This window comes from Halorubrum orientale (assembly GCF_059623105.1).
Genome location: NZ_JBSPSR010000011.1, coordinates 1 through 55902, shown reverse-complemented (window position 1 = coordinate 55902; position 55902 = coordinate 1). Strand labels below are relative to the sequence as shown.

Genomic DNA, 55902 nt, shown 5'->3' with positions numbered 1-55902 from the left:
GAGATAAAACGCCGAACTGTCTGTTTCTCAAACTGTTTCAGCAACGCCTCAGCAGAAACTGTCGACGACTGGATCAGCTCGCTCAGCTTCGCATGGAATCAGCTTATCTGAACACTACCGACAGACGTTTCTCAAACTCTTGGTCCGTCCTCTCTCGAATTTCGTGGCGTACCTCATCTTGGTCGGATTCAATCCCGAACTCGTCCTCAAACGAATCGAACCCAAGCATCGACAGAATATCCAAGAGGAGCTCGATTCGTCGATCCTGCAGAGTCTCGTAGGTCCAGAAGGAGTTGAAATACGCCACTACATCGGCGTCCACATTCGAAACGTCACCGCCATCGTGCTGCTCACGGAGTTTGTCGAGGGAGTCGCGATCGACGTTGCTGTATTCGGCCGTGAAATACCGATTGGGGTAGATACTGGCGAAACCGTCGATCTCGGAGTAGTACTGCGTCATCTTCTCGGCGAGTGGCCGATTACTCGCCCCGATATTATCGGTGTCACGGAGCAGGAGGAAGTTCCCGATATCGTCGATGAACCCCTGCGTGATGAACTCCGAGATATTGTCTTTCAGTCGCTCCTCCTCTTCGTCGAGATCAGAGCGCTGCACCAGCTCGATATAGCGTTCGATCTCTGACGCGATCTCGATGTCCGGCTCCGAGTCGAGTTTGAAAAACTCCCGAAGCCACGTCGGGTCTTCCGGGTCGCTGACGGGAGTCTGCGGGAGGACGTGTTCGAGATGGATGTTCCCCATGTTCAGGTCTCGCTCGACGGCACGACTACTGTCGTCGAAGTGATCCTGGGCGATCTTCCCGAAGAGCAGTCGCGCCGTTCCGGTACTCCAGGACTGCGTCTGAACGACCGTATCGACGAACCGGTCGCCGAACAGCGTCGGCGTAGAGGAGCGCATCTCGGTGATGAGGTACTCTCGAGAAGCCTCGTATACACTATCTGGAGTGGCGTCGGCAGTTGGTGCGAGATTGAACTCCTCGACGGCCTCGATGAAGACCTCGCGGAAAATACTCGGACGTTCAGAGATGAGGAGGCGTCGCAGGTTGAGTTTCTCGATGGTCTCTAGTACGCGATGGAATTGTGCTGCATCCCGTTCCGATTCAGGATTGGTGTGATAGTAGAGCGCCAGGACGAATGGCCGCCACTGGTCCATCTGCTGGTTATTGAGGCGAACAAGGATTTCCCGACACTGCTCTCGGTGACTGGCTAACTCAAGGTCCTCGGCGGCGAGCTCCGTGGTTGTGATGTCTTGGTAGTAGTCGACGAGGTCGTGCGCGTAGTCGAGGAAGGCCTTCGCTTCATCGAGATTCCGAAGGCGCGGGACGACATCCGAGTCGATGTTCCTCGTGTCGAAGGCGTTGGTCAGTTCGGCGCTCGCGTCACCAATCCTGTCGATGCCATCGTCGACGATACTCAGATAGATCGAGAGGTAGTCGTCGATGGCATCACCATCGGTTGCGAACGCCACCACGATGTCCTCCCACTTGTCGACGTACTTGTCTTTCACGTCGGTATCGAAGAACGCGTTCACGACCGCCGCCCTGATACGGTCGATCTTCGTCAGATCGACGCCGCGGTCGTTCAAAATCTCGAAGATCTGCATCCGGAAGTCCGACTCCGCCTCTCGAATCAGGTACTCCCCGACGTGGTAGGAGTTGTAGACGTAGTTAAGGATATTCACGAGCGCTCGCACAGTCTCGTCCGGCGTCTCGGCGTCGGCGACGACGCCGCTAATCTTCTCGTTGTAGAACTCGTAAGCGTTCAACAACCGCCGGTGTGAGCGGTACAGTTTGAAGAACGCCCCTGAGGACAGCGAGTCAGTATCCAAGTCCGCGAGTTCATCGTCCGTGGTACCGAACCGGTCCAGACATTCCGAGACTTGTACTGCATCGCTGTTGTTCCCGTGAATGCTGAAGTCGGCCTCGTTCTTGAGGTAGTCCACCTGGGCGGAGGGCCCCATCATGAGGGCTTTGAAAAATTCAGCGTCGTGTTTGTTCAGCGTGAGCCGAGGCTCACGTTTGCCGAACATCTCCTCCACATAGAGGATATCGGTGATTCGTCCGATCCCGTAGTCCCGAAACTCCGCCAGGGTATCGTCCTCGATAGAAGCTGGGTCGACGTCCTCGAGGTGCTCCATAAGGACGCGCAACAGCAGGTGTGTCGTCGTCAGGCGCTGTTGGCCGTCGATGACCTCGTACACCTGTTTGTCGTCGTTGACCGCGAAGTACATCGAGCTGAAGAACACGTCCGACACTTCGCGTCGGTCAGCGACCAGGTCGGCATTCACGAACTGCTCGATGTCCGACCAATACTGTTCGTGGTGGATGTTCTTCCACGAGTACAGTCGCTGGTACTCTGGTACGTTGAACTTCTGATCGGTGAGAACCTCCCCCAGAGTCCGTTTCTCCATCTCGAAATTCTCGGCCGTAATCGGCCGAACTACCTTCCCATCACCGACATTCCGGGTATCGAGATCTCTGCCATCGTAGTCGATGTACTTATCATACAAATCGTCAGCCTCGTCCGACATTATTGACTGCTGTTTGTAGTCCGTCCATTTACCGTTGTGGGCGGGTTTCCGGGCCGAGTCAGGTCACCCCAGAAGGTTAGCTGAATACAGGCGGTAAGCCCCCTTCCTCAAGGAGCGACCAGCGGGAGCGAGTAGGGAGGGGATACACCGCCGTCATCGTCTCTCATACACTGCTCTCTATCACTACTCCATACCCCACGTACCGACACATTTATGTTGAAACAATGTATAAATACAGCTGATGGATCGCCACGAAATCGAAGGCCACGAAGTCATCAAAGGCGAGGTGAAGCCAACCGGCAATGGCGCACACGTCCTCGTTCCGAAAGACTGGCGCGGAGTAGACGTGAAAATCGTCCGAACGTCTGACCCCGACGAATAGATACTCGCAATGCACTACGCCTACAGGTTCCGACTCAATCCCACGCCCGAACAGCGTGAGCAACTGGATTACCACCGTGACACCTGTAGGCAACTTTACAACCACGCACTCAACGAATTTGAGCAAATCCCAGACTCGGCGGGGACACTCAACCAACGAGTGCGACAGGTTCGGGATCAACTCACCGACCTCAAAGAGTGGTGGAATGAGCTGAACGATCTGTACTCGACGGTTGCACAGGCAGCTGTCATGCGAATTGAAGACAGCATCAAAGCTCTCTCCGAACTGAAAGAGCGGGGCTACAACGTCGGTAGTCTCAACTGGAAAGCCCCACAGGACTTCCGTAGTTTCACGTACGTCCAGTCTGGTTTCGAGTTCGATAGTAAGAACGGCCAGCCTATACTGTCACTGTCGAAACTCGCGGATATTCCAATTGTGAACCACCGAGAGATTCCCGACGACGTGACGATCAAAGAGGTCACAATCAAGAAAGAGCCGACCGGTGAGTGGTTCGCCTCATTCGCTGTCGACGACAAACAGACACCGGAGAAACCAACCGACCCCGAGCGGTGTGTTGGGATCGACGTTGGAATACTCAAATATTCTCACGATACCGATGGAGCTGCTGTTAAGTCGCCTGACCTGTCCGACGAACGCGAGCGGTTGGAACGTGCCCAACGTGATCTGTCGCGGAAAGAACACGGCTCAAACAATTGGGAGAAACAACGGAAGGTCGTTGCTCAACGCCATGCTGACCTGAAACGGAAGCGACGAGACTTCTTGCACAAACTGTCGAACTACTATGCCACCGAGTACGACTTGGTGGCCGTCGAGGACTTGGATGCGAAAGGGTTGGTTGAACTACCGGGCAACTCTCGAAACCGAGCGTCGGCGGCGTGGGGGACGTTCAAGCGGATGCTCGAATACAAATGCGACCGTGAAGGCACGCACTTTGTGGCGGTCGACCCGAAAGACACGACCAAAGAGTGTGCGTCCTGTGGCGTCAAAACCGAGAAACCGCTGTGGGTTCGTGAACACTCTTGTCTTTCGTGTAGGTTTGAAGCGGATCGGGACGCGAACGCGGCTTGGAATATTCTTTCTCGCGGTCTTAAAGAAGTAGGAGTGGTTCACTCCGAATCAACGCCTGTGGAGACTGCGCTCCCTGTGGACACCGTTGTGTCTGCAAAGCGCGTCGTGGAAGCAGGAAGCCCCACCCTCAACGAGCGAGGCCGCAAGGCCGAGCGAAGTAGGGTGGGGTAGTTCACCAACGCGAAGTTCGGCCGTATTGAGTGCCACGAGGCAATCAACGCGTTCGCTCGCGAAATTCTGCTGACGGCGAAACAACGGCTGGAAGCCGGCGGCTGGCGGGTCGTCCACGGCATCGTCGACTCCATCTGGGTGACCCCGGACCCCGACGTCGACGACGAGGACCGCGAAGACCTCAAAGCACTCGCGACGGCAATCACGGAACGCGTCGAGATTCGGCTCGAACACGAGGCCCACTACGACTGGGTGGCGTTCGTGCCGCAGCGCGAGAGCGACGCCGGCGCGCTGACGAAGTACTTTGGAAAAGTCGCCGGCGACAACGACTTCAAAATCAGAGGTATCGAAGCCCGACAGCGTTCGACCCCGCCGTTCATCGAGGACGTCCAGCGGAACTGTCTCGACAGGCTCGACGCGACTCGATCTCCGGACGCCGTCCTCGATTGTCTTCAGGACGCAATCAAGCGCCTCCACGCTGGAACGGTGCCGGTCGAGCAGCTCGTCGAACGGAATCGTGTCTCGAAACCACTCGAGGGATACACGCAGAACACCCAGAACGTGGCGGCGCTAAAGCGGGCTCGCGAGCAGGATCTCGCTGTCCACCCAGGACAGGACCTCGAGTACGTCGTCGTCGACGACGAGAAGAACTCGCGAGATCGGGTCGCGTTGGCTCACGAGGAGATCGAGTCGTACGATGCGTCGTACTACGAGATACAACTCGTCAGAGCTGTCGAGAGCGTGCTGTCACCGCTCGGCTGGGATCGGACGGAGATTCAACGCGAAATCGCGGAAACCCGTGAAACGAACTTGGCCGCCTTCACCGAGGTTGAAACAACTTAACCAACAGTGTCAGGGGTTTCAGGAGAGGTGTTGGTTAATGACGAACGGGAAGACGGATTGGAAGCCGGAGAGGATACGTCGCCCACACACCCCTCGTCCAGAGTGAAAACCAATCAGGTGTGTGGGGGAAGGTCCACGGGAAACGATGGCTCTCGTGGGGAGAGATCAACGAAAATCACGGTGAGACAGCCTGAGACGTGGAAACACGAGGGAAATGGAACAACGAGCACGAGCAGCGGTTCAGAACCACCCGGACGAATGCCGCCCTTGTCCTCCTTACTGTGCTGAATGCACTTGACGAGTGGTAAGAGGCAGGTAGTAATAAAACTTCTAAGTAATACTTTGGAAATTGGTATGTTTGGTGGGTCGACGATTGTGAGACGACTGCTGTAATAGGTGTACTCGTCCCACGTCTTGTGATTTCGGTGCTTTCCTGCCGACTCGTCGTGTGGTTTTCGCCGGTCCCACCGAGGGACTCTTTCACCGTTTCACTCTGGACGAGGGGTGTGTGGGTCCAATCTCGTCGTCCGTGTATTGTGAAACGTTGAAGGAACAATCGTCGTTTTGACTATTCTCCGGCCAGCAACCCGTCCTCTAAACCAGGGTCGGGACGGGTATCTCCTGATCTCCACCGTCAGTACGGCTTCAATATACCCGATTCCGATTGATCCGATTCCACCCTGCTTTGCTTCAGCTGGAGATGCGGCCTGTATCTGTGGGTCTCCTACCGACTCGTTATTCACTCTTGACCAGGGGTGCCGACGAACGCTCGTCATCATCCCTCGATGTTCCCATTCAACGTCAGCTCTTCACGCCGGCGTTTACACTCTGGACGAGGGGTGTCTGCCGTGCGTCAGACGCCAAGCGCCGTTGTGTTCTCTCATAGAACTGATTGATTCCTCCGTTCGGGAGATACACTCTGGATGGGGAGTGTGGTCTCAACCAAGTGCTCCGGTCCTGGGTGGAGAGCTATTCACTCTTGACCAGGGGTGTGACAAACCCGCTTCAGTCCGGCGTTTTCACTTTGGATTAGGGGTGCCGGTCCGAGTTTGGAACTATCGCTCCGAATCCGATTTCACTCGGGACCGACTCGACCCTTTGTGAGGATGATACGGCAGCGACAAAACATCAGAAGACGACCATAGCCCGATTTACACTCTGGTCGAGGTAGCCAAATCATTAAGTAGGTCCCATCCGCGATGTCTGATATTGATGGCTGAGGAACCGCCCCAACTTTCTGACTTCGACGGCCGCTACGAGGATCCCGCTGACGATCCCCTCTTCGATTTTGATGAAGACGACCCCGACCGAGCCAACATTTTCGCTCGAAAGGAACTGCTGAAGGTGGGTCACGTCCCTGAAAGCGGGCGTATCGTCGGCCGAGATGGCGAGATCAAGGCCGTTGCCGCTGAGCTCAGGCCGATCGTTCGTGGTGATCCACCCAACAACGTGATTATCTACGGCAAAACGGGTACGGGGAAGTCACTGGTCGCCCGTCACGTCACCGAACGAGCTCGACGAGCCGCGGAGTCGAACGGTGTGTCCGTGGGCACGGTCTACGTCGACTGCGCGCAGCACAATACACAGACGCGTGTTGCCAGGACGGTAACTCGGTCACTCAACGAGACGGACGAGACTGACTTCGATATTCCACGCGCCGGGATCGGGAGCGGTGAATACTACGACTATCTCTGGGAGATTCTGGATACTGCCTACGAGTCAGTCATCATCATTCTCGACGAGGTGGACCGACTCGATGACGATGATATACTGATGCAGCTGTCGCGGGCTCGCGAATCGGGGAAAGCAGATTGCCACTTGGGCGTCATCGCAGTCAGCAACAAGATCGAGTATCGCGACCAGCTGAACGAACGCGTCAAGTCCAGTCTTCGCGAGGAAGAGTTCGTCTTCCAACCCTACGACGCGAATCAGCTGCGCGAGATTATGAAGCACCGACGGGACGCGTTCCACGATGGCGTTCTCTCGGATGATGTGATCCCGCTGACGGCGGCATTAGCCGCCCAAGAACACGGTGACGCCAGAAAGGCAATCGAGATTCTTCGTCACGCCGGCGAGCTAGCCGAGCGAGAAAATGTCGATACAGTCGTCGAGGAACACGTCCGCGATGCCCAGGAGTGGGCTGAAATTGATCGTTTCGAGGAGCTCCTACGCGGCTCGACGACCCAGGTCAAATTCATCCTGTATTCTCTCGCGCTGCTCACCGAGGAGAATCCAAACGAGGACGGGTTTTCGACCAACCGGATTTACGAACGGTATCAAGCGACGACCGAGAAAGCTGATGCGAAGACTCTCAGCGAGCACCGCGTCTATGAGTTGTTGAAAGAGCAGGCGTTCCTCGGTGTCGTTGAATCAACTCGGACCGGTGGTGGCCGGGGTGAAGGCAGTTATCTCGAGCATCGGTTGGTTCAGGACACCGGTATCGTGTTGAAATCTGTCCTCCGGGACAGTCGGCTGGAAGACTTGGCTTAGCTCTCAGTTCGGCCGTTCACCACACCCCTGATCACGAGTGTATCTCTCGACACGTCGGAAACGTGGGGTGGGTGTCTTCCTGCTTCGAGTTTTACTCGTCCGGGTTGACCGGGCCTTTGTACTTGGAGCGAATTTTTTCGCCATCCCGCCACTGCCAGTAGTAGTAGCGATTTTCGTTGATCTCCTTGATCGTGATCGTCGCTTTGCCAGGGACGTCGTCCGGGAGATCGTCTGGTCGCTCTTCGACATCGTCTTGACCTGCCGACTCCTCGAGATGGGCCTTGCGAGTTTTGTGCTCAGCTAGCGCTTCAGCGTAGCGGGCAACGTGCTGGAGCTGCTCAGACGAGGACCGATGAAGCGTATTGACGAGGTCTGTCGGGAGTTCAGCTGGCGGCGTCGGTGGGTCATAGGACATCAGCGGTCGCCTCGTATTAACCAACAAAACGAGTATTGGCATAGATGTGTTGGTTAATTAGGTCTTGTCTCGCCACCGACGGGGAGTGAATAGCAAACTATCTGCGAGTAACACGTCGACTAATGTGAGCGGGGGACGTGGATGAGACACCCCTCTATCGATGTGTTTGTGGTACAGTCTAGCAGAGAGGCACTCACGAGTCGTTCACCACTGCTGTGACAGACCAAGCAGCGTGGCAGTTCCCTTTCCTGTCAACCAAAGATGCACGCCTCTCCCTCGGTAAGACACACACCCCTCTATCGATGTGTTTCTCCGACGTCGCCAAGCAACGTCGCTGTCTTGATACAGACAACGCGTGATGCATGTCGATGGTATCACTACACAGACAGCGTCTAGAGCACGTACAGCAGAGTATTCTCGCTTTATCGCTTTATGACCGACACACATAACAAAATCGTGATAGCAGAACACATCGAACACATCGATAGAGGGGTGTGTGTGTTGTGTGTTAATAGAAAAGAAAGAAGAAGAAAGAACAGAGCGAGCAACAACTGGTTAATATTCGTCTATATCGTTTCTGCCCCAAATTGACGTAGCTGCGCGTGTATGAATCCTCCCTCGAGGAACCGTTGCCGGAACCTTCCCCCCTCCCCGTGATTACGTCAAACACATCGATAGAGGGGTGTGTGTCTCCCAAGTCGATCGCTTTAACACATCGTTATTGGATCACGGTACGAGCGGCAGCATGCCAGCTCTGGCGGCTGTATTTAGCCGCTATATCTGTTTACACGTACAATCACACTTCGATAGAGGTGCAAAGCTTTTTGACACCAGACTGTATCATTTGGACTATGGTCCTCGACGACTCTGATGAGCTCTCCGGACAGTCGAGATCACCAACGGACGAGTCTGAAACCCAATCTGACCTGACGAGCGCAGCGGAAACAGATGCCTCACTCGACATCAACGATCAGAGCGGACCTGCAGAGTCGTCGAGTGAACGGCCCGACTCATCCCAACAATCTATCGAGGATATGCTGCTGGAATTTGACGACCAGCAGGGACTCATTCGCGAGCGGTCATTACTTGACCCCAATTTTGTGGTCGAAGAAGACCGTATCGTGGGACGTGATGACCAGCTCCAAGAAGTGACGAAGATGCTTCGCGTGGCACTCGGTGACAACCGGCCGCCGAACTTGTTCTTATACGGCCCATCTGGGACGGGAAAATCACTCATCACGAAAGCCGTATGTCATAGTATCAGCCGGATCTGTAAGTCTCGAGATATTCGGTTCGGGACAATCGAAGTCAACTGCCAGGACTTAGATACGCTTGGTGTTGCGGTGTATGAGCTCGCCCAACAGGCTGCAGATGCGGCCGGTGTCTCAGTTCGGGTCCCGAAACACGGTGTGGCAACAAAAGAAAAATGGGATGAGTTGTATCGAATCGTGAACGAGAATTTTGACTCGGTCGTGTTTGTCCTTGATGAACTCGATATGCTCGTTGGGCGGCGTGATAAGCAGGACCCAGCGTTCTCCCGCCTGTTGTATCAGCTCTCTCGAGCCGGTGCAAGCGACGACCTCCATGCCTACATCTCGGTTGTCGCCATCTCAAACGACACAAAGATGATGGAGGCTGTGGGAAGTCGGGCAGTGAGTTCGTTCACTCCGGAAGATGTCCACTTTGATGATTACGACGCCGACCAACTCAAAGCCATTCTTCGGCGGCGAAAAGATGCGTTCCATGACGATGTTGTTGACAGCGATGTCATCCCGCTTGCAGCGGCGTTCGCCGCTCAGACACACGGTGACGCACGCAAAGCGATCGACCTGATGCGGGTTGCCGGTGAACTCGCCGAACGCGAAGGTGCCGCTCGCGTGCGCGAGGAACACGTTCGCGCGGCCCAAGCAAAGGTTGAGAAGAATCGTGTCCTGGAGGTTGTTCGTGGGATCAGCACCCAAAAAAAGCTCTGCCTATACGCTACTGCTGCCGTCGCGTCACAGGCACCCGATGAAACAGCGCGTAGCACGACTGGATATCGCGTCTATCAATACCTAACTGACGCAATCGATGCCGACCAGTATCATCAAGAGACATATGTCAACAAGATGAAAGAACTTACCACGTACTCACTCGTTGATTTTGAACGGCGGAGTCACGGTCCGAGTTCGGGTATGTTTCTTGAATTTCAATTCGGCGAACAACCGGACACAATCCTTGAAACCCTTCGTGAGGACTCTCGTATCGATATGATCTCTGAGAGCGAAGTCCACGCTGTTGTCAAAGCGCAACTTCGGAACCAAGCGTGACTCTCTCGTGAGACTCGATTGGGAACTCTGTAGTGACACTTCGTCGCTACGCTCACCTGATTACTTGTCGACATATCTCCAGACACCCCTCTATCGATGTGTACACCCGGTCTGATAGCAATTCTCACGAGACTCTCGATTGGAATATCCGCCATACATATTCTCTCTGACAGATCATAATACCCCCCTCTATCGATGTGTAACCCTGCGTTTTATGCCCTCATACGCCCCTGGAAGTGGAAAGCCAGCCTGCGGGGCACCATACAAATAGTTCTCTTCACCCGCTGGAAGGAACTATTTTTACAGAATTGCAAGGAGAATGCCCCGAGGCTTGACCTCGGGGATGAATCCGACACTCCGTGAAACAAACATTAAGTCGACACAATTCTAACCAGTAAATAGCGATGGAATACAGTCACCGCTACCACGCTTACCCGACACAAGAGGTAGCGGAGCGACTGGACTATCACATTGACGTTCATCGCCAAGCGTACAACTACGCACGCTACGAATACACCCACGTTGACGCTGACGACATAGGTTCAGCGTACAAACACCACTACCGACTTCCCGCCTGGAAAGACGAGTTCCCTGTATTCTCTGAGGTTAACTCGAAGGCTCTGCAACGAACTGTTACTCGGTTCTATCAGAACCTCTCGAATCTCTCCGACAAGAAGCAAAACGGGAACACGGTTGGGATGTTGAAGTGGAAGTCTCCGACAGAGTACCAGAGTATGACGTACTCGCAGTCTGGCTTCAAACTCAAAAACACGAGTGGCCGACACGCGACGTTAGAACTCTCCAAAGTCGGAGACATTCAGATTCGCTACCACCGCACGATTCCTGACGAAGCAGAAATCAAGGAAGTCACCATCAAGAAAGAGACAACCGGCGAATGGTTCGTCTCCTTTGGACTCGAAACCGATGACGCTGATCTTCCCGAGAAGCCCGCTGTGGACTCGTTGGATACGAGCAACAGTGTGGGAATCGACCTCGGCATCCTCAACTATATTCACACCAGCGACGGCAAGACCGTAGACTGGCTCGACCTCGAAGACGACTACGAGCGACTCCGACGAGAACAACGGAAGTTCTCTCGAAAAGAGAAGGGGTCGAACAACTACGAGAACCAACGCAAGAAAGTCGCCAAGGTCACGCGTCACATCAAGCGGAAGGTGCTGGACTACCAGCACAAACTCACGACGTGGCTCGTCAAGACATACGACGCCGTGTTCGTGGAAGACCTGAACGTCCAGAGTATGCTTCAGGGCGATGGAAACGCTCGGAACAGGCAGGACGTTGCGTGGCGTCAATTCATCACGCTCCTCGAATACAAAGGCGACTTGTACGGCACACACGTTGTCCAAGTTGATGCTTGGGGAACGACGAAAGAGTGTGCGTCGTGCGGTGTGGAGACGGCGAAACCTATCTGGGTGCGCGAGCATTCGTGCCCGTCGTGTGGCTTTGAGTGTGACCGGGATGCGAACGCTTCGTTGAACGTCTTGCAGAGAGGATTTTCTGAATTAGGGCTGGGGTGGCCCGAATCAACGCCCGTGGAGACTGCGCTCCCTACGGACACTGTTTCAGTGTCTGCAAAGCGCGTCGTAGAAACGGGAAGCCTCGGGGCTTGACCCCGAGGCGATTCACCAGACACACCGCTATCGATGTGTTTTCTCTATTAGTCTGCAGACACACCCCTCTATCGAAGTGTTACTTAGGCCTATGGTGACTGGCACATTGTACTGTCTCGCCACTGCCAGTAGTAGCCATTTTCGTTGATTTCCTTGATCATGACTGTCGCTTTGGCAGGAACGTCGTCCGGGAGGTCGTCTGGTCGCTCCTTAGCCTCTTCCTAAATTGCCGACTCCTCGAGGCGGGCCTCTCGTTCCTTATGCTCGATGAGCGCCTTAGGTACCTAGCAACGTCTCGGAGTTGCTCCGGTTCCGACTCGTTGAGCGTGTTGACGATCTCCATCTGGAGGTTCGCCGGTGGGGTCGGGGGTTCGGACGTCGGCTACTCTCGCGTTAACCAACACAGCCCACGAATCCATATGTTTGTTGGTTAAGACGATAGAGACGGCTCTCGTGCCCGCTGGCTGTAACACTACTTGAAACTTTTTTATATATAAGTTTCGTACTATGTTACACCGTGCTCCGGCGCATCGAACTCGAGGTCCTCGCCACGGTCGACCGCGGCGACACGATCTCTGAGCTCGCGACGAAGCTCGACCACAGCGAGAGTTACCTCTCTCGTGCTGTCGCCGACCTCGTCGAGAGGGGGCTCGTCTACACGGAACGCGACGGCCGTCGAAAACGAGTCGTCCCGTCGGATGCTCGCGCCGTCGAACTCTATCGGGACCTCGTCCGCCAACACTCCCACATCGAGTTCCCCGAGCTGCTGACCGGGAAGACACTCGAGGTGCTGTACTACCTCGACCAGCCGCGAACCGTCTCCGAAATCGCCGAGCTGAGCGACAACTACCGCAACACGGTCAACCGCGTCCTCAAGCGTTTTCGCGACCGTGGTCTTGTCGGGACGGCCGACGGCCGCTATGACTTCAACGCCGACTTCGACCGCCTCCACGAGTTCGCCCGTGAACTCGCACACCATCTACATCGTCAACGCCTCAAAGCTGTCGCCCCGAAGGGCACGATTCTCTGGGAGGACTATGACGAATTCCTCGCCCAGGCTGAGACGGAGATCGACGCAGAGGCGTTCCACGAAACCGGCCTCGCTCGATTCGCGGCCTTCGACCTCCAGTTCCTGCTCACCGGCCATCGCTACTACGTCTACTCCGAGGACCTCGACGGAGTCTCGGCGGCGGAGCTCTGCTGTCACACGCTGCTGATCGACGACGGCAGCCGCCACCGCTCGTACTGTCTCCTCCTGCTCAGCCACGTCGACGTCGACGAGGAGGATCTCCGAGAGCAGGCGGCGAAGTATGGCCTCGAAGACGAAATCGACGCCTTGCTCCGCTACCTCGAGACGCACGGCGAGGTCGACGACGACCGGCTCCCGGAGTGGGACGAGTTCCAGGAGTTGGCGGCTGACTACGAGGTGCCACTACCACCATGAGACCAACATTCGGACGTGAGTACATCGAGAACGAATTCCAGCGAATCGGAGACGGGCTATCTGAACCGCTCACGGTCTACCTGATCGGTGGTGGCGCGATGTCGCTGCGCGACCTCAAGGGGGCGACGAAAGATATCGACCTGGTCGTCCCAGATGGCGACGCGTACGGTCAGCTGTGGGCCGTCCTGATGGACCTCGGGTATGCGGAGGTTCAATCGCTGGATCCAGATTACCGGGCGCTGGGAGCGACGAGCTGCGTCGAGAACGACGATGGGTGTCGCCTCGATATCTTCAACCAGCAGGTCGCGAACAAGCTCGTGCTCACCGACGGTATGTAAGAGCGCAGTGAGCCGTTCCTCGACACAGATCGACTGACGGTCCGGCTGGTTAGCAACGAGGATATCTTCCTGTTCAAGGCGATCGCAGGCCGCGACGACGACATTGAGGACATGAATATGCTCGTACAAGCCGGCCTCGATTACGACGTCGTCCGGGCTGAACTCGAAGCCCAAATCGAACGCTTAGGGGATGATCAGTTCGCCACGTTCGCGAACGAGGCGTTGGTCGAACTCGAGGAGCGGTACGGAGTGACCACGCCGATCGAGGCCCGCGTCCAGGAGCTCACGAATAGGTACTACCGGGGGCTCGAAGTCCTCCAGGCACTCGATGAACCGATGACCGTCGACGAACTGGCCGCCGAACTGGAGCTGGATACCGACGAGGTTCAGGACCGGATCGCGTATCTCTCAACGTTCGACCGAGTCCGTCGGGATGGCGACACGGTCCGACCTGTGGAGTAGCTCAATCGCTACCCTACGGGGAAGGAAGGCGGCCGTCTGGGCGGGGAACGCGGCCCCGTTTGATCTCGTGATCGACGCGACGCAAGTGTTTGCAGCCGCCCTCGGGTGAGCGCTGCTGCCAGTCGGGACAGGTACACGATTCGTCGATGACGTCGACTTCGTACCTGTTACCGGACGCGGACTGCACCTCGTAGCAGCCACCTTTCGAGAGGAGCGAGACGTCCATCGCTTCGCTGACGGCACGCCTCGTGCGAGGCTCAAGATCGTCCTTCGACTGTGCGTTCTCGTCGACGACCAGTCGGTCGCGAACGTCGCCCGTTCGGCCACCGTCCGGAGCGACGGCTTCCGCAGGGCCACTGAGCCGCTCGTGGAGCAGTTCCTCCACCGGATGGCCTTCCGGCCACAGGTAGTGGACCTCGCGGCGCTCGCGATGGTCGTAGGAGCCGCACGCCGCTGCGCTCCCGGTCCAGACGCGCCAGGCCCCGAGCGCGGCCATCATGTCGACGATGTCGCGGGGAACCGTCTGGTGGTCGTCCGGGAAGAACACCCGGAAGCGGGTACACGCCTCCTGCGGCGGGACGGTCTCCCACCAGTCTTCGCTGGAGCTCCAGCTGTCGTACATCGCCTCGTCGCTCCCGTAGCCGACGGTCACGCCGTTGATCGGCGTCCAGTCTGCTGGGAGGTTGTCCGCCTCGCCTTCAAGCACCCGGAGGACGGTGTATCGGAGGTACTCGTGAGCTTGGTTGTCTGTCGTTCGAGCGACCTGGTCGTGCTGCTCGGCAACGTGCTCGGCTTCCTCAAAGACCGTCGTGAGATATGGTTCAGTCATCATTCGACGGAGATCTGAATGCGCCTCCGCCCCTCGGCGGGCGCAGAAAACTTAACCAACAGAGCGGAAGGAATCCATCACTCTGTTGGTTAACTGAGTGAGGACGAGGATTCGCTCTCGAGAACGTCGATGAGTTCTTCTGCCGTTCGACTAATCCGGCCGAGGCGCTCGCGAACGATCTCGGGATCGTCCGACTCCCACGCAGCGAGGTAGAACGCTGACCCGCTCGTGTCGAGCCCGCAGTAGCGCCCGACGACGTACGCAACGGCTTCGGCCTCGATTTCGCGTTTCGCCCGCTCGGTGTCGTCGTCGACATCGAAGTGGAGCAGGGCGTGTGCGTACTCGTGAATCAGCGTCCGCGCGAGGTCGGCCTCGTTCTCCCGATCACGCACCTCGACGAGCGGCTGAACGTCGACGAGGCTCAGCTGCTCGCAGATGCCCTTCGCCTCGCCGTGGGTCCACTCCTCGGCTGGAACGATCCGCACCGTCATGCCGAGGTCATCAGCGGCGTCAGTCAACTGTTCGACGAGATCGCCAGCGTCGCCGGTCGCTTCTGTGTCCAGGTCGGGAAGCGGCTCGCCTTCGGTCTGGGAGACGTCGAACACCGGCGCGGGCTTGAACCCGACCAGGCCCTCGGACCACTCCTCGGGCGGCGTCTCGTCGTACTCACAGTCGCTGTCCTCGTGGTAGCTCGGCGAGTTCTCGCACTCCGGGCACTGCGTGGTGATGATCGGCGCCCAGATCCAGATGGCCGACTCGCCCTCCGTGACGTGGCGGTCGAACTCCTCCTGCCACGTGCGGTAACCCGCCACCCGGCTCGCCTCGGGACACTGCCGCTTGATGAGGAGCGTGTTCCGGTAGGAGTAGTCGTGGAAGCGACTCTGGACGTCAAGCCATTCTTGGAACTCCGCGCTGGCCTGCGCGTCGTCGACGCCGGCGACGAGGTCGTCGATCCATTGTTCGATGGTACTGTTCATTTCGTCGGATCGTGTGTCGGTCTGGTCGAAGGAGACCGACGAGTCTCTGGTCGTGGACATCGTGTTCACCGAATCGAGTTCACGGCGACTGCGTCTGTTCAGATCGCGCCGCATCCCTCAGGGGCGTTCAAAAAACCGCTCTGTCGGTCAGCGGAGCTCGTGGCGTTCGTCCGCGAAGCCGACCTCGACAAGGTACTCAAGGAACTCGTCGAACCGCTCGACGTAACTGGGCGTGTCGGTCGCAAGATGACGCGTCCACTCGATGGCCCATTGGAAGGCGGGATCTGTGCCGCCCTTGCCGTGAATGTACCACCACCGGGCCGCTTTCAACACGACCAGCGGATTCGTCGGCGGCTGCTCACCGGCGAGCCCACGGGTGATGGATTCGATTTCGTCGGGGACGTCGGCGGGATCGACCTCCGCTGATTGCGTGTTGTCGATATCGACCGGGATCTCGTCGATCGAGACGTTGTCGGGACTCTGTTGTTGACTCACTGGAAGTCACCTCTGAGAGCTTTCGAAGGAGCCCTCGCCCTCTCTGGGGGCACGAAAAACAGGTCGCGAAGTCACGCCGGCGGGAGGGAGACACTCTGTTCGCCGGCGATAGATCTGGAGCAGGTCGTAGTAGTATAGTCAATATTTGACATATTTCAATAACCTTGCTGAATACAACGCGCGAATCGCTCACTCACATGGTCTGCATCCCCGTGACGCTCTCGGTACCACTCGGGTAGTTCGGTGTCGGTACGCCCATCGACGCCAGCGAAGATGGTTCTGGACTCTGGATCTTTCATCTCAGTCACCTCAGAACAGGAACGGTCATCGACGAGCGCCTGCATCGTCTTGCGCCCTGCGCCCCTCTCCCGGGCGCAAAAACAACATCTCACGAACTACCATTCGACCTGGAGCGTGTCCTCACATCCTCAGCTGTCTCCGTCGGTGCGCTCCTGTCGGTCGTTGTATCGCTCCAGTTCGCGCCCGATTTCTCGAGCGCCTCGACACCTCGTTCGAGGAGCTGGTGGGTGGCTCGCTGCAGTCGAAGCGCCTCCATCAGTGCTTCCTCTCCGGGGGTTCGATGAGGTCGTTGCTCTCTTCAGCGAGTTCCCGGATTACCTGTTCCACGTCAGCATCCTCGGCAACCGTCCGATGTGCGAGCGGGGTAGGATATGCCCGGTCGCCTTGGCTGCAGAGGACGGCCAGCCACTCGTCGGTTCCATCCCCGAGTACGATGTAGTGGTCGCGATCAGCGCGCTGGAAGACCCGCCGGTCCAGGCAAGAGACGGCTCGCCAGTTCTCGGGGAGCGTCGGTGACGGCCGTCCGCCGTCGGCGAGGGCGACGACGTTGTCGGTAAGGGTCGCCATCGCGGCGTCAATCTCCTCGCCGGCGAGGTGCCAGCACGCCGCGGCACCGTTGCACTCCAGCTGTGAGACCACCTGATTCCGGAACGCGATGTAGTGCTCACGGGCGAACTGCTCATCGTCGTAGTAGTCGAGGAGGAGCGCGCACGCGAGCTGGGCGGGCCCACTGCCTCGATACCCGATTTCGAAGCCGCTTGGACTGTGGTTGACGAGTCCGAGACTGCGGTCGGGTGTGAGCTCTGTGTCTTCGGGACGACGAGTGACAACCAGATCTCCTCGTCGACGTCGGCCGACGTACGCCGTCGTCATTTGAATCGCCCCCGTTCGTCCCGCTCGCGATTGGACACGTCCCACTCGTGGTCTGTTGGTTTAATCTCGGACCCGAAGCCGTGTCGTTCGGCGTGTTCGGTGCGACTGAGGAGTTCGAGGTTTTCTGGTCTGTTGTCCCACCTGACACCATTCTTATGATGAACGTGCTTGTCAGCGACGGCGTCGAATCCTCGCTCTGCCACCATTACGAGTCGGTGAATACCGACCGAGTCTGTCGTCCCACGATAGTTTGTGGCACAGATGACGTAGCCACGGTCGGTGAACACGGCGGGATGCCGTCGACGGTTCGGGGCCGCCTCACGTGCGTCTCGACGAGGAATGTCGAACTTCTGCATCCACTTATGCACCGTCGGTTGCGTACAGTCGAGCTTATCTGCGATCTCGTTCGTACTCAGCTCCTGTTCCCAGTAGAGTTCGTAGAGGAGCGATTCGTCTCGCCAGGGGTACTCTGAATCGGTCATGGCTCGGTAACGGGGAGTGGCTTCCCCCGCGCCCCTCTCGGGGGCAATAAACACTACCGACCGGAATCACACTTGAATCCCAGATCCAGTTCATCACCGACCCGAGCAGGTCTGCAGACAGCGTGAGTTACGGTGGGAGGTGACGGTCGTAGATATTCCGGCGATGCCCGACCGCCTCGACGATGGGGACATCCTCGTCTCGGTCCCACGTGATGATCGCACGGTAGTCACCGGCACGATGCTTGTAGTACGGGTAGCCGGTGAGCTTTCGAGTCGGTGGGAGGTCCAGTCTTTCGCCTCGTCGAGTTTCTTCACCAACCGCTCTTGCGCTTCCGATTCGAGCCCCTCCAGCAAATCGAGTGCTTTCGGTGTCCACTCGACCTCAGTCATCGATGCCAAGCCGGTCCTTCACGTCGCCCTGCGATACCGTCTCGCCCTGCTCCCGCTGCTTGCGGCTCTCGGCCAGATGCGCCAGCGCCTCCTCGGACAGCTGCGTTGGCGGATTGACGGCGTCTCGAAGCGCGTCGCGGATGAACTCGGATTTGTTCGCGTAGCCACGCTCCTCCCAGACGTCGTTGACCTGTGCCAGCAGCGACTGTGGCACTCGGACGTTGATTTTCTCCATTTTACCGTCGCCGCCGGCGTCGCTGTCAGTGCTCATATGCTGTGATACGCCTGTATCACGTAAGTAGCTTCGGTTGGATACGCAGACTGTGGTTGACGAGGTCCAGACTGCGCTCGAGGGAGCGTCGCCGATGCTCCGAGAGGTTCAGTACGACGGCTTGGCCGTCGACGCGGAAGCCGACGTACTCGACTGCATCTCGGTGGGATTGACCGGGCGATGCGACTGGAACCGATTCCGAACTGGCCATAGGTACATTCCCATTCACTCGTTGCTCGCGGGCGGTTTGGTGACCCCCGCACCCCTCTCAGGGGTTCAACAAACAGGACAGTGTTCGGCACGTATTTGACAGTTGCTACGTACTGTCCACGTAATTCGGATGGCTGTACTGGACGACCTCTCGGGATTCGAGTTCGAGGACGTGATGGAGGATGTCTTTCGCAACCTCGGTTACGAAAATGTCCGCCAGGCTGCGAAGACGGCTGACGAGGGTCGCGACGTCATCATGGAGGAGGTTGTCGACGGCACGCGGCGTGCGATCATCGTCGAGTGCAAGCACACGGGGACGGTCGGGCGGCCGGTCGTCCAGAAGCTCCACTCGGCGATCGCGACGTTCGACTTCGACGGCCCGAAACGCGGGATTGTCGTCACAACTGGCCGGTTCACGAACCCTGCCCAGGAGTATGCCGACCGCCTCCAGCAGAACGACGACCCACACCCAATCGAGCTGCTCGATGGCGAGGACCTTCGGGAGATCGCCGACGAAATCGGTCTAGACCTCTACAACGGTCGCATCGAGATCCTCTGTGACGAGACGCTCCGCCCGTACGATCCGGCGGCGGATGTCGACGCACCTGTCCAGGAGGCCTTCCGCGACATCGTGAACATCGAGGCTGCCGATCTCCCAGAACCGCACTCATTGGTGACGTTCCGCCCGGTGGTTGCGGTCACCGCGGACACGAACGCCGTCTTCGAGACGTCGGTGGGCGTTATCCACCGGATCAACGATCAGACGCAATTCGTGGTTCACGCTGAACGCGGCCATCCGAAGGTGGCCGACGACGAAGTCGCGACGCTGGTCACCGAGAACTTCCACGCGACGGTCTCCCTCGATACCGGGCAGTTTACCGAGGTATTCGACGACGTCGACGAACGACGGTTCGGCCAGACCCAAACGGAGTACAAGGAGTGGGCTGTTGACCGCCTCCAGGATTACCACACGACGACGGTGACCTACACCGGCGACAATAACGTCACGTACAACAAGACGTGTGAGCCGAATCTCTCAGACATCTCAGTGCAATTGATTGAGCCGGTGTATCTACCTGAGGTTCGGCAGACGACCGAGATACTGGAGTACTCGTATCCGTACGAATACTATGCTGCTGGCCCCTCACGGGCCACTCTGGAGGACGGCATCCATCGGTGCGTCCACTGTGACACGAGCGGCGTCGACGAGACGTACACCTACTGCCCGAACTGCGGGGCCATCGCCTGCTCCACCCACATCAAGACCGAACGGCTCGAAGGGGAGCCGGTCTGTACGGGCTGTGCGGTGACCGAACGGTTCGCGCTGAAGACGAAGTACTTCTACGACGACCAGAACCTCAAGGCGTTCCGCGAGGAGTACGCCGCGATGCCCCTCCACGAGAAGGCGATGGAAAACAAGCTGCTGGCTGGCGGGAGCGTGGTTGCGACGCTGCTGCTCGTCGTCGGACTCCTCGTCATTGGCGGCATCATCTAAGCGGGCTCGGTGTTCACGCCGGCTCAGCGACCAGCTCTTCGAACGCGTGCTCAAGCGGGCCGTGGAACTGCCAGCTAGCCCGGTCGAAGGGCTCGTCGGTCGGCCCATCCCACCGGGGGAACGCGGAGTGTCCACTCACCTTGACCGTCCACTCAGCCGGCTCGTCGAACGGATTCCGTGCCGGAAGTTCGACGACGTAGAGGTACTTCTCGTCGCTATGGATGCCGTCGCCCGGATTCTCGACACCGTGTCCCAGCAGGAACAGCGGCTGGTCCAGATGCTCCATATTGGATGGGTCAAGGAGATCCACTGGCTCCGCTGCGTTGATTGTTCGGTCTGGATCACCATCCAGATACAAGTCGATCGTCGAGAGCTTGTCGAGGAACACAAACGACGCTGCCGTGTACCCCGGTCCTCGCTCGCCACAGGTCGCGTCGAGAAGATCCTTCAACTGCGCAAGATCGCGAAGTACGCTCTCCGGGTAGCCGTCAAAATGGCGATACACTTGGGCGACGCGGTCGGCGTCGCCTTCGGTTTCACTGGTCTGTTCGACTCGCTGGACGAATCGCAGTTGACTCTGTGTCGACATCGGTACTCGCCGGCACGAGTGCGCCGGCGCCGATCACCGGCGCACCACAAACACTGATGCCAGCTACTTACTCGATTTCCAGATTCCCCGTTCCTCCTTCAGCATTCTCACTATTCTCATCCCACTCGAGTTCGAACTCGATGCTCAGCTCTCCAGGGCCATCGGCCGGACCTTCCCGTTCGGCTTTGACTTCGAATGTCGGACGTTCTGGAGGGTCCATCGTGGCGGACTCTTCCCCCGACCTCAGGGTGATCGAATCTCCCTGTTCGAGCTTTTCGGCGACGTTCCGGAGATACGACGCGATTTCGTCCCGGCTCTGGGCACTCTCGGATTTGAACAGGACTTCTTCAGGCATACACTTTCACTTACACCCCGTACTCCGATAAGTGGTCCTCTCGATATCCCAACGAAAATCTTCTCGCTACGCTAGGTGGGAGACCTCCTCAGGCTCCTGGACGTCGTCGAACTCTCCGCGCTCGACAGGTATCCAGTCCTCCCCCGGCTCCGGACTCCACCAATCGACCTCGTAGGCGCCCGGTGCGCCGAAGACCTTCACGCGTGCCGATCCATCGGGCAGGTCGCGACGCAGTTTCTCGTCGACGTGGAGATTCCAGGTCGTGGTAGAATCGAAGCAGGCGAGCACGGCCTCCTCGTAGCCGCGTGTCTCTCGGGATTCTTGGAGTTCGACCTGGGTGTTGCAGTTCTTGCAGAACACCCCCTCGAACGGGATGTGAGTGAAGACCTCCTGCCCGCAGACGGGACACCAGAGGAACTCGAACAGTGCCTCGCTGTGTCGGTCAAGTACTTCGAGACTCATTTGTTGACTCACCCGGTCGTCCCGGGCCACCACCTCGTGCCCGGCCGAAAAACAGCGCCCACCGCTCACTCACTCACCGTTCGGCGCCGTAGACGATGCGTGAGGGGGCTTCGTACCCACAGTCGGGGCAGTCGTACCATCGCTGGATTTTCGCCCCGTCTGCTGCCTTCTCGCCGACGCGAACGTCGTCGTTCGGACACTCCGGACAGCTGAGGACCGGCGCGGGCCGCTCCCGGAGCTCGTCACGGAATGACGTCGCGTCCTTCGTCTCGTATCCCCGCGACCAGTCCGGGTAGCCGTCGACGAGGATCACTCCGCGCCACTTGTACCGGTAGGAATCCGGCGCACGATGCAGGACGGCTCGCGCACCGGTCTCGGTGTTCCGATACGCAAGCGTCGGCGAGCGGCTCTCGCGTCGCCAGTTGGTGATGCGGGGCATTGGTTAGAAGTGGACGTCAGCGGGCACGATCCAGAGCTCTTCACTCTCTTCGAGGAGTCGACCCAGCTGTCCACGATGGCGAATGCCGGTTCCGTGTTCGGTGTACAGGAAGATCGTCGGGCCGTCGTACGCACCGACCTGATGGAAGGCGTTCCGGGCGAGGTCCTCGTCGCGCATGATCTCTTCGTCGGAGAGCTCGTCAATGGCCTCTTTCACCCGGTCGAGATTACGCTCGAATTCTTCCTTCGTCGCCTCCCAGCCACGCTCGAGCAGGTCTTCGCCGTCATCGGAGTCGACGGGGGCTGCCGTCGGCAACTCCCCCCATCGTGCCTTCCCCGCAACGGACGTGTCCTCCTCATCGAACGCCACGTGGTAGTCGAAGACGGCGCCGGCGTGTGGGTCCGTGCCGACCAAGCGGTCGAACACTGACTTTCCGGTGGCCAGCGCGTCGTCGTGCGTCGATGCCTCTACCAGAGCGTAAATCACCATATGCATCTTGAACACCTCGAAACGCCGACGCACCGGGTATCGTTGCTCGCTCCAGCTACGCCGGCACCCATCGCCGGCGCTCGAAAAACTCTCCTCGTGACGGCGGATTCTTAGGATTCGTCCGCTCGTTCGACAGTGATGGTCAGGTCGCCCGACGCGTAATCTGCCTCGAAGTCGACCGCGAACGCATCCGCCTCATAGGCGGCGTGGTAGGCGCGGTGGCGTTCGAGCGAGCCAGTCGCCTTGAAGTGGAAGAATGCGGCCGCCGTGTAGGGCTTGCTCTGTGTTTCGACCTGCGACTCGACGGATGCGGGGAGCGCGATCTGGGGCGTCTCCGTATCGATACTCGCAGCGAACTCTTTCGCTTCCTCGACGGTTGCTTGCGAATGTGCCGGTGTCTCGCCGGTGAGCACGTTCACCGGGGTTTCCGTCTCGTCGGTGAACAGGACGTCTTCGAAGGTGTGTGTTCCGAGGATCGCCTCGGGATCCAACTCGCAGTCGTGAAACGGGTCGTCCTCTGATGTCATCGAATCACGAGCCTACGGCGGGGCTCACCCATTCCGACCCTGAAAAACAGCAGCTGCCACGAAGCAGGTCGAACTAGGAGTGGTTCAAGCTCGCCTTCTCGAAGGGTGACTCTCCGGTCGGAATGAGAAGCTCCTGTCGGTCCCCGACCCGCTCAGCGAGCTTCCGTTTCAGGTACTGTCTCGCCGTCGACGGCGTGAAGACGCCCTTGTCGAGCATATCCCCGACGACGTCTTTGAGGGCCGCAAACTGGCCCTGCAGGTGGCCGTCGCCGACCGGCTCACCGTCGTACCAGCGTACCGTCGCGAGCGCGCCGTTCCCGACGGTCTCTCCCTGTTCGACTGTTTCCGAATTGTACTGGAGCCCGAACCACAGCGTCCGATAGGCGGTCACCTCGAACGTCGTCGACACCACGAAGAACGCCTCGTGGTGGAGGTAGTCGAGATGGTCCGCGACGATCTCGTCGAGGGTGAGCCCGGTGACGCGGGGTTTCGGCTCGACGACCGTCGACGGTCGATCCTCGCCAGCGAGATAGCCGTCGACCGCATCTGCTTCGAGGCCATCGGCAAGCTCTGCGAGGATCTGTGTCGCCCACGTGGAGTCGGTGTCGTCGCCACCGAACGGGCTTCAACTGTCATTTGGTATTTAAATCAGGTTCGCTGCGCCCCAACCACCTATCTCCGGTGTGAAATTCGGGATTTGTCAGTGAACTCCTGGTCTATCCACTAAACTGTGGAAGGCGAGTAGCCGCCGTTCCCGTTCAGCGTTCCTGACTTCAGGGCAAGGTGGTGGGTTGCCCCTCCAGAACCAGACGTGCGCCGGTTCTGGATGAGTTTGTGTGCGATGTTTCGCGCCGCATTGTAGTCGCTGTGAAGCTCTTTATCGCACCTTTGACACACGAATGTGTCGCCGTCACGGTTCGCATCGTCGGTAAATCCGCATTCGGTGTGACTACACCGCTGACTGGTGTAGGCGGGATTCACTGTTTCAACCACGATGCCTTCTGCTCGAGCCTTGTAGACGGTCTGTCGCTTCAGCTCACGAAACGCCCACTGTTGGAACTTACTGGCGTTTGAGATCCGCTCACGTATTCCTTCCAAGTCCTCGAAGACAATGGTGGTACAGCCCTGCCTTACGGCTTCGTTCACCAGTTGCTTCGATGCTCGATGTAGGAAGTCTTCACTCCAGTTTGAGAATTTCTCTCCGATTGACTGGAGAGTGAGGTGGGCGCTTCGTGTGCCCTGTTGTTGGAGGTTAACACGGCGGCGATTGTATTCGCGGCGCTTGTGATTCAGCAGGTCGGCGTTACCGATGAATGCCCCCGTGCTTGTGACGGCGAGATGCCCGTTCACGTTCCGATCGACACCGAGAACTGTTTGGTTCTCGGCTTCTCCCGACGACTCCTCGAGTTCCTGCGTCACGGACACATGGAGGTAGTAGGTATCGGACTGCTGGTCGTAGCGGAGTCTTGCCCCTTGCTTGTTCCACTCGTCGCTTTCCATATACTTCGCCTGTGGCGACTCATCCGGGTAGACGTACTCGGCGTGAACACGCCCGTTGCCATACGCAGCGAGCGAGCAGTACCCGTCAAAATAGGTTATCGCGCTGGTGGTGTAGACGGTCGTGTTCGAGGTGAACACTGGCTTCGAGGTTCGTTCACCCTCTTTCATCTTTTTGACGCAGGTTGAGAGAGCATCTGTGGCTTGATTCAAGGCACCAACACAGAGGTCCGAGTGTAACCCGGTATCCTCACGAATTTCGTCATAGACGAGTGGTTGCAGCTGTGTGCGTGTGGTAATTACGTACCCATTGTCATCGCCCTCCCAGCCCCGGTCAGCAAACCGTTGTGCGGCATCCCGGAACGTATTCATTGTCCGTTTCAGATCGTCTCGTCGATCGTCGGGGACAGAGAGCTTGACAACAGCGGTACGCTGAATCTCCATCTACATTCCCTCCATCAGATTGTGTCTGTATGGATACTCGCGGTCGGCCAAGGAACTGTATTCTCACTGGTCACAGTAGGCTTACACGATTCCGTACAACGATGAATGGTTCGGCTCTTCCATTTTAAATCGATTGTTGAGGAGCGTGTACTGTCCGTCTGTGCGTTTGTACGCAACAAGTGCGCGGTGTCCCATCGAGCAGTCACCTCACGAGGCGACCGCGACTGGATCGCCCCGCACCCCTCCCGGGGGACGAACAACCCTACTCGTCGATCGGCTCAGGGGAACTGAGGTCCGCGTGGAGGACTTCACCGTCGCGAACGACGTACCGCTTCGCCAGCACGGGGAAGCGGCACTTGGTGAACCCCGCCGTCTGGATATCGAACTCTTCGTCGGCTTCGAGGTGGTTGGCAAGTTCTCGCAAGAACCCGTGGGTCACGATGCCGCCCTCGTAGTCCGGGAGGCCGTTCTCCCGCGCCTCGTACACTTCGAAATCGTCGTACCCCCAGATGGTGAGCTCTCCGTCTTCGGTCACCTCCCAGTCGAGCGTCCCGAAGCAGTAGCTCTCACAGAGCTCGCGGACTGCCTGCGGATCCGATACGATCGCACCAGTCGACGTCGTCGCAGCTTGCAGTGTCGCCATGTCTGGACTTCACGGGGTCGCCCCCACACCCCTGTCGGGGGCGATAAACCGACGTGAGAGGTGCCTCCCGAGGCGTGGCCGGCGACGCCAGTTAGGAATCTGCGTGAGCGTCCGCCCCGGCTCCGTCGCCCGGTCGCGTGAGAAGGCTCACCTCCTCCAGGAGGTCTCTCGCGGTCTCGACTCGCTCTCGATCGGCGTTGTCCAATCGGTCGACGTCGAGTCGGTTGAGATTGCTGAGTATACGATGCATCCGGTAGCCCTGTTTGAACTCTTGCTCCATCGGAAGCGCCTCACCGCTCGCCGGCGCGGAAAGACGCCCCATCGAGACTGGCGTCGGGCTTGCAGGAAATCACGGCCTTAACCAACCAATCTCGACGGTACTCGCAGGGTGTTGGTTAATCGACGCCCAGCACGGGGCTACTCGAGGCTGGGGCCGTAGCGAGCCGAGCCACACACCCGACACTCCCAGATCGGTTGCCCCGTCCACGCCGCCTCCGGGACCGACTCATGCGTATTGAACCGATGGTCGGTCGCCCGTCCACAGGTTTGACAGTCGAGTTCCTGCGTCGTCGGTACCGACGACTCCTGGTGATCAGCCGCAGCCTCGCCAGTGGATTCGGTCAGCGCTATCGCTGGAACCAGCCACATCGCGTCGTCGGCGTCGTCGAGGACCGCGTCGAGACGCGACGCGCCGCGGATGCCGTCCCCACGCTGGTCGTAGAGGCGCGTTGAGGGCTGCTGCTGCGCCATGGCTCCCTGGCCATGCCACCCAGTCCGGTCACGGGCGACTCTGAGAAGCTGCTCTCCCTCCGCTGACGTCACCTGTACCGCGTCGGGGAGTGAGGACCATGGTCCGGCCAGCTGGCGCGCCGGCGCCTCGTCGAGGTCGTAGATAAGCGTATAGTCGTCGACGGCCGGCTCCGCCTCGTTGGCGGAGAGGAGGTTCGCTGCCGTGCCGCCCTTCGCGACGGCGCCGTAGAACGTGGCCGACTCGACGACTAGGTGGACGATGCCGAGGACCGTCGTCGACGTTGTCTCGTTCGTGCGAGTGGCGTCACTCCCGAGATGGTTAGTGAGACAGAACCGGCATTTCGTCTGGCCGGCTGGGACTGAGACCCCACAGGACCGGCACTCGCCGTCGGTTACCGTCGGCGCATCAGGGTAGCCACCAGCGCTCGTCGCGACGCGTTGCCGCCGGGGGACACCCTCACAGCCGTCGTCCAGCCTCGTGTCCGGAATGTGGGATGCCTCGCCGGCTGGCCGCAGTTCCTCGAAATCGAGATAGCGGTCACGCATCGGTTGGTGTAGTTTGTCCCGGATTCGTATTTCAACGTCAGGGCCAGTAGTCCGCCCTGTCTCCCGTTTGAGTATGGGACATAAACTATCTTATGCAAACATCTTATGCTTCATGAACAAGTAAATAAAAGTAGCAACTGAGGTCTCTATGAGCAGTAACGACACCAAGCACGTGCAAACTGAACTGAACGAGGACGAATACGAACGCTTCCGGGAGTTCGCAAACGAGCACGGCCTCTCGCTCAAGGAAGCCGGCCACGAGGCGCTTCTCGAGTGGATCGAACGCCAGCAGCAAGCCGATCCCAACGACCCGGCGTTCACCGTTCTCGACGACCTTGATGACGGGTCCCTTCCAGCGTCGTCAGCGACTGACGCTCGCGAGGAAGACGATCGCGTCGACGAGTGGCACGGCAGCGACGAATCGTTCACGCTCGCCGACGACCCGTCCGCGCAATCTTGACGGTAAATGGCTGTACCAGTCGACACCCCGATCGGCACGGTCACAACCGAACATTTTCGTCCAGGACATGTCCGCCACGAGGTTGTCGTCGGGCCGAAATTCCTGTACGCATTGTTCAACCCTCAGGACCAGATGCACGCCGTCTCGCGAGCGTTCATGGCGTTCGTCCGCGACGGTGATCTCCCCTATCGTCGTCTCATCGTTAACGATCACATCGTCGACGAGGCCGCAACCCGGTTGAAAAAGCAAGCGTCGATGCGGAACGCCGCGTCGTTCCTGACGACACTGGATGAGAGCACGCTGTATCAGTTCGAATCCGTTTCCGAGGACGTTTTCGATGATGCTAAAGCAACGTTCGTCGAGTGGACGGATCTGGATGCGTCACTCACCGATTTCACTGTTGCAGCCCATATGGAGGCCTTAGAGGTCGACTATATCCTTACGTACGACCGACACTACGATGCGTTCGACGTGACAACGCTTCCGTATCGTAATCAGGACTAGAGGTGCCAACCATGACCGAATCCCCGCGAGATGGGGTCCAATCGTGGACTGAGTCGATGAGCGCCCGCGACCGCATTCGAGCGGTCGCTGAGTCGCTTCGCGAACCCCGCTCAGTTAACTGGATCAGCGAGCAGGCCGACGCCGCCTGGAGCACGACCAACGAGGAACTCCAGGATCTCGTCGACGAGGGCCAACTGCACCGCGTCGAGGCTGGCGAGACCACGCGCTACCAGCCGGACTACACGCGCCTGCTCTTCGAGGAGATCCTGACGCTTATTGAGGAGAACACGCGCGAGGAGCTTCGCAATGAACTGGCCGCGATCACCGAGGAGATCGAGGCGTGGCAGGCGACCTACGACGTCGAGACGTGGGAAGAGCTCGAACAGTCGCTCGCCGATGGCGACCTCACAAGTGACGAACTTCACGAACGTCGTAGCGTGATCACGCGCTGGGAGATGAATCTGGAAGACTGCCGGCTGATCAAGCATGCGTTGGCGCTCTACTCGGACGTCGAAGCCACCTGCGAACAGCCGATCGACGTGGCTGACCGCGACACAAACTAACTCTCGTGATTTTCGAACTGGCGGGCCCCATCGAGTGCGACACAGCTACTCGCAGGACTGCTCGTCCGCCTTCTTCCGGAGGTCGACCGCGGCCTTCTCGAAGTGTTCCGCGAGGAACCGCGTTCCCGACGTCACCCGCTCCTCAAGGAATGCAACGGCGTCAGTGACCGCACCAGCGTCGCGTTCCGCGGTCGCGACACAGTCGACATACCCGTCGAGTGCCCGACTGAACGCACGCGAGAAGTGGTCGTAGGCGCCATCGACGCGCTCCATGTTGTCGTCGAGCGACTCGACCAGGGCTCGGTAGACGGTCGCCGCCGACTCGTACCGCCCCTGCTCGCGGAACTCGTTTGCGAGATCGAACCACTGCGTGAAGTCGATGGGCTCGAAGACGACGTAGTACTCGGGATTCATCTCTTCGAACCGCCGGTCGATCGAGGCACGAAGCTCGTCGACCGACTGTCTCGTTGGCTCGCCGACGTGGGCGAGAAACCGGGCGCGGAGATCCGCATCGGCCGCGAGTTCTTCACGCAGGAACGCGCGGAGTTCGTCGGCGTCGGCGCGGTTAAGTGCGGCGTCGAGTTGATCGCCGTCGTCAGGCGGTGGGTTGTCGACACACCGAAGCAACACGGCGACGACGTGCTTGCACGCTCTCGGCCCATCGTACGGACAATCACACCACGGGGCAAACCCGTCGGTAGTGAGGTCAACACGGATATCGTACTGACGGCTGCCACTCACAACGGCGGTGACAGTGGTGTCGACGCGGTGAATTTCGTGGATGTGACCCTTGTCACGGTATCGTTCACCGCGTTCGAAGACCGCGTCCGTACAGATGTCTCGAACCGTGTCCTCAGTTACGTCCATATGCGTGGACGATGGTTCCAGCGCGGACGTGAAAACCGATACGTTGCTCTCGCTTGCGCTCCGGATTAGAACGCCCCCCACTCTGAGAGAAGCAACGATACAACCGCAGTACAGCGGAAACCCGAAGCTTGAATGAAGTCCTACTCGGTCGCGAGTTCGTCGTAGATCTCCTCGTGCTCGTCGAGGTCCTGCCGGCCAAGGAGTCGAATGAGGTACCGCCGCGCCTCCTCAGCAGACAACTCCTCCAACCGCTCGGGGTGGTCGCGGTCAGTCGACATCCTCACAGTGGATTTGCTGCGCTATTCAGCCGATCCATTGCGTCATCCTCGTACGCTGCCCGCCACATTCCATGGACGGCACGCGTCACGAGTGACACCTCCGTCACGCCGATACAGGACGGTTTGGCATCAGTTGTCGCGGCGTCGGGCGTCGGGTGGAAATGGATCTCATTAGAGTGTGTGTTCGGGTGGCGATCGAAGCGCCAATTGACGTCGTCGCTATCGACGAAGTGGAACGAATCCATCCCGAGTTCGCTCCACTGGATATCGAGCCGAGCGCTCTCGGCATCGGCGAGCCCATCGCTGAGACTGATCTGCAGTTCCGTGGGAGCGACGACATCGTCGTACGCTGTGGCGTCAACGAGTGGTTCGAGGTTGAGCCAGAGGTCACGAATCCGCTGGAGCGCCGGGAGATAGATCGGCCCGAACTCGCCGGCGCGGTCGTCGCCGCTCATACGGCGAGCTGATGGCTGGCCTCGTCGTAGGCAAGTGCGGCTTGCGCGACGGCGAGATTCTGCCGCGTCGTGCGCCACGCGGTGAGATCGTCCCAGCCCTCCGTCTCGCCGCCGCCGAGTTGCTGGGCGAGCTCTTCCGGTGACACCACGTCGTAGCGGTCCTCGTAGCGCCGGATCTCGGCCTTCATCTCCTGGATGCTGTCGAGCAACTCCGGTCGAGTGACGTCCTCACGTAGCTCGCGGATCCGGGACATCAACACCCGATCACTGTTGCGCTTGTACAGCGTCGTTTGGCCGTCCTGTTCCGTCTCGGCGAACCCTGTGTTCACCAGCGTCTTGCAGTGGCGACGTGCCGTCGGCTCGCTCACGAGGGCCCGGTCGGCGATCTCGGCGGCCGACTGCCCGTCGTGGGTCTGTTCGACGATTTCGTACACACGTTCAAACGGTGTGGTGTCGTCTTTCCAGTCCGCTTTGACCTGATCGTTGACGTCGTCCCACGTCTCGGTCATACTGGGTGCTATGCGCGCTATGAACAAATAGTTCCCTGAGAAAACTATCTAATGGCAATAGTTGTGCAGGTGCGTTGTCAGGCTACCTGCTCCTCTAACGTCTCGTGATGCGTCCGAACCGTAGTTTGCGTGACGTTCCCTGTCTCCGCGACATCGCTTTGCGTCACCCATTGTCCCTGTTCCTGTCCCGCCTTGTAGAGGCAGGCCGCGGCGAACCCGGCCAGATGGACGCCCGTCGTGACGCCGCGCTCCTCGGCCTGTTCCGCCAGGGTTCGGGCCCGCTGTCGGATTTCGTCCGGACACTCGAGGTCCGAGGCGAGGCGCGGTACGAACATGCTGGGGGAGACGGGCTCGGCAGGCAGCCCCAGCTCTTCGTTCAGCGTTTTGTACGCGTTCGTGACTCGTGACTCCGCGACGCGGGCCATCTCGCTGACGTCGTCCACTAACCGCGAGAGGCCGTTGTATCGGCAGGCCCCGTAGACGCTAGCCCCGGCGATGGCCTCGATGGACCTGCCTCGAAGCAGATCCTCGTTCTGGGCGCTCCGGAAGAGCTGACACGCCTGGTCGCGAACCGAATCGGAGAGCTTGAGCGCACTCACAATTCTTCGAACTTCGCCCAAACCGTGTGCGAGGTTTCGTTCGGCTTTTGACTGGAACCGACCGCGACGCTGTTCGCGCCGCATTCGGGATAGATGCTGACGCTTTTGCCCAGAGAGGTTGTTCCCGTTCGCATCTTTCCCGCGACCGATCTCCGTCGAGAGGCCTCGGTCATGACGTGCCGTTGTAAGTGGAGCGCCCGTCCGTTTTCGCTCATGTTGGTCGTGAGCTCTCCATTCCGGACCGTGATCGATTCGCCGCTCATCAATAACGAGTCCACAGTCTTCACAGACGGTTTCGACCGAATTAGTAGTGACCCGGCCATCGCACTCCGGACATGGGTTCGTGCTGGTGTTTGTCTGGACGTCCTCGTCGAAGCCAGTTTCGTAGATCTCTCTAGTTGCCATTGGTTGTTTGTGAGATGTATTGATTACACCCCACACCCCTTTCTAGGGGAAATAAACAGCCGCGGATAGAGCGGTGTGAGGATGTCTGCTGGGCTATCGAAAGCGGAGTTCGCTGAGAAGATTCGGAACCTCGACTAAGGAGTGCCGTTAGTCTTGGAGTGTGGCGACTGTTCAGCCCGTTTCTTCGGCCTCTTGGCTGCGCGACATATTATACATCGCGAGCGCTTCGTCAACCGCCTCATCAAGACTCATTGCTTAACCTAATTTTGACTCTTCTACCGCTTGGATGTTTCCCTGCGCACCGTGGCGCGGAGAATCCTGCTCTTATTGGAGTATGTCGAATACTTCGACTGCTTTGTACTCTTTCCCGCGTTCTTTCCCAGTCACTTCCTCGATGAGGCCGTCTGATTCGAGGTCGTCGACGACCTTGTAGGCGGTCCGGCGTGAGACGTCGAGATACTCCACGAGATCTGGAGCCGTAAAATACGGATACTGGAGTAACTGCCGAGCGAACGCGTCCGTATTCGTACTGCCTGAGTACTCCTTCTCATAGCGCCCTTGGAGATCGCGAAGTCGGTGCGTCCGGTCGTACGATATCTCAGCTTGACTTCGGAGTCCTTCGAGGAAGAACCTGAGCCATTCGTCCCACGCACCGTCCTCACTCACCGCACGCATCCGCTCGACGTATTCGATCTTGTGACGATTGAAGTACGCGCTCGGGTAGATATACGGACTTTCGAGGTATCCTTTGCTTGCTAAATACAGAATAATGAGCAGTCGACCGAGTCGACCGTTTCCATCCGAGAAGGGGTGTACTGTCTCGAAAAAATAGTGGATGATAGCGGCGTCGATGAGGGGATGGTACTGCCCACCCATCTGTATGTACGACTCAAGTGAGTTCATGAGTCCAGTGAGTCCCTCCGGAGTTGGCGGGACGAATGGGCGTTGTCCTTGCTGTGGGCTCGTGAGATGAACCATATGGTCGCGGAAGTCACCGATGACGTCACCCTCGTTTCGGACATCCTCAAGCAGCATCGAATGGAGTTCTTTGATAAGCGAGAGCGTTATGGGTGCTCCGCTCTCGACCTTTTCCAGACCGTACGTGAGCGCCGTCTCGTAATTGAGGGCCTCTTTCAGGTCTTTCTCGATTGTCGCGCCAGCCCCCCCAGAGGGATGCTTTGTGTGGTACGCTTCGACATCTTGATACGCGACATCTGCTCCTTCAATACGTGCCGACTCAACGGCCTCGATACGTATGAGAGAGGTGTAGAGAACTGCGGAGAAGTCGACTGTCGAGCTGATGCCGTCGACACGACCGATTTGATACGCTGTATCGGCTACCAGATCCTGCGTTTGTTCGGAGAGTTCGAACTTCGGTTCTACCGGGAGCGGCTCCGGTGAATAATATGGATTCGGATGATAGGGAACGTATTCTCCCGGTGCACTATCGGGAAGCTCTTCAGTGGGCATCTCGCTGGTACCACTATTTGTCCCCACTGGTATAGGTGTTTTTATATCAAGTATACGAAAGGCCAGTAGTAGCTGTATCGTGGAAAAATAAGCGTGAATAGTATATCTGTGAACACCGGCAGAAATTCTATGTCTATTTGGTATATAAATGGGTATACTAATGTGAGAGTTTTCAGGGCTACTGTGCCACGATCGCGCTGCTGTTACACATCTACTCGAAAATCGAAGCGGCTCGCGACCAGAGATCGAGGCGGCTGACCGAACCATGCGCTAATTCCCTTGCTACGGAGGATTTGATGCGCTATTTTTTCAAGGCGAGAATCCCGAGGTTCGGCAGGCGCTCGACAAGGCGTTCTGGCAACCGGGGTACTTCCTCGCCACCACCGGCCAAGTGAGCATCGACGTACTCATCAACTACGTCGAGGAGCAGTAGCGTGTCTCAGACCGTCACGGAAACGTTGCAGGCGACGTTCGCGCCACCCACCGCGCACAAGCAGTCGAAACTCAACGATCTGCTCGAAACCTACCGTGACGGTCTGCAAGAAGCGTTCGACGCCGGAGCGAGTACCATGTCGGCGGTGAGCGACATCGTGACGCCCTACGACCTCCCGTATCAGGCCAAGGCCGCTCTCTGCAACTATGTTCCGAAACTCCGCAAGACGTACAACGCCAAGGAGTTCGACGACGGCCACCCGATACGGCTCACGAATCAAGCCGCGAAGTTCGACCACTCTGAAGAACGCGACTACGCGTTCACGTGGTGGGTTCCGCGTCCCGGCCGGGGAACGAACTTCTGGATACCGCTCCGCATCAACCCTGAACAGGAAGACCTCTGGCACGACCTCGTTTCGGAGGACGCGAAGGCGGGCGAAATCCGGCTTCAACAGCACCGGAAGAACTGGGTACTACACGTCACCGTCGAGTACCCGGTCGAAGAACCAGCGACAAACGGTGACGCCACGCACATCGGCTTAGACACCGGAGAAACCGCCCTCATCACGGGCTGTGCCCTCAAGGATGGTTCTCCGACTGACCCGTTCGTGTGTAGCGGAAGCAGAGCGAAGCATCTCCGCAAAGAGATGCACACGACCCTGAAACGACTCCAAGAGCGTGACGCATCCGAGTGACGTATCGAAGATCGCTTCTCGCACTACCAGAACGCGCTCACCGACATCGTGGAGAAAGCGTCTCGGCAAGCCGTCGAGTACGCAACGCAGTACGAGAATCCGGTGTTGGTGATGGAGGACTTCTGGCAGCAGTAGTCGTCACCCTTAACCACTCGCTGACGCTGTCGGTGCCACCGCGTCTGGCCCCACTTCTGTCGCTTCCACGCAGCTCGCTCGTCTTGTGAGTCACCGTACCCCGCACGGCGTTTCGCTTGTCGCCACAACTCGAAACGGTCGTAGTAGGTCGCAACGTGATACTGCCCCTCCGAATTCATCTCCTCAACCGTCGGGGCATGGCCGAGTTCTGAAGCAAGCCGATCGACTTCAGCAGGGAGTTCCGGCTTGGGAATATTCTGCTTGCCAGCGGGTTCAAGCCCCGCTTCAAGTACCGCGTTGGCCCACGACCCAAACCGATCCGCACAGGTTTGTTGTGAGTACGTACCCGTTCATCCATTTCTGGTGCAGTCGGCACACGCCCGAGCTCATTGGCTAAGTTGCGGATCGCCTCTATCAAAGCCTCGTCCGGTACGTGGCCTTCTTGGGCTGGTTTCTGCCCGACCGAGCGGATAGCGTTACTCCACGAACCGAACTCGTTACAGTACACTGTTGCAGAATACGACCCGTCTGTCTCCATCTCGTCTCGCGTGGGTGGCCGGCCCAGTTGATCGGTGAGTCGTTGAAGCTCAGTCTTCAGTTCGTCACGTCCGATCGAGGTTTGACCACCGAGGTGGCCACGATAGGCTGCAAGCGAGGTGAAGGTCTTACCGCACGTCTCGCATTCGTGCTCTCCGTACCGGTGTACGGAGGCAACATGTCCACCGAGATTGCTAACTCTATCGAACGTAGCACTACAGTAGTCGCATTCGTACATTTCTGTGTCACTCGCCGGCCTACTTGCGCCGGCACCCATAGCGGTGCCAGAAAAACTGTCCGAGAGGTCGTGGCTGCGCGCGCAGTGACCGCAGGGAGCGAGCACGGAGCGGAGGGTGGGGCGGTGGGGTCTGGGTCGGTCCGGCACCCAATAAAAAAGAGACTGCGTCAGCTAGCTACGCTTCCCACCAGCGGCCGCGCTCAGGGAAATGCACGGTGGTCCAGCCGGTGAGCGCCACTGAAACGCGCCCGTCGTACCAGTTCTTCGCTGCCTCTTGAATACGAACGCGCTCACCTTCGTTGATGTGAGGTTGGTCACTCGCAACCCAACTGGTGAACTTCGTTTTCCCACTGTCGTCTGCAATGAGCCCGACTTGAGCGATGGCTGGCGAGTTGCTCTCCCAGAGCACCTCTACTTGACCCTCAATGCTCACCTCCTTGCGATCGATGTCCTCGAGCTTCCCGATTGGAACCACCTGTCCCGGCGCCGTCTGTAACTCTTCGAACACCCGCACGACCGCACTTGCCATGTCCCGGCCGTCGACGACCGCTTTGGCCAGGCGTCGACTGATCGCGGCACGCGACCAGCCATCCAGCCGCGTCGCGAGTCGGTCTGCCTCCGTGTTCACTGTCGCCAGTTTATCCTGGGAGAGCTCCGCTCGGGGATCATCCCGCTCAGGGTCGGCCATCGGGCCCACGCTCGCGGCCCGCTTCTGGAACTCCCGCCAGCGCTGCTTGCTCCCTTGCGCGACGACCTCTCGCGTGCGCTGCTCACGACCATCCTGCGTTCCCAGCTCGGCCTGGGCACTGATGCGCTCCAGTTCGGCTTCCCGCGCCCGAATGCGCTCCTCCTGTTCGAGGGTGACGCCGTGAATCCGGTCCTCGCTCGTGTCCGCGATCCCGTCCGGGTGGTTCGCATCCACCTTCGCTTGCATCTCCTGCTCGACCGCGGCCTCGAACTCCGGCGTCTCGTCGACGACCGGGAAGCCGTCTTCATCGACCGCCTGACCGCCCGCTTTCTCAAATGCCTGTTCATCGACCGTAACGACCTTTCCGCTAGCGTTGTTACTAGACATTGGAATCGACCTGATTCCGAAGGCGCTCACGCGCCGACACCGCGATGCTCCACCATCGCGGTTTTCCGACGATGTCGACGTCCGATAGCACCGACTGCGCGCTCTCGCTCGCGCCTTCGCGAGCGCCCTCCCGGGCGCGAGCAAGAGCGCGCCTGCGTGCGGTGGCCCCAACCAGCACCGCGCGCCGACCCGCCCGGAGCGAGCGGCCAGCGGAGTAAGCGTGGGGGTGAGCAGCCACGCCGCGCAACCCCTCGCGCTTACCCGCTGGCGTCGAGGGCACATACATTTTAGCCCGGAACGGGCGCGGGCGGTGCGGAGAGCGCCCGCACGCCCGGAATGGTCGGTCGCGAGCGACGCGGAGGGCGGCAGCAGCGAGCGGGGCGGGCCGTGACGTACACACCTGTCTAGCCGGCAGCGACACGCGGCGATCCAGCTACTGTCCTGGCGGACTTAGAAAGGGCGAGGCCGCCTCGGTCGTCCCCCGACCCCGCAAGCACCGCAGGCACGAGGAGCGCAGCGGCGTCCTCGTGAGCGAAGGGAACGAGGGCCAGCGAGACGCAGTCTCGCGCGGTCGCGGGACGTCGAGCGGCCGAGGGCTTTCGAGTGCCGTCGCCGGCGCTGGCTGTTCGGCGTCGCCACCCGGAGACTGGTTATTCTTCGAGACGGTGGAGCAATTGTGTGACGTACGGACTGTTCTCCCAGCTCCGATGCGGGCTAATCGTCGTGATCAGCGTTCGAGCTTCCTCGTGACTCAGATGCCCGCTTCGAGCGTAGTCGACGATGAGCCGCGGCGTCGGGACGATCCCCGGGCCCTGTAGCACGGCGTGGATGAGTGGGAAGTTCGTCCCGCCGAACTCGTCGGTGAGAAACCCATCGACATCGAGCGCGTTCGCAAGGACAATCCCGTCGGTTTCGCCGTCGTCGAGCCCGAACGTCGGCCGAGAGTCCGGTGGCTCGTCGCGCTCGTAGGGGTCTTCAACCGTGTAGTAGCTGCGGGCCGCGAGGACGTTGTTCGCAGCCGCGGCGTGGATGTCCTGGTACTGCGTGATATCACGAGTTCTAGAATCACTTCCAAGGGATGACCGCATCACAGAAGGGAAGCAGATACTGGAACAGGTTTAAAACGCCGAGCCCGACGGCTGCATCCACACGGACATTGCGCGGCTGACGAGGGCGCTGGTGTCAGCGGCGACCGTTCGCAGTCGCTGACCGCTCAGCAATCGTTGCCGGCCCCGGTGTCGACTGTCGTCACGGCCTCCTCGTAGATGTCGATATTGTCGGGGGCAGCGAGATCGAGCGGGTCGTCTTCGAGGTCCGTTTTGAGAAGCCGGAGGCGCGTGGCGGACGTGGCACCAATAAGGCCTGTGAGCTGGTCACCGGTGAGCCCAGCATTGTAGTACGTCGTTGCGATCGCCTTTGGAAGCCGGTCTCCCCCGCTCATCGGTCGCGCAGCCGATCTTGAGCGGCTATAAACCGAACTGGATCCGTCTCACCAGCGGCAGCCATATCGTTTGCCGACTGGAGCTGCGAGTCGATGAGGCGGTTCTGCTGGCGCGACCACTCCTCGTCGTCGTGGGTCCGAACGTACTCGGCCCATCGTTTGATCATCACTCGCCGTTGCTCGGTGTTCCGGCGGTGATCGTCTTCAAACTCGTTTGAGTTCAGCATAGTAGTCCTCTACTCCAAGCTCGTTAACGTACGTTTCGAGCTGCTCCGTGTTAAATCGTTCCTCGAACGTCAGGTACAGGTGAAGTGCATCCTCGAAATCCTTTCCGCTGAGGCTGTCTGCAGCCTGTGCAAGTCGGAGTTTGTATGCAATTTGGAGTTCAAGCGGGCTGATCTCGATCTGCCCCTCATTAAATGTCACCGTGAGAGGATTCGAGAGGGCCTCACGCTCAACGCCGTTTGAAACAAACCAAGTTTCGAAGTTCGGGTACATTTCTCCGTCCTCAGCAATTCGGATGCGGCTGCCCTCGCTCAGCATCGAATACATCTCAGCAAGTGGCATTGCCATCCCCCAGTATTCTCGATCTTTGAGTTCCGTAACCAATTGCTCAGTCTCCGCTTCGGATAATGCCTCCAGGATAACGTCGATGTCCTCGGTCGATCGAGATCGCCCAGTGAGGATCGCGACGTACCCACTCACGATGACGTAGTTAACATCGCAGGCATCGAGGACCTGTGTGAACTCAAGTACATCTTTATCAAGCTCTGAAAGCTCCCGTGACACTGTGAGTGTGTCGTCACTGAGTTCCATCAGTTCGCTCCATGGAACGCCGATAAACTAACCGCTGCGTCATATGTGTCCGATCGCTCGGTTTGATGCTCATACGTTGACCCCTTCTTCGGTATCATGACCTACGTCCTCCTCGATGTCGTAGTGTTTGTGGACGACAGGCCTGAGCGCCTGCAAGATCATCTCCGCAGCCAGCGGCGAGATGTCCAGATCCTCAGCCATCAGCCGGTGGGTCACCTCGCCGCGTTCACGGGCGACGGCGTAGGTGAGCGCCGTCGCGAGCGCGGCCACGCCGTGGCGGTCAATGTAGGTGTCGATGTCGGCGTCCGTCTCGCGGCGGCCAACGGCGTCGATCAGCGCCAGCGTGATCGTGTACTCGCGGTCGCCGGCGGCCGTCGTCACGGTCAGGTCAATCTTCCGGGCGGCGTACCGGCGTGGCTGTTCGTCGTCGGTGACGTCGACGACGCCGGCGTCGACGAGCCGATTGACGTAGCTGTAAGCAGTTCCCTGTGCGAGCTCGAGGTCGTCCATTACGTCCTGGACGGTCGCCTCCCCCTCCCGAGCGAGGTACGCGTACAGCTGGGCGAGCTGTGGCTCCTCGAGAAGGTCAGCGACCGACAGGAAGTCTTGGACGATGTCGCCGTCGGCGCGGTTTGAGGTGCGTGACACGATTCGGTCTTGATTACAGTTTACAGCGAAACAGTAAAGAGTGTTTGGGGTCACCTCGGCGGCGTCGCGACCAGATGCTCCTCGAGATCGCGCGTCCAGTACGTCGCGAGCCCACCCGGGCTACAGCGGGCGCACAGCTGCAACGGGCCTTCCAGATGCCCCAGTTCGACCCGGAACCGGGTGAGTGCCGCGAGCGTGTCGACGACTAGCCCACAGCCGTCACAGGCGACGTGATCGCGCTCGTCGGGATCCGGCTCTGTCTGGATCGCGCAGTCGACGCAGATCGGGTGAGTGACCCGTTCGTCCTGTCCCCAAGTGTGGGCCTCGCCAGTCTCGGTGCCGGGCGGGGCGTTGCAAAACGCACAGCCAACGAGGGTCTGCTGCATCACTCGCCCTCCGTGTCGGCGTCGCGGCCGTTCGTCCAGCCACGGTGGAAGACGGCCAACTGTGTCGTCGAGTCGAACGTGGTGCCGCTCGGCTCGTGAACCAGAACCTTGTCCTCGGGAACCGGAGTGACGACGGCCGCGTCGATGAGGTCGTTGACCAGGCGTTGGGCCGTCGGGTCGTCGATATCCGCCGTGTCACCGCTGGTGGCGTCGCGGTCCTGGGCGAGCTGTTCCTTCTCGAACCGTTCGTAGTCGCGACTCGTGTCGTCGTGCGGATCGGGACCAGGCATGGTGAGTCACGCAGCGCACACTGTTGGGCGCTGCACGCCTCCCGGCGTGCACGAGAAACACGTTCTCGTGCGCACACCAGAACGCGGAGCGTTCTGGGGACGCCGACAAACAGTTCATGGCGTACAGATTCGGTACCTCCTCGGATCGCCCGGCCGCCAGGATGCACTCACTCGAGGAGTCGGGCGGTGGGTGGCGGCGAGAGAGTGGATCCTGCCCCAGCGTTAACCAACACGGTGTCGGTATCGGTTCGGAATGTTGGTTAAGCCTAACCGCTACGGCGTTCGGAGCTCTCGAACTGGCTTCACGACGAAGGTGTCTGGCTCGCTGGCTGCTTTCTCACCTGATCGCTCCGCCGACGTCGAAGGCGACTGCGTGAGCTGAGTGATGAACTCCTCACGAACGATCCGTCGAGGGACGGTGGTCTCGTGCCAGCCCAGCCGGTCGTCGAAGTGCCGTTTCTGGAACTGCTCGCCGACGTCGTCGGCGGCGACGTACTGCGTCCGCGTCGACCGCCCGACCTGCCGGGAGATGAAGACGGCGCCCACGGCCTCGTGCGTGAGCTCAACGAGAGTACACTCCACGAGGGCGACGACCGACGCGTGATCCCGGTCGGTCGGAACCGCCATCTCGAGGTCCGCCCACGGCGCCTGACTGCCGGGGGTAGTTCCTGCCTGATCCGCTGCTCGTGTCTTGCTGCGTTGGTCCGAAGCCATCGTCTATCGGGGGCACGTGATGCGCCCCGCCACCCCCTCGCGGGGGCAACAGACACCACCGGAACGCACCCTGTCAATCTATGCGCTAAATCTGATACTTCCGTAGTTCCGCTACCCCTGTGACGGCCCCTCGGCCTGAGAGAGCCGGCGGCCTTCGCACATTGCATATCGCCTCTTTCTTTGGACGAAAACCGCGATATGAAAGGCGAAATAACGACCTCAAATCGTAGAAGAACCCCGTCGGGCCGATTTGAGCGCGTAGAAAGCACCTCGACGAGTTCCAGGATAATACTGTGATTTGAAAAATTGCTCGACGGCGGGGTAACGAAGGAGATTACGGACGTATCTGAATACTTTGGAACCGTTGCTTCACCGGGTCTGAATCTCTCGAGGTTCTTCGGCTTGGCACTTCGAATCGCGAAATCCCCTCTATTCCACCGGTTTCGGTCGTGTTAGGTGCTGAAAATAGCTCGACGGGAATCAGAAGTTTCTGGTTCTGGTCTAAAGTCTAACTTTCGGTTATCTGAGAGACGTCTGGCTCTGTGAAATTGCTAAAAAAATTCAGATGGGGTGGTTTATGTAGTCGATTTAAATAAGGATGTTAGCGGGAATCGTCGTTACTGAGGTAGCTGTCAAGAAACTCTTTATCTATCTCGTACCCGGCTGCTGCGAATCGGTTTGCGACCTTGTACGCATGGGATCCTGGTTCATCCCCTGCGTGGATGGCGTTTGTATACAGCGTCTCTCGCATCTCGTCTTTGCTTGAACGGGCAACATTGTGCCATTCTCCATCAGGAACCGCTTCAATAACAGCGTGGTAAACGGATATCGCTGCAGTAGGGTAGGTCGCTGACTGTTCGCCTAACCATTCCTCAAGAATCCGCACATGCGGGGCTTGATGAACGAGGAAAGGAGCAGTCCGCTCCACAAGGTCCTGTTCGTCCTCCAGACTGGCTGCATCAGTGTGTTGAAGACATTGAAGGAAATATCTGAATTCTTTATGGTACTCGGCGGCATCTTCGATATCGGTTATTTCACTTTCGACTTGACCAAGTCGCCACTGCCAGAGCTCACGGATCGCGTCCCAGTGATCGTCGAGCGGGCTGTCCTCGTTATCAAGGACTTGTGAGAATGCATCGGCCACGTTTGCTGTTGTCTCCGAATGCATCATATAATAGAATTGTCGTATTAAACTCTCATCGTCGTCAAGTGATTCGTCTTCAACGACATACGCCATACCAATATGGGACGCTGTCGTCGCTGCAGTGATCCATCCCTCATCAGACTCATCTTCGGCCAGCAAATCTAATGCATGCCTGTAGAACGGCCGTAGCTCGGAGAATGCTGGTTGAAGGAGTGGGTTACCTCTAGTGTACCCGTTCCACACTGCCGAAAACAGCTGCTTCGCCTCGTTTTCATCGCCTCTTGGAAAGAGGTCGTCCAAATGTGACTGAATCAGATCTTTATCTGCTGCCCAGAACGTCTGGAAATGCCTGCCCAAAGCCGTCCGCACCGGGACAGCGCTATCTTCAATTATCCTTGTCTGGATTGCTCCTCGGAGAGGCTCATCTAACCCATCGTCACCTAAACAATCGTTCTGGTCCTTCCACCATATATAACTGACAACTGTACTGACCCCGTTTCTCCGTACTTCCTCTTCAGGGTCACCGACGCCACCTTTCCAACTCTGCGGCTGTTCTTCAATTGTCTCAAGACCGACCTCCGTGAGCAAATGAACCAACAGCCCCTCAACGCGGACTAAGTACTTCCTGGGGAAATCAGTCTGGTCTGACTGGATACCCTCTCGGAGAAGCCGGGCAATTGAGGTACGGCACCGAGACGGCCACTGACCTGGTTCATCTGTCACCGTCTCGCAAAACGATAGGACTGGCTGCCAGGAGAACCGCCCATCGTTCTGTAGCGCCTCAGCAAGCCCGTCCAGAACGACATCCGCGTACTGTGGTTTCGCCTCTTCCAGAATACTGATTCTCTCTGCGTACGAAGCTGGCTGCTCCTTAACCAACTGGGAGAGCTGTTTGGCAAACCCCCAGTGACTGACCTCTACCCGCTCATCATCATCGAAAGACCACAATTGGTCTTCAGGTGGTTTCCAGTCCACACACATCTGTAGGACGGTTTCAGCGGACCAAGTACGAAGCGTCTCAAGATCTTCCGGTCCTCGTTCATCCACAAAACCACCACGGACCGATGGTGTATACGGCTCGGACGCAGTCCTTTCTGGAACCCCGTATTTTTCGACTAAGAAGTCAATATACTCCTGCTGGTCAGCTGAGACTTCTCCATCAAGGAGATACAAGCGTTTCAATCGCCACCGCTCCACACGCTCCTGTACAATTTCGTCTTCAGACTGCTCACGATCTGGCGCTTCGTGGGCCGCCCGGTCCTCAATCCACTGTCTATCCTGTGGCCCTTCGCGGAGTACCTTGTAAACCTGATTCTGCTGGTCGTCGTCGAGAGAGGAAAACGCGGTTTCTACCAGTCTATAGAAATCATACTGGATATTATCATCGTCGTAGTTTGTCTCCTCTCCTAACTCATCGGCAACGAGGTCTTGATATGTATCAGGGTGCTGACTGAGGAGAAACAAGCCGATACGCCGGAACGCAGGAATAGGGTCCTCTAGATATGATGTGATCAAATCTTCCCGGCTATCTTCGTTTGGATCAGCACTAACCCACTGGTTGGCAGCGAGGCTCAGATACGTGAAGAGGATATGCTTCCGTTCACCGGAATTGTTCTCACCGTAATCAAGGTCCGGTATCGGGGTTCGGCTAGCTACTGATTCATAAATCGGCTCTCCTTCAGGATCCGTTCCGGCATCCAAGATCCTTCGTAATGCCTCATCTAATGCATTGAGGAACTCGTGGCCACACGCCTCAACAAAGATCTCACGTGTCTCCTGAAACAGCTCGTGGAGTTCATACTGTTCGAACTGCTCGTCCTGCTGCCAGTCGAGGTCGGCATCGCGTTGTGGTGCCCGAAGTACACCGCCTAACACGGTCACTGCGGCCTCTATCTCGTCATGTTCAACCAAATGCTGGATTAGCTGTATCGCATAGAAATCCAGTTGGTGGAACGACTCTGATTCTGAGACCCACGACTCGATAATAGTAGCCGTCTCAGCCGCTGCATCCGCGGGCAGATCGCCTGCGATGCTAATTAGCCACCGTCGCGTGTTCGGATCTTCGCTGTCGAGATTAGTAATAACCTTGACCACAAAGTCCGGGTGAACGTCGATGATGCTGGACAGGTACTGCATGTGAGGGATACCTGGATCAGCGAAGACTTCTTGATCGTAGAGTTGTTCGGCCCACGATCGATCGACTTTCTCGTCGAAAAAGTACCGTGCAAGCGGCTCTCGATCCTCCAAGGTAGACAGCACCGTCGACACGACGGTTTCCGGTACATCATCTGTCGGCCACGATTTGAGCTCGTCAAGAAGAACAGTCGCCGTATAGAACGGCAATCCATCCTCTCCTAATGCTCTTTCCAGAAAACCAGCTACGCTCTGCTGTTGCTCCTGTAACTCGATCAGAGCGGACAGGTGATGGGTGCAGAGAGTGGTGGACTGTGTCCCCTGTTCGAAATTAGTTTCATCAGACGCAATCTGGCCTCGAAGCTGATCTGTATAGAACTCAAACGCTGCTACGTGGATTTCACCCGGATTCGACTCCTGGCGGAGCAAGAACTCTCTGAACTTGTCGTGGATCGCGTACCGAGTCGTCCCGTCGGGGCCGGTCCTCTTGTCTTGGACGATCACCCGCTTGTTGAGATCACGTAACAACCGGCGGACACCAACCTGATCAAACCCGTCTTCGTCCGCCAATACAGCGCTACAAACATACTCATCTAGCTCGGTCAGCGGGGATGTCGCCTGGAGGAACCGCTCTTCATCTCCACCCAGCGCTTCCAGATACTCCTCTTCAATATAGTCACGGATGTCTTCCTCAGGGACCTCGATAGCGGCGGCGGGATCCTCGATATCTGCCAAGAGGCCCAAGTAGTATGGATGGCCACTCACCCGGTCATGGAGTTCCCGTGCCGTCGCTGGTTCCATTTCAGGTACTTCGTTCATCAGGAGTTCGACGGACTGTGCCTCACTGAACGTAGAAAGTCGGATTACCGGAACTTGGCCTTTGAACTGTAGTCGGCCTACTGACAGTAAGGTAACTTCCGGTCCAAGCACTTCGGCAATCTCGCTGAGAGAATCTTTTATTTTCTTCTCGTCATCGTCAATGTTGTGGATGTCATCAAGACAGATGAGTCGCTTATGACCGTCTGGGATGTAGTCAGCCATCTGATCCAGTGCTTCAATATATTGGAATCTATCTTCCGCCCACTCTGGGGGGTTTCGTGTCCATGAGACCCCGCCCCCGCCTCCGAACCCGCCAGCGCTAGCGCTTCCCGAGATACCGGTGATCTCTCGGTCGCCTTCCTTCACCGATTCTGGGATATCACCAAGTATCGTCCGGTAAATTTTCTGCGCCACCGTCTGGATACTGTGGTGAGAGCCTAACTCAACCCGTTCGACCGCGTATTCGTCACCGAACTCGTCCTCCACCCAGTCAAGGAGAAAGGTCTTCCCAACACCTGGCTCGCCCGCAATATGAAACAGATTTTTCTCTCCGTCTAGGCGATGAACTATCTGTTCTTGGACGCCTTCCCGTGGGACATAACTGACTGCCAAGGGTGACGAATCTGTCTCCACCTCCTGATCACCTCCGAAAAGGTCCTTGAGTTTCCTTCCGGCCCTCGTGATGAATGATCTCATCCCTCCAAGTCACCAGATATCACCCGTTTAGCACAACTGATACTAATAGGAAGGGGAGAATAGCCGTTTCTTATCTCGGACCTGGAATCGACTTTTATAGCGGTTATACCATACCTCTAGCTGTATCTGGCGTTGAGCGAGAATATGCATCACAAACGCTGGAGTTTCCAGCAGTAATTGTGTACGGGTCTATCAGCCGTTTCACGGGAAAGGGTACTATTCGATAGTATTCAAACTAAGAATGAAATCAGCAGTTCAGAATTGATCAGTAGGCCCAGCTGATTCCTCGTCGACTTGCTCGTACATCTCATCCGGGAACGGGAGGCTGCCCCAGATCGAGTAGGGACACTGGTCCTGGCCGATACAGTAGCGCTGCAGATCGTCGTTATCGCAGTTCATCGGCAATGGCGTGTCCCCGTCGATGGTGTTCGAGAACTCGTAGCGGACCTGGTACTCGGTCTCCTGTTCGTCGTACCATGGCCACCGGGAGAAGACGTCCTTGAGGTCCGCGACGATCTCGTCGAGGCTGCTGTCTTGGTACTGCGGCAGCCACATCACCATCCGCGCGAAGTTGTAGAGGTCCTTCCGGACGGGCTTCTTCTCGTGTAGCCGCTCCTCCATATTCGCCATACAGGGGAGTTCAAAGAGGTCCTCGATCTCTCGCACTTCGATCTGTTCGGCGCCGGTTCCGGCTCGCCCGATTCGGTACGTATTGACGCGCCCGCCGCGATCGATCGTGACGGCCGAGTGGGACTCGTGGTCAGCCAGCGTCTTCGCGAGACTGCTCGGACTCGATATCCAGTCCGTTACAGAGGATTCCCACTCGTCCTCGGCGTCGTACGCCGTAACAGCTCGATAGAGCTCCTTCGCCGTGTGGAACTCGCCCTTTTGCGCCACGTCGTCGGGCGCGTCACTCAGGGCCCGCCGGAGGACGCGGATCGTCCGCTCCCCGCGGTCCCAGTTCCGCCAGATTCGCTCGTGATGGCCGGTCTCGAGGAAGCGGTCGATCCGCTCCGTAATCGCCGACTCGTTTGTGGTCAACCACGATAGCTGGTCGTCGGAGAGCCCGTCTTCTTGCACCCGCAGGAGCTTCTTGAACGCCCGCTCAGCGTAGTCCCGATACTTGCTGTCGAAATCACCGACCGGGACGTACAGGTTGTTGTCCTTCACTTGCGTCAGTATCTCTTCGCCATCGTCACTCCCCGTCGACGACTCGTCCTCCCGAACGAGACATTTGCGTGACGCCGCCGCCATCGGGATTTCGAGGTAGAGGCCATCCCCGAACTCCGGCATCTCCGTGATGCCCGTACAGACCCGGCCCGGGTGCGGGCCATCTTCACCGGGCTCCTTGCTGTACAGCACGTCGGCGATGTCCTGTTGGAGCGACCCATCGCCGTGGGCCCGAATGAGGGAGGCGAGATTGTTGACGTACAGCTCTCGGATGTCGTAGAGCACCTGGATGTTCCGGGGCGACGCGTGCTCGAACTTCGGGTGCTCTTTCACACAGATCGCACTCAGCGTCGCGAGCACAGCGAGTGTCCCCGGTTCGTCGACGAACGGCTCGTTGGCGGCGTCGGCACGAACCTGCTCTTTGAACGCCGCCGTCCCGAACCGCTCGACGTCGTTCACGAGGTCCTCGGGTTGGTCCTCGCCGTCGACGACGTATCGATTGTAACCACGCGTAAACAGCTGGTTGATCCGGGTCTCACCGTACTCCAGCGGGAGTGCCGCAACCCGATACGCCATGTCCTCGTCGTCGGTTGGGGTACTCGGACTCATTCGTCGATCACCTCGGGTGTCGCCGACCGAACGTCGAACGCCGGGCTCTCGATTGGTTGGACGATGCTGCAGACGTCGGCGTGCAGCGAGTAGGGCAGGCGAGCGACACGCCGGCGGTCGGCTGTCACGACAGGGTCGATAGGGATGTCGTACGTCTCGAGGAGGAGGTCGTTCAACACCTCGCGACTCTGCTCGTCGTATCGGTGCGCCGGACCGGTATCCAGCAGGTAGACGTGGACCCCCTGCCCGCTGTAGACGACCATCGTCTCCTCGGCGTCGAAATCGTCCACGAAGATGTCGCGCACCTCGAACCCGTACTCGATGGCGCGGTCGACATCTTCGAAGGCGTACGGATACCCCTCGGGAGCAGCATCGAGGATACCCGCAGCGTCGAGGAGCGCATCGTCGTCCCGATCGTGGAGGTCCGCCGACACCAGCTCCTCCGCTCTGTCTCGGGCGATCTCTTTCGCGTCGATGTCGACGAGGAGGACCCAGGGTCGTTCCCAGTGATCCAGCGCGTAGTAGACGGCGTCGGGTCGTGGGTCCGGTTGCTCCAGCACCTCCGGATCAGCAAGCGCGAACTTGCTCCGCCCCAAGGGGTCGTTGCGGGCTGGATGTCGAATGAACGCAACGACGTCCTCGAAGTCGTCGAATTCGGGCGTCGTTCGGTCCCCCGACGCATCTGTTTGCCACGTATCCCGCCGGATGAAGTCCTTGGCCGGCACCTCGTCTTTACGTACCGGGTGGGACTCGCGGAAGGCGACGGCGTACTGTTTCGGGCCGGTCGCCGTGATGAATTCCGGCAAGTCGGCCAGATAGCGGGGGAACTCCTCGGCGTAGTAGGCGTAAATCTCCTCGCGGGTCGCCTGTCGCCAGGTCATGGGTTGAGCTCTTGATCGAGATTTTTGAAGCCCCGAACGGTGGTCAGGCCCGCAGCATCGAACTCGTCGACGGCGTCTCTGATGGTCGCGAACGACCGTGCCGCCCGCCCGCTGACCCGCTCGTCGATCCGATCCGCGTCGGCAAGGCCCTCCAATACGTCGAGCGCCGTCTCGCGATTGTTGAAGGCCCAGATCGCGTCTGCGTCCACCGCGCTGAGTTTGTCGTAATCCTCGACCGGGGCGTGCCGGTTGTTACTCGCGAGCTCTGCTTCGCCGGCCCAGACGAGATCGCCGTCCTCGTCGATGCCGGCCACGTCCAGTACGGTGCCGTCGTCGGTTTCGTAGTACGGTTCCACGCGAACCACGTCGTCCCGCTGCTGGAGCCAGAGCTCGAGGAGCCGGACGCCAACCTTGTGTGGCGTTTTCTCGCCGAGATCGCCCGCTCCTGGCCCCGCCTTCAATTCTCTCCCGAGGAGGTCTCGACCGTCCGGGAGGACGGTGTAGTACTTGCGCCCCGCCGCGGAGTCCGCGTCCAGGAGGTCCTGCTCCGTGAGCCGCTCCACATGGAGGTCGTCGTATTCGTCCCGAAGCTGGCTCATCCTGTCCAGTAGCGTGTACTCGTCGTCCTCCCGGTTCATCACGTCGAGGACCCGATTCAGGAACTGGACGTCGTCTCGACTGAGCCCGCGTTGTTGGAGTTCGTCATCGGGGACGGGTACGCTGCTTTCCTGAACGGGTGTTGCCCCGTTCTCCGGCCCCGCTGCTTGGTCAGCAGCTGACTCCTCGTCCGTCTCGGTGGCCTGTCCGAACAGGGGACTCATCGCTGCCTCGTCTGCATCTGGGTCGCTGTCCGTTGCGGGCTGGGTGGTCGACGTCGACGCGTCCTCGGTCGTCGATTCGCTGATGAACGCGGATTGCGTCGGATCCGTTCCTGAGTCGCCGTCGGTAACCGAGCCCGTCGTCTCGGCCCCCGAACTCCCCCAGCCAGTCTCTTCCGGAGCAGTGCTCGACTCAGTCGGCTCTGTTAGCCCGTACTGGGCCTGTGTCCGCTCGACCATCTATCCCGAGTCAAACAAAGAGAAACTGCTTCTCATCACCGTATCCCGGTATATCGAACGATTATCGTGGGAGGCTGATGGTGGCATTCACCGTGCCTCGTTTCAGCGCCTCTCACGCATCAACAGCGAACAGGGTACAAGATCGGTGTATAACCGCTTAGCCGAAACGGACACAGACACTCACGTCTACGGGATGCCCGACTGGACACCGCCACCGGAGTTCGACGTAACGATGCACGGTGGATGGGATGGCGACTTTCGAGATTCGTGGTTCGTTGTCCACGTTCCAACGGATGACTCACTCCCACATGCTGCCCTCGTCGCTATCGAAATTGAGTCAGGCACATGGAAATCGCTCTGGACATACGATACAGAACGCGTTCAAGCGATTAATCGCCATATCGAACGAAGGTTGTAAGCTATCAAGCCAACAGTAATCGGTTCGCATGCTCTTTCTCACAGCTAGTTTACACCTATTTCAATTGCAAACAACAGCTTGTGAACTGTTCTATGACACCCTCTATTCACGGTGAACAGGAGCAACAAGAGAAGATGGCGCAGCACCTGAGAGATAATCTAGACTCGGTTCTCGAGATCCAGTTGACGGGAATGATGCATCCGGTATCTGTGACACCGGACCTTCCCGAAGAAGAGATCGTTGGTGACAGGCCTGCGAAACGAATACTAGATGAGCGTGGTGCTGACATCGAGGTTGGCGATAGTGCCCGATTCGGTTCAGACGCAGTCCACGGGACGTTATCTGAATTCAGTGATCAAATCGAAGCTCTTGAAGCAGCCCTGCGCACGTTGAGTGGTCAACTCGCCGTTGAACGACATGATAGTGGATTTTCGGAAGAGGATATTCGCCAAATTGTCCGAGATGAGATGTACGAGATTGTCCGTGAAGCAGTTGAAGAAAATCAATCCAACTGAGCGAGTCAGAGCGTCTCCATAGCCGAAGACACCAGTCCGGATCATAGGATTGGCTTTATGATGTCTACCTCATCTACTGGAGATTCAGATCTACCCGACATCATCAATTTCTTCGAGAGCCTCCGTGGCCACGTCCCCCAACTCGCCAGCCTCAATATGTGAGTATCGTTCGCGAACCATCTCCTCGGAATTATCAAGGTACCTAGCCGCAACGGTATATCCGAATGCACGAACGAGGACCTCGCCCATCCCACGTCGACCACCGTGCGGAGCAAGATAGTCGTGTTTCGGATGGTCGATGTCGACTTCGGCAGCCTCTGAGAGCTGTTGGAGAATGGACCGTGCTCCATCCGTTGTGATTGACGGCAGCCGAATGTCCTCGTCGAGCGCCAGTAGGTAGTCGCGAGCGTACTCCTCACGGCGTTCAGTAATTGCTTCTGGGGGTTCCCCTCGGTCAGCGAGCTCATCCTGAACGAGTCCTGCGAGCGTCCGTTGGTCGAACGTCGGAAACACCGGCCAGCGCTCCGTTGGTGGGTCCATCAGCTGGCGATAGCTTTGCAACGGCGAGATCACCGGGTCGGGGAGACTCGCAGCGTCCCACTGCTGTTTCTTCCGGTAGACGTCCATACTCCCGTCGTCGAGGGAGAGATCCTCCCACCGGACGCCGCGCCGGCGTGGGTCGTTCGGATCCCGGAGCAGTTCCCCGACGCGGACAGCGGTGTACGCGAGAACGAACACCAGAACCCGGTCACGAGCCGCCTTCAGCGCCGCGTAGCGTGCTCGCTGCTTGTCGAGTGGGTTAGTATCCTCCGGGAGCGTCGTGTACGCCTTGATGGCTTCATGGGCCTTTTCGTCGACGTGGCGGATGATCGCGTGGCGCTGTTCGGACGTCCAGGCCTGCTGGTCGCCGGGCTTGCGGCCGTCATCCTCCGGTAACGGAGCCATCGCACTCGCCCGTTGCGCGTAGTGGGCCTCGAGATAGCCCTCGTTGACGCACCAGCCACACCACGCAGAGATATAGCGGTAGTAGGTTTGAACCGTATTCTGCTTGAGGCCCCGATCACCAGCGAGGTGCCGAGCGTACTCTCGGAACACGCGTTCGTCGAGATCGTCGGAGGTCGGCTCGCGGTCGACGTCGTCGGGGACGATCCCGGTCCAGTCGTCTCGACCGCGGTCGCCGGCGGCCCACTCGGCGAATCGCTCAAGCTCGCGGGCTGCATTTCGTCGGTAGTTCCCGCCCTCACCACCGCGGCCTTTCCCCTTGTCCTGGAGGTAGCGCTCGAAGGAGCCCGCAAGTGTCTGATCGGAACGGTTTCGAGGTGTACCCGGAGTCATGATTCTTCGTTCGCGTACTGGTAGGTCGGACGGACGTCCTCGAGAAGCTCTTCGATGATTTCCCAAAGGATCAGAGAGGGGGTCTCGTGTTTGAATCTAATTCCCCAGCGATCCTCCGTATTGGCGGTTGAGTATTGAAAATGCGCCTGCCCGAGATCAGGATGATCCTCATCATGGTGCCAGCCGGCGTGAAAGCCCGTGTTCGGATCCGTGTAGTTGATACGGAACCAATCGTCTGGATCCTGTCGATACCACTTGATGGTGAGTTCCGGTGAATCAGGGCCTGTCGAGGGATCAAGACGGGCCGGATCGAAAACCGCTCGCAGCTGCTTGGCCTCGATATCATCAGGAACGAACTCGACCGCCGTGATCTGTGGCACACGATCGAGGACATCCCGCTTTAGCTGCGCATAGAGGTTCGCGTTCGGATCACCACCTGGGTGCGGGACAGACATCCGTTAGCTGTTGGCCTCAGCAGGTTCTATCGTCGGAGCGAGGAAGTCCCATTCGCGGATGGCGAAGCCAACGATCTGGATCCGTCGCTGCAGGTGCTCCCACTCACGGGCAATCTCACGGCGACGGTCTTCCTCGTCAGCGTCAAGGGACTCGTCAGCGAGCGTTCCGCGAAGTTGGTTCGGTGACTCAACGCCGAATTCGTCCTCCCAGTCGCGGATCTGCGTCTTCATATCGGCGAGCCGGTCCGTGAGCTCCTCGACAGTGTGCCCGCTGTCCCGAAGACGCATCGCCTCCTGCATCGCCTGACGACGATAATCCGGGTAGTACGTCGTGTGGGTGCCGCTCTCATCACGATTGAGAATACCGTCGTCGACGAGCCGTTCGAGGACGCGCTTGGTTGGTTCGTGTGACCAGTCCGCTTCGGAGGCGATCCAGTTAGCCGTCCGCGGCTCCGACAGCTGCCGGGCGGTCATCCGAACCCGGTCTTCACCCGTGGTCTGGCGTTCCATCAGGCTCTCAGAGGACCCGTCTTCGGTCATACAACATCGTTCGAGCTGCGTCTTAATATAGGTTGAGGCCATTAGTCCTATATTGAATTCTTTCTTCGGTATCGTCCCGAGCTCAGCTGAGGAGACTCGGAGAAATCCCGAACCCCGATCTCGGTGCCTCTACCCTTGGGGAAGCGCCGTCATGAGGCGGTTGCAGCGTTCGTGCTTCACCGATGGCGTCGGGGTAGTTCAAAGTGGTCGTGATTATTGAAGTAATCATGACCAGCTTTGTAGAAGGCCGTAACACCTGTATTCAGTCGCTAGAAGACCTTTAGCCTCTTTATTGACGATTTCTGTGTAGCTATAAACTGTATGTTGCTATAGCAATTTCAATAGGGGCCAGGGACGAGCGTCTTCTTCACCTTTGAACGGGTCATCGCCGTAAACGACATCGCCACGGTCAAAAATCGGTGTCTCTTCGTCCGTCACCGTTCATCCTCGACGCTCGGGTGGGGTTTCTGCGGTGCGTGCTCGCGCCACGCTCCCTTATCCTCTGTACCGAGTTGGTCGTTGAATAATGCGGTCGCCCGCTCGTACCCGCTGTATCCGTCGAGGCGCTCGGTGTCGTCAGTCACCGCCCAGTACGTCGCCTTGTGTTCGACTAGAGCACGGTCTTTCAACCGTGAGAGCGCGGTGCTGACTGCACCCTCGTCGACGCCGATCTGGGAGGCGATTTCGAGGGTCTTGAACGCTCGAACCTGGTTGGCGGCGAGAAATCCGAGGACATGATCAGGCACAGAGAGTTCTTCGAGCTCATCCTCGCTCGTTTTATCCAAGGTGTCTCGGTCAATGGACATCGTTGAATAGAGGTACGTCATCCGCCGTGAAGAGTGTTAGAAGTGAAAGCTACGAAACTGCTGAAGGAGAAATCGCGTTGATTATGAAGCGATTCGAGAATCGTATGCATTGAGACAATCGGTCTCAACTTCTGCCGTAGATTAGGCGTTCACAGTTTCGGGGATAAGCCAGTCTTATCTTAGATTACCGTTTATATGGTGCAATTAGCTGTTTTAATCGTCTGTAACAGATATCTGGTACAGATATACTAGACAGTACCTCGTTGAAAATTCAGATTGCCATCTGGTAGTTCTCTTGGATAATAGCCCCATGTCTGTCTTGTTCGTCTGTAACAGCTATCTGTGACAGTCAGCATGAAGTGACGCTCTCTGGAGTCTTCTTCTTACTAGTTTTAGTAGTAAACACTGGACACGGATATCTGTTATGTATATCTGTACCAGATATCTGTAATACTGTGGACTCAGTTTATCTGATAATTTGATTTTGCTCGGTCAGCTACCGTCCCAATCACAGACATCTGTAACAGCTATCTGTGCTGATTGGCTGTACCATGTGGGTCAGTGAAACAGATTTATGTAATCTGATGCCTCCATAGCTCTTCTAGGCACTTTCTGAAATACCACATGACTGCTACAGATAACTGGTACAGATACACGTCTGTAATGTCTGACACAGATTTATGTATACTCAGGTCGATCGTAGCTACACATGATAACGGCTGTAGTGTACTCGGAGTCAGGGGGGACGTACAAAACGACAATGACCGCTAACCTCGCAGTCGCCCTCGAGCGAATGGGGGCGCGTACACTGGTGATTGACCTTGATCCCCAGGAAGGGAACCTGACGAGCTTATTTGACGCTGGGACAGCCCGCAGTGATCCTGATGCTGATAACCTCGTCAAGCACATCCTTGATATGCCTGATGGGCCGTTTGATGACCTCATCGAAACGACCGATGAGGGAGTCGATATCATCCCGAGTCATGACATGCTTGGGGATTTCACGTCAAATCTTGAGCAGAAGATCTCCTATGAGACCGGCATGAAAAACATGCCTCGAGAGGAGTACCCACGGTTTGAGCTGTTATACGACCTCCTGTGGAAAACTCACTCACTCAACGACACGTATGATGCTATCCTCGTTGACCCGAATGCACGGGCAGAAGACTTGCTGTACAATGCGATATTTGCTCTACGAACACTTGTCGCCCCAGTTAAGCCGGCTGGAAAGGGGAATCTCAGCCTTGATGGCCTCGACGAACTCGTCGGAAATATGGAAACATCACTAGATATCAAGATCGGGCTCTCGTGTGTTGTTCCCTCTGGCGTCGGCCAGACAAACGCGCATAAGCAGTATCAACAGCAATTTGCTGACACAGACGCGTTCGCGACACCGGTAACCATTGGCAACCGGGAGAGCCTCATGGACGCGATGTGGGAAGCACGTGGCTCGGCGTTCAAAGTTGTCGAAGAACGCTGGAAGACGTTTACTCACGATGGGGAAATGGTGAGCGAACCCGGCCAGCGTCGAGTTCGAGATAGAGAGGTTGAAACACTTGAAAAAATCCTCGAGCTGGCTCACTTTGTTGCCACAGATACGTTTGATACTGAGGTGGACACTGCAGTAGAGCTCACTATCCAAGACTACGACACGAAACGCATCGCGTTGACTGATGACACGCAGACGGAGGCCCCTGCATGAGTAACTTCAAATCCGGCTCTGGTAACCTTGATTTCGGGGCAGACAGCGATGATACGGATACAGAAGATGCCCCTGAGGGGACGACGAAACCGTCGTCAGAAGCGACGGGATCAACCCGTGAATCAGTAGAGACCACTATGGGGACCAATTCATTAGAGGAGGAGACAGCGGGAGGACCTCCTGAATCGGCCTCTCCATCAGACACCTCAGCGACATACCCGTATTTCGTCAGGCGGAGCAATGTGGGTGATGAGCGAGATACCCGGTTAGAGATTCATGTCCGTGACACTGTGGCGGCCCGGGAAGGGCAGTTTAGATCTGTATTAGCTGACGCACTTGACGTGAGTGAGGTTTCGAAAACTGATGCACGAGAGTTCGCTCTACTCGCTGCGTACGAGCATCCAGAAGAAGTGGCTGAATTAATGAAAGAGGAAGGATTCGGCACTGTGTAATACGATATAGCGAGATATTGTTTATATTACCTCATTAGAATTATAATATACTTTAGTATTAATGAAAACCGCTGGCTATTCACGTGATGAGTGAGGATGCTACACTATGGCAACCGATCGCGTGACAGTGTCACTCGATGAGGGAGCGAAGGATGCACTTGATGATCTCACCGAACGCACGGGACACGGACAAAGCGAGCTGCTCAGACGGGCTCTAACCTTCTACGCGGCTAATTACCAGGCTGCCACGACCGATGCAGGAACCAAACTAGGAGATTATCATAAAATGCTCTCAGGGGGTGAGCATGTGCTGCTTGACGTTGACTTTCTACACTGTTTTCTTGACTACGTGAGGGTGTCATAGAACTCTTCTCACACCGTGATGATCGTGCTTCCCGGATTGTCTCCGCGTTCGTAGTTGGTGATAGCGACGACGAGGCGAAGGCACAGCGAGAGGAACACCTGTGCTC

Annotated in this window: 53 protein-coding genes and 12 pseudogenes; 19 read left to right on the top strand and 46 right to left on the bottom strand. The window is 58.1% G+C overall.

What is annotated here, in order from left to right; genetic code table 11:
• Positions 1–111: pseudogene (locus ACWUI7_RS12570) on the top strand (IS6 family transposase); the annotation flags it as partial.
• Here the strand turns inward: ACWUI7_RS12570 and ACWUI7_RS12565 are convergent.
• Positions 104–2545, bottom strand: coding sequence for a DUF262 domain-containing protein (locus ACWUI7_RS12565; protein WP_496642554.1), 2442 nt, complete (start codon positions 2543–2545; stop codon positions 104–106). The pseudogene ACWUI7_RS12570 and the gene ACWUI7_RS12565 sit on opposite strands and share 8 nt — an antisense overlap.
• A gap of 241 nt (positions 2546–2786) precedes the next feature.
• On the opposite strand from ACWUI7_RS12565, the gene ACWUI7_RS12560 reads away from it, so the two are divergent.
• The 4 genes and pseudogenes from ACWUI7_RS12560 (at position 2787) to ACWUI7_RS12545 (ending at position 7520) form a co-directional block, all read left to right on the top strand.
• The gene (locus ACWUI7_RS12560; RefSeq protein WP_496642553.1) at positions 2787–2927 is read left to right on the top strand and encodes a DUF2080 family transposase-associated protein; all 141 of its coding nucleotides are present in this window, start codon (positions 2787–2789) and stop codon (positions 2925–2927) included.
• Positions 2928–2936: 9 nt separating this feature from the next.
• Positions 2937–4187, top strand: a complete 1251-nt coding sequence (locus tag ACWUI7_RS12555; protein ID WP_496642552.1) for an RNA-guided endonuclease InsQ/TnpB family protein — start codon at positions 2937–2939, stop codon at positions 4185–4187.
• Positions 4188–5030 (top strand): annotated as a pseudogene (locus ACWUI7_RS12550) (DNA polymerase domain-containing protein); the annotation flags it as partial.
• A 1212-nt stretch (positions 5031–6242) separates the two neighbouring features.
• Entirely contained in the window at positions 6243–7520 is a 1278-nt protein-coding gene (locus tag ACWUI7_RS12545; RefSeq protein WP_496642551.1) for a Cdc6/Cdc18 family protein, read from the top strand.
• A 91-nt stretch (positions 7521–7611) separates the two neighbouring features.
• Here the strand turns inward: ACWUI7_RS12545 and ACWUI7_RS12540 are convergent, their stop codons facing one another.
• Entirely contained in the window at positions 7612–7935 is a 324-nt protein-coding gene (locus tag ACWUI7_RS12540) for a DUF6788 family protein (protein ID WP_496642550.1), read from the bottom strand.
• A gap of 851 nt (positions 7936–8786) precedes the next feature.
• Here ACWUI7_RS12540 and ACWUI7_RS12535 point away from each other — a divergent pair.
• Both ACWUI7_RS12535 and ACWUI7_RS12530 read left to right on the top strand, forming a co-directional pair.
• Positions 8787–10244, top strand: coding sequence for an orc1/cdc6 family replication initiation protein (locus tag ACWUI7_RS12535; RefSeq protein ID WP_496642558.1), 1458 nt, complete (start codon positions 8787–8789; stop codon positions 10242–10244).
• Between the two features lie 404 nt (positions 10245–10648).
• Positions 10649–11875 (top strand): RNA-guided endonuclease InsQ/TnpB family protein, encoded by a 1227-nt coding sequence (locus tag ACWUI7_RS12530; protein ID WP_496642549.1) that lies wholly within the window; start codon positions 10649–10651, stop codon positions 11873–11875.
• Positions 11876–11964: 89 nt separating this feature from the next.
• Here ACWUI7_RS12530 and ACWUI7_RS12525 read toward each other — a convergent pair.
• Positions 11965–12218: pseudogene (locus ACWUI7_RS12525) on the bottom strand (hypothetical protein).
• A gap of 174 nt (positions 12219–12392) precedes the next feature.
• On the opposite strand from ACWUI7_RS12525, the gene ACWUI7_RS12520 reads away from it, so the two are divergent.
• Together ACWUI7_RS12520 and ACWUI7_RS12515 are read left to right on the top strand one after the other, a co-directional pair.
• Positions 12393–13319 carry a helix-turn-helix transcriptional regulator gene (locus ACWUI7_RS12520; protein ID WP_496642548.1) on the top strand — a complete coding sequence of 309 codons (927 nt, stop codon included), beginning with the start codon at positions 12393–12395 and terminating at the stop codon, positions 13317–13319.
• Positions 13316–14119, top strand: a pseudogene (locus ACWUI7_RS12515) (DUF6036 family nucleotidyltransferase). The gene ACWUI7_RS12520 and the pseudogene ACWUI7_RS12515 overlap by 4 nt, the downstream one beginning before the upstream one ends.
• 13 nt (positions 14120–14132) lie before the next feature.
• Here the strand turns inward: ACWUI7_RS12515 and ACWUI7_RS12510 are convergent.
• From ACWUI7_RS12510 to ACWUI7_RS12480, 7 genes and pseudogenes are all read right to left on the bottom strand, one after another.
• The gene (locus tag ACWUI7_RS12510) at positions 14133–14948 is read right to left on the bottom strand and encodes a hypothetical protein (RefSeq protein WP_496642557.1); all 816 of its coding nucleotides are present in this window, start codon (positions 14946–14948) and stop codon (positions 14133–14135) included.
• A gap of 89 nt (positions 14949–15037) precedes the next feature.
• Positions 15038–15985: an ArdC-like ssDNA-binding domain-containing protein gene (locus ACWUI7_RS12505; RefSeq protein WP_496642547.1), complete on the bottom strand. Its 948-nt coding sequence runs from the start codon at positions 15983–15985 to the stop codon at positions 15038–15040.
• A gap of 87 nt (positions 15986–16072) precedes the next feature.
• Positions 16073–16420, bottom strand: coding sequence for a DUF8013 domain-containing protein (locus ACWUI7_RS12500; RefSeq protein WP_496642546.1), 348 nt, complete (start codon positions 16418–16420; stop codon positions 16073–16075).
• Between the two features lie 555 nt (positions 16421–16975).
• Positions 16976–17593, bottom strand: a complete 618-nt coding sequence (locus ACWUI7_RS12495) for a DUF6166 domain-containing protein (protein ID WP_496642545.1) — start codon at positions 17591–17593, stop codon at positions 16976–16978.
• Positions 17590–18075, bottom strand: a complete 486-nt coding sequence (locus ACWUI7_RS12490) for an HNH endonuclease signature motif containing protein (protein ID WP_379739795.1) — start codon at positions 18073–18075, stop codon at positions 17590–17592. The genes ACWUI7_RS12495 and ACWUI7_RS12490 overlap by 4 nt, the downstream gene beginning before the upstream one ends.
• 127 nt (positions 18076–18202) lie before the next feature.
• Positions 18203–18465 (bottom strand): annotated as a pseudogene (locus ACWUI7_RS12485) (type II toxin-antitoxin system RelE family toxin).
• Positions 18458–18736, bottom strand: coding sequence for a ribbon-helix-helix domain-containing protein (locus tag ACWUI7_RS12480; protein ID WP_496642544.1), 279 nt, complete (start codon positions 18734–18736; stop codon positions 18458–18460). The pseudogene ACWUI7_RS12485 and the gene ACWUI7_RS12480 overlap by 8 nt, the downstream one beginning before the upstream one ends.
• 340 nt (positions 18737–19076) lie before the next feature.
• Here ACWUI7_RS12480 and ACWUI7_RS12475 point away from each other — a divergent pair, with 340 nt between their 5' ends.
• A complete protein-coding gene (locus ACWUI7_RS12475; RefSeq protein WP_496642543.1) occupies positions 19077–20441 on the top strand; it encodes a restriction endonuclease in 1365 nt (454 codons plus the stop codon).
• A gap of 13 nt (positions 20442–20454) precedes the next feature.
• Here ACWUI7_RS12475 and ACWUI7_RS12470 read toward each other — a convergent pair whose 3' ends face one another.
• The 11 genes and pseudogenes from ACWUI7_RS12470 to ACWUI7_RS12420 form a co-directional block, all read right to left on the bottom strand.
• Positions 20455–21030: a hypothetical protein gene (locus ACWUI7_RS12470; protein WP_496642542.1), complete on the bottom strand. Its 576-nt coding sequence runs from the start codon at positions 21028–21030 to the stop codon at positions 20455–20457.
• A 67-nt stretch (positions 21031–21097) separates the two neighbouring features.
• Positions 21098–21385, bottom strand: coding sequence for an amphi-Trp domain-containing protein (locus ACWUI7_RS12465; protein WP_496642541.1), 288 nt, complete (start codon positions 21383–21385; stop codon positions 21098–21100).
• Positions 21386–21451: 66 nt separating this feature from the next.
• Positions 21452–21847: a DUF7567 family protein gene (locus tag ACWUI7_RS12460; protein ID WP_496642540.1), complete on the bottom strand. Its 396-nt coding sequence runs from the start codon at positions 21845–21847 to the stop codon at positions 21452–21454.
• Positions 21848–21920: 73 nt separating this feature from the next.
• Positions 21921–22286, bottom strand: coding sequence for a DUF7568 family protein (locus tag ACWUI7_RS12455; protein WP_496642539.1), 366 nt, complete (start codon positions 22284–22286; stop codon positions 21921–21923).
• Between the two features lie 3 nt (positions 22287–22289).
• Positions 22290–22781, bottom strand: coding sequence for a DUF7995 family protein (locus ACWUI7_RS12450; protein ID WP_496642538.1), 492 nt, complete (start codon positions 22779–22781; stop codon positions 22290–22292).
• Positions 22782–22885: 104 nt separating this feature from the next.
• Positions 22886–23302, bottom strand: a complete 417-nt coding sequence (locus tag ACWUI7_RS12445) for a DUF8025 family protein (protein WP_496642537.1) — start codon at positions 23300–23302, stop codon at positions 22886–22888.
• Between the two features lie 73 nt (positions 23303–23375).
• Positions 23376–23972, bottom strand: a pseudogene (locus ACWUI7_RS12440) (DUF6735 family protein); the annotation flags it as partial.
• A 53-nt stretch (positions 23973–24025) separates the two neighbouring features.
• A complete protein-coding gene (locus tag ACWUI7_RS12435; RefSeq protein WP_496642536.1) occupies positions 24026–25243 on the bottom strand; it encodes an RNA-guided endonuclease InsQ/TnpB family protein in 1218 nt (405 codons plus the stop codon).
• 262 nt (positions 25244–25505) lie between these two features.
• Entirely contained in the window at positions 25506–25886 is a 381-nt protein-coding gene (locus ACWUI7_RS12430; protein ID WP_496642535.1) for a hypothetical protein, read from the bottom strand.
• Positions 25887–25977: 91 nt separating this feature from the next.
• Positions 25978–26166, bottom strand: coding sequence for a DUF8012 family protein (locus ACWUI7_RS12425; RefSeq protein ID WP_496642556.1), 189 nt, complete (start codon positions 26164–26166; stop codon positions 25978–25980).
• 137 nt (positions 26167–26303) lie between these two features.
• The gene (locus ACWUI7_RS12420) at positions 26304–27182 is read right to left on the bottom strand and encodes a biosurfactant protein 1 (RefSeq protein WP_496642534.1); all 879 of its coding nucleotides are present in this window, start codon (positions 27180–27182) and stop codon (positions 26304–26306) included.
• A gap of 148 nt (positions 27183–27330) precedes the next feature.
• On the opposite strand from ACWUI7_RS12420, the gene ACWUI7_RS12415 reads away from it, so the two are divergent.
• Genes ACWUI7_RS12415 through ACWUI7_RS12405 form a run of 3 tightly spaced genes read left to right on the top strand, consistent with a single transcriptional unit; the run spans position 27331 to position 28709 of the window.
• Positions 27331–27642 (top strand): hypothetical protein, encoded by a 312-nt coding sequence (locus ACWUI7_RS12415; protein WP_496642533.1) that lies wholly within the window; start codon positions 27331–27333, stop codon positions 27640–27642.
• Between the two features lie 6 nt (positions 27643–27648).
• Positions 27649–28146: a type II toxin-antitoxin system VapC family toxin gene (locus ACWUI7_RS12410; protein WP_496642532.1), complete on the top strand. Its 498-nt coding sequence runs from the start codon at positions 27649–27651 to the stop codon at positions 28144–28146.
• Positions 28147–28157: 11 nt separating this feature from the next.
• Positions 28158–28709, top strand: coding sequence for a DUF7342 family protein (locus ACWUI7_RS12405; protein ID WP_496642531.1), 552 nt, complete (start codon positions 28158–28160; stop codon positions 28707–28709).
• 45 nt (positions 28710–28754) lie between these two features.
• On the opposite strand, the gene ACWUI7_RS12400 is transcribed toward ACWUI7_RS12405, so the two are convergent.
• The 6 genes from ACWUI7_RS12400 to ACWUI7_RS12375 form a co-directional block, all read right to left on the bottom strand.
• On the bottom strand, positions 28755–29576 hold the full coding sequence (locus ACWUI7_RS12400) for an SWIM zinc finger family protein (protein ID WP_496642530.1): 822 nt from the start codon (positions 29574–29576) through the stop codon (positions 28755–28757).
• Positions 29577–29716: 140 nt separating this feature from the next.
• Positions 29717–29854, bottom strand: a complete 138-nt coding sequence (locus tag ACWUI7_RS12395; protein ID WP_496642529.1) for a hypothetical protein — start codon at positions 29852–29854, stop codon at positions 29717–29719.
• A 2-nt stretch (positions 29855–29856) separates the two neighbouring features.
• The gene (locus tag ACWUI7_RS12390; protein WP_496642528.1) at positions 29857–30309 is read right to left on the bottom strand and encodes a toxin-antitoxin system TumE family protein; all 453 of its coding nucleotides are present in this window, start codon (positions 30307–30309) and stop codon (positions 29857–29859) included.
• Entirely contained in the window at positions 30306–30818 is a 513-nt protein-coding gene (locus ACWUI7_RS12385; protein WP_496642527.1) for a winged helix-turn-helix domain-containing protein, read from the bottom strand. Before ACWUI7_RS12385 ends, ACWUI7_RS12390 begins: the two co-directional genes overlap by 4 nt.
• A 77-nt stretch (positions 30819–30895) precedes the next feature.
• Entirely contained in the window at positions 30896–31822 is a 927-nt protein-coding gene (locus ACWUI7_RS12380; protein WP_496642526.1) for a transcription initiation factor IIB, read from the bottom strand.
• Between the two features lie 324 nt (positions 31823–32146).
• Positions 32147–33292 (bottom strand): Fic family protein, encoded by a 1146-nt coding sequence (locus ACWUI7_RS12375; RefSeq protein ID WP_496642525.1) that lies wholly within the window; start codon positions 33290–33292, stop codon positions 32147–32149.
• Between the two features lie 316 nt (positions 33293–33608).
• On the opposite strand from ACWUI7_RS12375, the pseudogene ACWUI7_RS12370 reads away from it, so the two are divergent.
• Both ACWUI7_RS12370 and ACWUI7_RS12365 read left to right on the top strand, forming a co-directional pair.
• Positions 33609–33725: pseudogene (locus ACWUI7_RS12370) on the top strand (transposase); the annotation flags it as partial.
• Between the two features lies 1 nt (position 33726).
• Positions 33727–34539: pseudogene (locus ACWUI7_RS12365) on the top strand (nuclease/transposase family protein); the annotation flags it as partial.
• On the opposite strand, the gene ACWUI7_RS12360 reads toward ACWUI7_RS12365, so the two are convergent.
• The 15 genes and pseudogenes from ACWUI7_RS12360 to ACWUI7_RS12290 form a co-directional block, all read right to left on the bottom strand.
• Complete coding sequence (locus tag ACWUI7_RS12360) at positions 34443–34808, bottom strand: homing endonuclease associated repeat-containing protein (RefSeq protein ID WP_496642555.1); 366 nt, start codon at positions 34806–34808, stop codon at positions 34443–34445. The pseudogene ACWUI7_RS12365 and the gene ACWUI7_RS12360 overlap by 97 nt on opposite strands.
• 125 nt (positions 34809–34933) lie before the next feature.
• A pseudogene (locus ACWUI7_RS12355) lies at positions 34934–35329 on the bottom strand (homing endonuclease associated repeat-containing protein); the annotation flags it as partial.
• Between the two features lie 175 nt (positions 35330–35504).
• Positions 35505–36404, bottom strand: a complete 900-nt coding sequence (locus tag ACWUI7_RS12350; RefSeq protein ID WP_496642524.1) for a DNA-binding protein — start codon at positions 36402–36404, stop codon at positions 35505–35507.
• Positions 36405–37054: 650 nt separating this feature from the next.
• Positions 37055–37621: pseudogene (locus tag ACWUI7_RS12345) on the bottom strand (hypothetical protein).
• Positions 37618–37845, bottom strand: a complete 228-nt coding sequence (locus tag ACWUI7_RS12340) for a hypothetical protein (RefSeq protein WP_496642523.1) — start codon at positions 37843–37845, stop codon at positions 37618–37620. The pseudogene ACWUI7_RS12345 and the gene ACWUI7_RS12340 overlap by 4 nt, the downstream one beginning before the upstream one ends.
• Positions 37842–38072, bottom strand: coding sequence for a DUF8150 family protein (locus ACWUI7_RS12335; RefSeq protein ID WP_496642522.1), 231 nt, complete (start codon positions 38070–38072; stop codon positions 37842–37844). Before ACWUI7_RS12335 ends, ACWUI7_RS12340 begins: the two co-directional genes overlap by 4 nt.
• Positions 38050–38661, bottom strand: a complete 612-nt coding sequence (locus ACWUI7_RS12330) for a hypothetical protein (RefSeq protein WP_496642521.1) — start codon at positions 38659–38661, stop codon at positions 38050–38052. Before ACWUI7_RS12330 ends, ACWUI7_RS12335 begins: the two co-directional genes overlap by 23 nt.
• A 69-nt stretch (positions 38662–38730) precedes the next feature.
• Positions 38731–39309 carry a DUF7437 domain-containing protein gene (locus ACWUI7_RS12325; RefSeq protein ID WP_496642520.1) on the bottom strand — a complete coding sequence of 193 codons (579 nt, stop codon included), beginning with the start codon at positions 39307–39309 and terminating at the stop codon, positions 38731–38733.
• 50 nt (positions 39310–39359) lie between these two features.
• Positions 39360–39695: a DUF7558 family protein gene (locus ACWUI7_RS12320; RefSeq protein ID WP_496642519.1), complete on the bottom strand. Its 336-nt coding sequence runs from the start codon at positions 39693–39695 to the stop codon at positions 39360–39362.
• Positions 39695–39985, bottom strand: coding sequence for a DUF8069 family protein (locus tag ACWUI7_RS12315; RefSeq protein ID WP_496642518.1), 291 nt, complete (start codon positions 39983–39985; stop codon positions 39695–39697). The genes ACWUI7_RS12320 and ACWUI7_RS12315 overlap by 1 nt, the downstream gene beginning before the upstream one ends.
• Before the next feature lie 273 nt (positions 39986–40258).
• Positions 40259–40699, bottom strand: a complete 441-nt coding sequence (locus ACWUI7_RS12310; RefSeq protein WP_496642517.1) for a DUF8030 family protein — start codon at positions 40697–40699, stop codon at positions 40259–40261.
• Positions 40700–41300: 601 nt separating this feature from the next.
• The gene (locus ACWUI7_RS12305; RefSeq protein WP_496642516.1) at positions 41301–45491 is read right to left on the bottom strand and encodes an ATP-binding protein; all 4191 of its coding nucleotides are present in this window, start codon (positions 45489–45491) and stop codon (positions 41301–41303) included.
• A gap of 255 nt (positions 45492–45746) precedes the next feature.
• Entirely contained in the window at positions 45747–47270 is a 1524-nt protein-coding gene (locus ACWUI7_RS12300) for a primase-associated protein (RefSeq protein ID WP_496642515.1), read from the bottom strand.
• On the bottom strand, positions 47267–48151 hold the full coding sequence (locus ACWUI7_RS12295; RefSeq protein ID WP_496642514.1) for a bifunctional DNA primase/polymerase: 885 nt from the start codon (positions 48149–48151) through the stop codon (positions 47267–47269). The genes ACWUI7_RS12300 and ACWUI7_RS12295 overlap by 4 nt, the downstream gene beginning before the upstream one ends.
• Positions 48148–49209 (bottom strand): annotated as a pseudogene (locus ACWUI7_RS12290) (ATP-binding protein); the annotation flags it as partial. The pseudogene ACWUI7_RS12290 and the gene ACWUI7_RS12295, both read right to left, overlap by 4 nt.
• A gap of 510 nt (positions 49210–49719) precedes the next feature.
• On the opposite strand from ACWUI7_RS12290, the gene ACWUI7_RS12285 reads away from it, so the two are divergent.
• Entirely contained in the window at positions 49720–50142 is a 423-nt protein-coding gene (locus ACWUI7_RS12285) for a hypothetical protein (RefSeq protein ID WP_496642513.1), read from the top strand.
• A 90-nt stretch (positions 50143–50232) separates the two neighbouring features.
• Here the strand turns inward: ACWUI7_RS12285 and ACWUI7_RS12280 are convergent, their stop codons facing one another.
• The 4 genes from ACWUI7_RS12280 to ACWUI7_RS12265 all read right to left on the bottom strand — a co-directional run bounded on the left by ACWUI7_RS12280 (position 50233) and on the right by ACWUI7_RS12265 (position 53278).
• Positions 50233–51477, bottom strand: a complete 1245-nt coding sequence (locus tag ACWUI7_RS12280; RefSeq protein ID WP_496642512.1) for a tyrosine-type recombinase/integrase — start codon at positions 51475–51477, stop codon at positions 50233–50235.
• Positions 51474–51932 (bottom strand): hypothetical protein, encoded by a 459-nt coding sequence (locus ACWUI7_RS12275; RefSeq protein ID WP_496642511.1) that lies wholly within the window; start codon positions 51930–51932, stop codon positions 51474–51476. Before ACWUI7_RS12275 ends, ACWUI7_RS12280 begins: the two co-directional genes overlap by 4 nt.
• A 3-nt stretch (positions 51933–51935) precedes the next feature.
• Positions 51936–52514 carry a DUF7342 family protein gene (locus tag ACWUI7_RS12270; RefSeq protein WP_496642510.1) on the bottom strand — a complete coding sequence of 193 codons (579 nt, stop codon included), beginning with the start codon at positions 52512–52514 and terminating at the stop codon, positions 51936–51938.
• A gap of 392 nt (positions 52515–52906) precedes the next feature.
• Complete coding sequence (locus tag ACWUI7_RS12265) at positions 52907–53278, bottom strand: MarR family transcriptional regulator (protein ID WP_496642509.1); 372 nt, start codon at positions 53276–53278, stop codon at positions 52907–52909.
• A gap of 709 nt (positions 53279–53987) precedes the next feature.
• On the opposite strand from ACWUI7_RS12265, the gene ACWUI7_RS12260 reads away from it, so the two are divergent.
• From ACWUI7_RS12260 to ACWUI7_RS12250, 3 genes and pseudogenes are all read left to right on the top strand, one after another.
• The gene (locus tag ACWUI7_RS12260) at positions 53988–54980 is read left to right on the top strand and encodes a ParA family protein (RefSeq protein ID WP_496642508.1); all 993 of its coding nucleotides are present in this window, start codon (positions 53988–53990) and stop codon (positions 54978–54980) included.
• The gene (locus ACWUI7_RS12255) at positions 54977–55432 is read left to right on the top strand and encodes a DUF7970 domain-containing protein (protein ID WP_496642507.1); all 456 of its coding nucleotides are present in this window, start codon (positions 54977–54979) and stop codon (positions 55430–55432) included. Before ACWUI7_RS12260 ends, ACWUI7_RS12255 begins: the two co-directional genes overlap by 4 nt.
• A 106-nt stretch (positions 55433–55538) precedes the next feature.
• Positions 55539–55784, top strand: a pseudogene (locus ACWUI7_RS12250) (ribbon-helix-helix protein, CopG family); the annotation flags it as partial.
• Positions 55785–55902 lie beyond the last annotated feature (118 nt).

Coding starts and splice junctions, on each gene's coding strand:
- ACWUI7_RS12565 (WP_496642554.1), bottom strand. CDS start 2,545: ATGTCGGACGAGGCTGACGATTTGTATGATAAGTACATCGACTACGAT.
- ACWUI7_RS12560 (WP_496642553.1), top strand. CDS start 2,787: ATGGATCGCCACGAAATCGAAGGCCACGAAGTCATCAAAGGCGAGGTG.
- ACWUI7_RS12555 (WP_496642552.1), top strand. CDS start 2,937: ATGCACTACGCCTACAGGTTCCGACTCAATCCCACGCCCGAACAGCGT.
- ACWUI7_RS12545 (WP_496642551.1), top strand. CDS start 6,243: ATGGCTGAGGAACCGCCCCAACTTTCTGACTTCGACGGCCGCTACGAG.
- ACWUI7_RS12540 (WP_496642550.1), bottom strand. CDS start 7,935: ATGTCCTATGACCCACCGACGCCGCCAGCTGAACTCCCGACAGACCTC.
- ACWUI7_RS12535 (WP_496642558.1), top strand. CDS start 8,787: ATGGTCCTCGACGACTCTGATGAGCTCTCCGGACAGTCGAGATCACCA.
- ACWUI7_RS12530 (WP_496642549.1), top strand. CDS start 10,649: ATGGAATACAGTCACCGCTACCACGCTTACCCGACACAAGAGGTAGCG.
- ACWUI7_RS12510 (WP_496642557.1), bottom strand. CDS start 14,948: ATGACTGAACCATATCTCACGACGGTCTTTGAGGAAGCCGAGCACGTT.
- ACWUI7_RS12505 (WP_496642547.1), bottom strand. CDS start 15,985: ATGTCCACGACCAGAGACTCGTCGGTCTCCTTCGACCAGACCGACACA.
- ACWUI7_RS12495 (WP_496642545.1), bottom strand. CDS start 17,593: ATGACGACGGCGTACGTCGGCCGACGTCGACGAGGAGATCTGGTTGTC.
- ACWUI7_RS12490 (WP_379739795.1), bottom strand. CDS start 18,075: ATGACCGATTCAGAGTACCCCTGGCGAGACGAATCGCTCCTCTACGAA.
- ACWUI7_RS12480 (WP_496642544.1), bottom strand. CDS start 18,736: ATGAGCACTGACAGCGACGCCGGCGGCGACGGTAAAATGGAGAAAATC.
- ACWUI7_RS12475 (WP_496642543.1), top strand. CDS start 19,077: ATGGCTGTACTGGACGACCTCTCGGGATTCGAGTTCGAGGACGTGATG.
- ACWUI7_RS12470 (WP_496642542.1), bottom strand. CDS start 21,030: ATGTCGACACAGAGTCAACTGCGATTCGTCCAGCGAGTCGAACAGACC.
- ACWUI7_RS12465 (WP_496642541.1), bottom strand. CDS start 21,385: ATGCCTGAAGAAGTCCTGTTCAAATCCGAGAGTGCCCAGAGCCGGGAC.
- ACWUI7_RS12460 (WP_496642540.1), bottom strand. CDS start 21,847: ATGAGTCTCGAAGTACTTGACCGACACAGCGAGGCACTGTTCGAGTTC.
- ACWUI7_RS12455 (WP_496642539.1), bottom strand. CDS start 22,286: ATGCCCCGCATCACCAACTGGCGACGCGAGAGCCGCTCGCCGACGCTT.
- ACWUI7_RS12450 (WP_496642538.1), bottom strand. CDS start 22,781: ATGCATATGGTGATTTACGCTCTGGTAGAGGCATCGACGCACGACGAC.
- ACWUI7_RS12445 (WP_496642537.1), bottom strand. CDS start 23,302: ATGACATCAGAGGACGACCCGTTTCACGACTGCGAGTTGGATCCCGAG.
- ACWUI7_RS12435 (WP_496642536.1), bottom strand. CDS start 25,243: ATGGAGATTCAGCGTACCGCTGTTGTCAAGCTCTCTGTCCCCGACGAT.
- ACWUI7_RS12430 (WP_496642535.1), bottom strand. CDS start 25,886: ATGGCGACACTGCAAGCTGCGACGACGTCGACTGGTGCGATCGTATCG.
- ACWUI7_RS12425 (WP_496642556.1), bottom strand. CDS start 26,166: ATGGAGCAAGAGTTCAAACAGGGCTACCGGATGCATCGTATACTCAGC.
- ACWUI7_RS12420 (WP_496642534.1), bottom strand. CDS start 27,182: ATGCGTGACCGCTATCTCGATTTCGAGGAACTGCGGCCAGCCGGCGAG.
- ACWUI7_RS12415 (WP_496642533.1), top strand. CDS start 27,331: ATGAGCAGTAACGACACCAAGCACGTGCAAACTGAACTGAACGAGGAC.
- ACWUI7_RS12410 (WP_496642532.1), top strand. CDS start 27,649: ATGGCTGTACCAGTCGACACCCCGATCGGCACGGTCACAACCGAACAT.
- ACWUI7_RS12405 (WP_496642531.1), top strand. CDS start 28,158: ATGACCGAATCCCCGCGAGATGGGGTCCAATCGTGGACTGAGTCGATG.
- ACWUI7_RS12400 (WP_496642530.1), bottom strand. CDS start 29,576: ATGGACGTAACTGAGGACACGGTTCGAGACATCTGTACGGACGCGGTC.
- ACWUI7_RS12395 (WP_496642529.1), bottom strand. CDS start 29,854: ATGTCGACTGACCGCGACCACCCCGAGCGGTTGGAGGAGTTGTCTGCT.
- ACWUI7_RS12390 (WP_496642528.1), bottom strand. CDS start 30,309: ATGAGCGGCGACGACCGCGCCGGCGAGTTCGGGCCGATCTATCTCCCG.
- ACWUI7_RS12385 (WP_496642527.1), bottom strand. CDS start 30,818: ATGACCGAGACGTGGGACGACGTCAACGATCAGGTCAAAGCGGACTGG.
- ACWUI7_RS12380 (WP_496642526.1), bottom strand. CDS start 31,822: ATGGCAACTAGAGAGATCTACGAAACTGGCTTCGACGAGGACGTCCAG.
- ACWUI7_RS12375 (WP_496642525.1), bottom strand. CDS start 33,292: ATGCCCACTGAAGAGCTTCCCGATAGTGCACCGGGAGAATACGTTCCC.
- ACWUI7_RS12350 (WP_496642524.1), bottom strand. CDS start 36,404: ATGTCTAGTAACAACGCTAGCGGAAAGGTCGTTACGGTCGATGAACAG.
- ACWUI7_RS12340 (WP_496642523.1), bottom strand. CDS start 37,845: ATGAGCGGGGGAGACCGGCTTCCAAAGGCGATCGCAACGACGTACTAC.
- ACWUI7_RS12335 (WP_496642522.1), bottom strand. CDS start 38,072: ATGCTGAACTCAAACGAGTTTGAAGACGATCACCGCCGGAACACCGAG.
- ACWUI7_RS12330 (WP_496642521.1), bottom strand. CDS start 38,661: ATGGAACTCAGTGACGACACACTCACAGTGTCACGGGAGCTTTCAGAG.
- ACWUI7_RS12320 (WP_496642519.1), bottom strand. CDS start 39,695: ATGCAGCAGACCCTCGTTGGCTGTGCGTTTTGCAACGCCCCGCCCGGC.
- ACWUI7_RS12315 (WP_496642518.1), bottom strand. CDS start 39,985: ATGCCTGGTCCCGATCCGCACGACGACACGAGTCGCGACTACGAACGG.
- ACWUI7_RS12310 (WP_496642517.1), bottom strand. CDS start 40,699: ATGGCTTCGGACCAACGCAGCAAGACACGAGCAGCGGATCAGGCAGGA.
- ACWUI7_RS12305 (WP_496642516.1), bottom strand. CDS start 45,491: ATGAGATCATTCATCACGAGGGCCGGAAGGAAACTCAAGGACCTTTTC.
- ACWUI7_RS12300 (WP_496642515.1), bottom strand. CDS start 47,270: ATGAGTCCGAGTACCCCAACCGACGACGAGGACATGGCGTATCGGGTT.
- ACWUI7_RS12295 (WP_496642514.1), bottom strand. CDS start 48,151: ATGACCTGGCGACAGGCGACCCGCGAGGAGATTTACGCCTACTACGCC.
- ACWUI7_RS12285 (WP_496642513.1), top strand. CDS start 49,720: ATGACACCCTCTATTCACGGTGAACAGGAGCAACAAGAGAAGATGGCG.
- ACWUI7_RS12280 (WP_496642512.1), bottom strand. CDS start 51,477: ATGACTCCGGGTACACCTCGAAACCGTTCCGATCAGACACTTGCGGGC.
- ACWUI7_RS12275 (WP_496642511.1), bottom strand. CDS start 51,932: ATGTCTGTCCCGCACCCAGGTGGTGATCCGAACGCGAACCTCTATGCG.
- ACWUI7_RS12270 (WP_496642510.1), bottom strand. CDS start 52,514: ATGGCCTCAACCTATATTAAGACGCAGCTCGAACGATGTTGTATGACC.
- ACWUI7_RS12265 (WP_496642509.1), bottom strand. CDS start 53,278: ATGTCCATTGACCGAGACACCTTGGATAAAACGAGCGAGGATGAGCTC.
- ACWUI7_RS12260 (WP_496642508.1), top strand. CDS start 53,988: ATGATAACGGCTGTAGTGTACTCGGAGTCAGGGGGGACGTACAAAACG.
- ACWUI7_RS12255 (WP_496642507.1), top strand. CDS start 54,977: ATGAGTAACTTCAAATCCGGCTCTGGTAACCTTGATTTCGGGGCAGAC.